This is a genomic window from Serratia sp. Sp408, assembly GCF_057180665.1.
Genome location: NZ_JBXUFT010000001.1, coordinates 682,601 through 738,664 on the forward strand (window position 1 = coordinate 682,601; position 56,064 = coordinate 738,664).

At 55.5% G+C, this 56,064-nt stretch carries 57 protein-coding genes and 1 other annotated feature (2 of these 58 only partly in view); of the genes, 24 read left to right on the forward strand and 33 right to left on the reverse strand.

What is annotated here, in order from left to right:
• A protein-coding gene (gene gndA / locus AC2AXP_RS03290; protein WP_198772782.1) for an NADP-dependent phosphogluconate dehydrogenase crosses the window boundary here: on the forward strand, positions 1-1,369 show its 3' portion. The gene continues 38 nt to the left of window position 1, outside the view; 1,369 of the gene's 1,407 nt are visible here — the last part of the coding sequence; its start codon lies off the left edge, out of view; it ends in the stop codon at positions 1,367-1,369.
• A gap of 152 nt (positions 1,370-1,521) precedes the next feature.
• Positions 1,522-2,505, forward strand: a complete 984-nt coding sequence (wzzB, locus tag AC2AXP_RS03295; protein WP_004965203.1) for an LPS O-antigen chain length determinant protein WzzB — start codon at positions 1,522-1,524, stop codon at positions 2,503-2,505.
• Positions 2,506-2,564: 59 nt separating this feature from the next.
• Here wzzB and hisIE read toward each other — a convergent pair whose 3' ends face one another.
• From hisIE to hisL, 9 genes are all read right to left on the reverse strand, one after another.
• On the reverse strand, positions 2,565-3,179 hold the full coding sequence (gene hisIE, locus AC2AXP_RS03300; protein WP_004965200.1) for a bifunctional phosphoribosyl-AMP cyclohydrolase/phosphoribosyl-ATP diphosphatase HisIE: 615 nt from the start codon (positions 3,177-3,179) through the stop codon (positions 2,565-2,567).
• On the reverse strand, positions 3,173-3,949 hold the full coding sequence (hisF, locus tag AC2AXP_RS03305) for an imidazole glycerol phosphate synthase subunit HisF (protein ID WP_004965196.1): 777 nt from the start codon (positions 3,947-3,949) through the stop codon (positions 3,173-3,175). The genes hisIE and hisF overlap by 7 nt, the downstream gene beginning before the upstream one ends.
• The gene (gene hisA / locus AC2AXP_RS03310; protein ID WP_004965194.1) at positions 3,931-4,668 is read right to left on the reverse strand and encodes a 1-(5-phosphoribosyl)-5-[(5-phosphoribosylamino)methylideneamino]imidazole-4-carboxamide isomerase; all 738 of its coding nucleotides are present in this window, start codon (positions 4,666-4,668) and stop codon (positions 3,931-3,933) included. Before hisA ends, hisF begins: the two co-directional genes overlap by 19 nt.
• 5 nt (positions 4,669-4,673) lie before the next feature.
• Positions 4,674-5,264, reverse strand: coding sequence for an imidazole glycerol phosphate synthase subunit HisH (gene hisH / locus AC2AXP_RS03315; RefSeq protein ID WP_004965191.1), 591 nt, complete (start codon positions 5,262-5,264; stop codon positions 4,674-4,676).
• Positions 5,264-6,331, reverse strand: coding sequence for a bifunctional histidinol-phosphatase/imidazoleglycerol-phosphate dehydratase HisB (gene hisB, locus AC2AXP_RS03320; protein WP_484381409.1), 1,068 nt, complete (start codon positions 6,329-6,331; stop codon positions 5,264-5,266). The genes hisH and hisB overlap by 1 nt, the downstream gene beginning before the upstream one ends.
• The gene (hisC, locus tag AC2AXP_RS03325) at positions 6,328-7,416 is read right to left on the reverse strand and encodes a histidinol-phosphate transaminase (RefSeq protein ID WP_004965186.1); all 1,089 of its coding nucleotides are present in this window, start codon (positions 7,414-7,416) and stop codon (positions 6,328-6,330) included. Before hisC ends, hisB begins: the two co-directional genes overlap by 4 nt.
• On the reverse strand, positions 7,413-8,720 hold the full coding sequence (gene hisD, locus AC2AXP_RS03330) for a histidinol dehydrogenase (protein WP_273867256.1): 1,308 nt from the start codon (positions 8,718-8,720) through the stop codon (positions 7,413-7,415). The genes hisC and hisD overlap by 4 nt, the downstream gene beginning before the upstream one ends.
• A 5-nt stretch (positions 8,721-8,725) precedes the next feature.
• Complete coding sequence (hisG, locus tag AC2AXP_RS03335; RefSeq protein ID WP_039992292.1) at positions 8,726-9,625, reverse strand: ATP phosphoribosyltransferase; 900 nt, start codon at positions 9,623-9,625, stop codon at positions 8,726-8,728.
• A gap of 67 nt (positions 9,626-9,692) precedes the next feature.
• Positions 9,693-9,819 (reverse strand) — a sequence feature (His leader region).
• Positions 9,795-9,842, reverse strand: a complete 48-nt coding sequence (gene hisL, locus AC2AXP_RS03340; RefSeq protein ID WP_101495319.1) for a his operon leader peptide — start codon at positions 9,840-9,842, stop codon at positions 9,795-9,797. (Overlaps the previous feature by 25 nt.)
• 229 nt (positions 9,843-10,071) lie before the next feature.
• Between hisL and AC2AXP_RS03345 the strand changes: the two genes are divergently transcribed.
• The gene (locus AC2AXP_RS03345) at positions 10,072-10,896 is read left to right on the forward strand and encodes an SDR family oxidoreductase (RefSeq protein ID WP_198772779.1); all 825 of its coding nucleotides are present in this window, start codon (positions 10,072-10,074) and stop codon (positions 10,894-10,896) included.
• Positions 10,897-11,022: 126 nt separating this feature from the next.
• Here the strand turns inward: AC2AXP_RS03345 and AC2AXP_RS03350 are convergent, their stop codons facing one another.
• Together AC2AXP_RS03350 and AC2AXP_RS03355 are read right to left on the reverse strand one after the other, a co-directional pair.
• Positions 11,023-12,003, reverse strand: coding sequence for a magnesium and cobalt transport protein CorA (locus AC2AXP_RS03350; protein WP_430298979.1), 981 nt, complete (start codon positions 12,001-12,003; stop codon positions 11,023-11,025).
• Positions 12,003-12,434 (reverse strand): GNAT family N-acetyltransferase, encoded by a 432-nt coding sequence (locus AC2AXP_RS03355; RefSeq protein ID WP_039992291.1) that lies wholly within the window; start codon positions 12,432-12,434, stop codon positions 12,003-12,005. Before AC2AXP_RS03355 ends, AC2AXP_RS03350 begins: the two co-directional genes overlap by 1 nt.
• A gap of 131 nt (positions 12,435-12,565) precedes the next feature.
• Here AC2AXP_RS03355 and AC2AXP_RS03360 point away from each other — a divergent pair, with 131 nt between their 5' ends.
• Positions 12,566-13,666 (forward strand): PQQ-dependent sugar dehydrogenase, encoded by a 1,101-nt coding sequence (locus AC2AXP_RS03360; protein ID WP_198772778.1) that lies wholly within the window; start codon positions 12,566-12,568, stop codon positions 13,664-13,666.
• 27 nt (positions 13,667-13,693) lie between these two features.
• On the opposite strand, the gene AC2AXP_RS03365 is transcribed toward AC2AXP_RS03360, so the two are convergent.
• The 4 genes from AC2AXP_RS03365 to AC2AXP_RS03380 form a co-directional block, all read right to left on the reverse strand.
• Positions 13,694-14,314, reverse strand: a complete 621-nt coding sequence (locus tag AC2AXP_RS03365) for a glutathione S-transferase family protein (protein WP_004965171.1) — start codon at positions 14,312-14,314, stop codon at positions 13,694-13,696.
• Between the two features lie 91 nt (positions 14,315-14,405).
• On the reverse strand, positions 14,406-15,062 hold the full coding sequence (locus tag AC2AXP_RS03370; protein ID WP_004965169.1) for an HAD family hydrolase: 657 nt from the start codon (positions 15,060-15,062) through the stop codon (positions 14,406-14,408).
• 145 nt (positions 15,063-15,207) lie between these two features.
• Entirely contained in the window at positions 15,208-16,353 is a 1,146-nt protein-coding gene (locus tag AC2AXP_RS03375) for a trans-sulfuration enzyme family protein (protein WP_449145101.1), read from the reverse strand.
• Positions 16,354-16,364: 11 nt separating this feature from the next.
• Positions 16,365-17,732, reverse strand: a complete 1,368-nt coding sequence (locus AC2AXP_RS03380; protein ID WP_198772776.1) for a pyridoxal-phosphate dependent enzyme — start codon at positions 17,730-17,732, stop codon at positions 16,365-16,367.
• Positions 17,733-18,242: 510 nt separating this feature from the next.
• On the opposite strand from AC2AXP_RS03380, the gene AC2AXP_RS03385 reads away from it, so the two are divergent.
• The gene (locus tag AC2AXP_RS03385) at positions 18,243-19,448 is read left to right on the forward strand and encodes a serine hydrolase (RefSeq protein WP_164844322.1); all 1,206 of its coding nucleotides are present in this window, start codon (positions 18,243-18,245) and stop codon (positions 19,446-19,448) included.
• Positions 19,449-19,523: 75 nt separating this feature from the next.
• Here the strand turns inward: AC2AXP_RS03385 and AC2AXP_RS03390 are convergent, their stop codons facing one another.
• The 4 genes from AC2AXP_RS03390 to deoC form a co-directional block, all read right to left on the reverse strand.
• Positions 19,524-20,891 carry an L-serine ammonia-lyase gene (locus tag AC2AXP_RS03390; RefSeq protein WP_004965156.1) on the reverse strand — a complete coding sequence of 456 codons (1,368 nt, stop codon included), beginning with the start codon at positions 20,889-20,891 and terminating at the stop codon, positions 19,524-19,526.
• A gap of 94 nt (positions 20,892-20,985) precedes the next feature.
• Positions 20,986-22,284, reverse strand: a complete 1,299-nt coding sequence (locus AC2AXP_RS03395; protein ID WP_004965152.1) for an HAAAP family serine/threonine permease — start codon at positions 22,282-22,284, stop codon at positions 20,986-20,988.
• A 950-nt stretch (positions 22,285-23,234) separates the two neighbouring features.
• On the reverse strand, positions 23,235-23,999 hold the full coding sequence (deoR, locus tag AC2AXP_RS03400; RefSeq protein WP_004965150.1) for a DNA-binding transcriptional repressor DeoR: 765 nt from the start codon (positions 23,997-23,999) through the stop codon (positions 23,235-23,237).
• A 159-nt stretch (positions 24,000-24,158) separates the two neighbouring features.
• Positions 24,159-24,839 (reverse strand): deoxyribose-phosphate aldolase, encoded by a 681-nt coding sequence (gene deoC / locus AC2AXP_RS03405; protein WP_004965147.1) that lies wholly within the window; start codon positions 24,837-24,839, stop codon positions 24,159-24,161.
• Between the two features lie 199 nt (positions 24,840-25,038).
• Here deoC and rbsK point away from each other — a divergent pair, with 199 nt between their 5' ends.
• From rbsK to AC2AXP_RS03420, 3 genes are read left to right on the forward strand one after another with little or no spacing between them, the layout of a single operon-like run.
• A complete protein-coding gene (gene rbsK / locus AC2AXP_RS03410; protein ID WP_004965145.1) occupies positions 25,039-25,971 on the forward strand; it encodes a ribokinase in 933 nt (310 codons plus the stop codon).
• A gap of 1 nt (position 25,972) precedes the next feature.
• Positions 25,973-27,304, forward strand: a complete 1,332-nt coding sequence (fucP, locus tag AC2AXP_RS03415) for an L-fucose:H+ symporter permease (protein ID WP_484381410.1) — start codon at positions 25,973-25,975, stop codon at positions 27,302-27,304.
• Positions 27,305-27,315: 11 nt separating this feature from the next.
• Positions 27,316-28,329, forward strand: coding sequence for an aldose 1-epimerase family protein (locus tag AC2AXP_RS03420; protein WP_484381411.1), 1,014 nt, complete (start codon positions 27,316-27,318; stop codon positions 28,327-28,329).
• Between the two features lie 29 nt (positions 28,330-28,358).
• On the opposite strand, the gene ybjG is transcribed toward AC2AXP_RS03420, so the two are convergent.
• Both ybjG and AC2AXP_RS03430 read right to left on the reverse strand, forming a co-directional pair.
• On the reverse strand, positions 28,359-28,964 hold the full coding sequence (ybjG, locus tag AC2AXP_RS03425) for an undecaprenyl-diphosphate phosphatase (protein ID WP_004965137.1): 606 nt from the start codon (positions 28,962-28,964) through the stop codon (positions 28,359-28,361).
• Positions 28,965-28,969: 5 nt separating this feature from the next.
• Positions 28,970-29,716, reverse strand: coding sequence for a phosphatase PAP2 family protein (locus tag AC2AXP_RS03430; protein WP_088499639.1), 747 nt, complete (start codon positions 29,714-29,716; stop codon positions 28,970-28,972).
• A gap of 228 nt (positions 29,717-29,944) precedes the next feature.
• Between AC2AXP_RS03430 and eco the strand changes: the two genes are divergently transcribed.
• Positions 29,945-30,454, forward strand: coding sequence for a serine protease inhibitor ecotin (eco, locus tag AC2AXP_RS03435; RefSeq protein WP_004965129.1), 510 nt, complete (start codon positions 29,945-29,947; stop codon positions 30,452-30,454).
• 91 nt (positions 30,455-30,545) lie between these two features.
• On the opposite strand, the gene AC2AXP_RS03440 is transcribed toward eco, so the two are convergent.
• Positions 30,546-32,522, reverse strand: a complete 1,977-nt coding sequence (locus AC2AXP_RS03440) for an alkyl/aryl-sulfatase (protein WP_371901475.1) — start codon at positions 32,520-32,522, stop codon at positions 30,546-30,548.
• Between the two features lie 854 nt (positions 32,523-33,376).
• Here AC2AXP_RS03440 and AC2AXP_RS03445 point away from each other — a divergent pair.
• Entirely contained in the window at positions 33,377-34,021 is a 645-nt protein-coding gene (locus AC2AXP_RS03445) for a Qnr family pentapeptide repeat protein (RefSeq protein ID WP_039992288.1), read from the forward strand.
• 596 nt (positions 34,022-34,617) lie between these two features.
• Positions 34,618-35,454, forward strand: coding sequence for an alpha/beta fold hydrolase (locus AC2AXP_RS03450; RefSeq protein ID WP_004965120.1), 837 nt, complete (start codon positions 34,618-34,620; stop codon positions 35,452-35,454).
• A 293-nt stretch (positions 35,455-35,747) separates the two neighbouring features.
• Here AC2AXP_RS03450 and AC2AXP_RS03455 read toward each other — a convergent pair whose 3' ends face one another.
• Entirely contained in the window at positions 35,748-37,436 is a 1,689-nt protein-coding gene (locus AC2AXP_RS03455; protein ID WP_004965085.1) for an aspartate:alanine antiporter, read from the reverse strand.
• Positions 37,437-37,749: 313 nt separating this feature from the next.
• Here AC2AXP_RS03455 and ybjM point away from each other — a divergent pair, with 313 nt between their 5' ends.
• Entirely contained in the window at positions 37,750-38,118 is a 369-nt protein-coding gene (gene ybjM / locus AC2AXP_RS03460; protein ID WP_371901476.1) for an inner membrane protein YbjM, read from the forward strand.
• Positions 38,119-38,158: 40 nt separating this feature from the next.
• On the opposite strand, the gene AC2AXP_RS03465 is transcribed toward ybjM, so the two are convergent.
• Positions 38,159-38,422: a GrxA family glutaredoxin gene (locus tag AC2AXP_RS03465; RefSeq protein WP_004965081.1), complete on the reverse strand. Its 264-nt coding sequence runs from the start codon at positions 38,420-38,422 to the stop codon at positions 38,159-38,161.
• Between the two features lie 238 nt (positions 38,423-38,660).
• Between AC2AXP_RS03465 and AC2AXP_RS03470 the strand changes: the two genes are divergently transcribed.
• The 9 genes from AC2AXP_RS03470 (at position 38,661) to rlmC (ending at position 46,919) form a co-directional block, all read left to right on the forward strand.
• Positions 38,661-38,963, forward strand: coding sequence for a YbjC family protein (locus AC2AXP_RS03470; protein WP_198772768.1), 303 nt, complete (start codon positions 38,661-38,663; stop codon positions 38,961-38,963).
• A gap of 40 nt (positions 38,964-39,003) precedes the next feature.
• Positions 39,004-39,906: a 30S ribosomal protein S6--L-glutamate ligase gene (gene rimK, locus AC2AXP_RS03475; RefSeq protein WP_039992280.1), complete on the forward strand. Its 903-nt coding sequence runs from the start codon at positions 39,004-39,006 to the stop codon at positions 39,904-39,906.
• 169 nt (positions 39,907-40,075) lie between these two features.
• Complete coding sequence (locus tag AC2AXP_RS03480; RefSeq protein ID WP_004965072.1) at positions 40,076-40,555, forward strand: type III secretion system chaperone family protein; 480 nt, start codon at positions 40,076-40,078, stop codon at positions 40,553-40,555.
• Between the two features lie 394 nt (positions 40,556-40,949).
• A complete protein-coding gene (potF, locus tag AC2AXP_RS03485; RefSeq protein ID WP_004965067.1) occupies positions 40,950-42,059 on the forward strand; it encodes a spermidine/putrescine ABC transporter substrate-binding protein PotF in 1,110 nt (369 codons plus the stop codon).
• A gap of 128 nt (positions 42,060-42,187) precedes the next feature.
• Positions 42,188-43,321 carry a putrescine ABC transporter ATP-binding subunit PotG gene (potG, locus tag AC2AXP_RS03490; RefSeq protein WP_004965065.1) on the forward strand — a complete coding sequence of 378 codons (1,134 nt, stop codon included), beginning with the start codon at positions 42,188-42,190 and terminating at the stop codon, positions 43,319-43,321.
• 21 nt (positions 43,322-43,342) lie between these two features.
• Complete coding sequence (potH, locus tag AC2AXP_RS03495) at positions 43,343-44,308, forward strand: putrescine ABC transporter permease PotH (protein ID WP_004965063.1); 966 nt, start codon at positions 43,343-43,345, stop codon at positions 44,306-44,308.
• Entirely contained in the window at positions 44,305-45,150 is an 846-nt protein-coding gene (potI, locus tag AC2AXP_RS03500) for a putrescine ABC transporter permease PotI (RefSeq protein ID WP_198772767.1), read from the forward strand. Before potH ends, potI begins: the two co-directional genes overlap by 4 nt.
• 102 nt (positions 45,151-45,252) lie before the next feature.
• A complete protein-coding gene (locus tag AC2AXP_RS03505) occupies positions 45,253-45,735 on the forward strand; it encodes a YbjO family protein (RefSeq protein ID WP_198772766.1) in 483 nt (160 codons plus the stop codon).
• 56 nt (positions 45,736-45,791) lie between these two features.
• Complete coding sequence (gene rlmC / locus AC2AXP_RS03510) at positions 45,792-46,919, forward strand: 23S rRNA (uracil(747)-C(5))-methyltransferase RlmC (RefSeq protein ID WP_004965058.1); 1,128 nt, start codon at positions 45,792-45,794, stop codon at positions 46,917-46,919.
• 50 nt (positions 46,920-46,969) lie between these two features.
• Here rlmC and AC2AXP_RS03515 read toward each other — a convergent pair whose 3' ends face one another.
• The 7 genes from AC2AXP_RS03515 to AC2AXP_RS03545 form a co-directional block, all read right to left on the reverse strand.
• Positions 46,970-47,704, reverse strand: a complete 735-nt coding sequence (locus AC2AXP_RS03515) for an arginine ABC transporter substrate-binding protein (protein ID WP_039992279.1) — start codon at positions 47,702-47,704, stop codon at positions 46,970-46,972.
• Positions 47,705-47,900: 196 nt separating this feature from the next.
• On the reverse strand, positions 47,901-48,569 hold the full coding sequence (gene artM, locus AC2AXP_RS03520) for an arginine ABC transporter permease ArtM (RefSeq protein ID WP_004965055.1): 669 nt from the start codon (positions 48,567-48,569) through the stop codon (positions 47,901-47,903).
• Positions 48,569-49,285 (reverse strand): arginine ABC transporter permease ArtQ, encoded by a 717-nt coding sequence (artQ, locus tag AC2AXP_RS03525; RefSeq protein WP_004965053.1) that lies wholly within the window; start codon positions 49,283-49,285, stop codon positions 48,569-48,571. The genes artM and artQ overlap by 1 nt, the downstream gene beginning before the upstream one ends.
• A gap of 9 nt (positions 49,286-49,294) precedes the next feature.
• A complete protein-coding gene (gene artJ, locus AC2AXP_RS03530; RefSeq protein ID WP_198772765.1) occupies positions 49,295-50,026 on the reverse strand; it encodes an arginine ABC transporter substrate-binding protein in 732 nt (243 codons plus the stop codon).
• A 33-nt stretch (positions 50,027-50,059) separates the two neighbouring features.
• The gene (gene artP / locus AC2AXP_RS03535) at positions 50,060-50,788 is read right to left on the reverse strand and encodes an arginine ABC transporter ATP-binding protein ArtP (RefSeq protein WP_198772764.1); all 729 of its coding nucleotides are present in this window, start codon (positions 50,786-50,788) and stop codon (positions 50,060-50,062) included.
• Between the two features lie 262 nt (positions 50,789-51,050).
• Complete coding sequence (locus tag AC2AXP_RS03540) at positions 51,051-51,596, reverse strand: lipoprotein (RefSeq protein ID WP_004965044.1); 546 nt, start codon at positions 51,594-51,596, stop codon at positions 51,051-51,053.
• A gap of 110 nt (positions 51,597-51,706) precedes the next feature.
• Entirely contained in the window at positions 51,707-52,192 is a 486-nt protein-coding gene (locus tag AC2AXP_RS03545) for an Lrp/AsnC family transcriptional regulator (protein ID WP_004965043.1), read from the reverse strand.
• 170 nt (positions 52,193-52,362) lie between these two features.
• Here AC2AXP_RS03545 and AC2AXP_RS03550 point away from each other — a divergent pair, with 170 nt between their 5' ends.
• From AC2AXP_RS03550 to AC2AXP_RS03560, 3 genes are all read left to right on the forward strand, one after another.
• The gene (locus tag AC2AXP_RS03550) at positions 52,363-52,785 is read left to right on the forward strand and encodes a DUF2000 domain-containing protein (RefSeq protein ID WP_004965040.1); all 423 of its coding nucleotides are present in this window, start codon (positions 52,363-52,365) and stop codon (positions 52,783-52,785) included.
• 104 nt (positions 52,786-52,889) lie between these two features.
• Entirely contained in the window at positions 52,890-53,213 is a 324-nt protein-coding gene (locus AC2AXP_RS03555; protein WP_088499643.1) for a heavy metal-binding domain-containing protein, read from the forward strand.
• Between the two features lie 51 nt (positions 53,214-53,264).
• Positions 53,265-54,101: an N-acetylmuramoyl-L-alanine amidase gene (locus AC2AXP_RS03560; protein ID WP_371901478.1), complete on the forward strand. Its 837-nt coding sequence runs from the start codon at positions 53,265-53,267 to the stop codon at positions 54,099-54,101.
• Here AC2AXP_RS03560 and AC2AXP_RS03565 read toward each other — a convergent pair whose 3' ends face one another.
• Entirely contained in the window at positions 54,102-55,112 is a 1,011-nt protein-coding gene (locus AC2AXP_RS03565) for an NAD-dependent epimerase/dehydratase family protein (protein WP_004965035.1), read from the reverse strand.
• A 156-nt stretch (positions 55,113-55,268) separates the two neighbouring features.
• Positions 55,269-56,064, reverse strand: the 3' portion of a protein-coding gene (locus AC2AXP_RS03570; protein WP_484381413.1) for a DUF2867 domain-containing protein. The gene runs 644 nt beyond the window's last position; 796 of the gene's 1,440 nt are visible here — the last part of the coding sequence; its start codon lies off the right edge, out of view; it ends in the stop codon at positions 55,269-55,271.

The following is a 56,064-nucleotide window of genomic DNA, read 5'->3' on the forward strand; positions in this document are numbered from 1 at the left end:
AATGGGCCGCAATCTGGCACTCAACATCGAAAGTCGCGGTTATACCGTTTCCATCTTCAACCGTTCTGGAGACAAGACTGACGAAGTTATCGCCGAGAACCCGGGTAAAAACCTGGCGCCGTACTATACCGTCGAAGAATTCGTTGAATCGCTGGAAAAACCACGTCGCATTTTGCTGATGGTCAAAGCAGGCGAAGCAACCGATAAGACTATCGCGTCTTTGACGCCGCATCTGGATAAAGGCGACATCCTGATCGACGGTGGCAACACCTACTATCAGGACACCATTCGCCGTAACCGCGAACTGTCTGACCAGGGTTTCAACTTCATCGGCACCGGCGTTTCCGGCGGTGAAGAGGGCGCGCTGAAAGGTCCTTCCATCATGCCTGGCGGCCAGAAAGAAGCCTATGAACTGGTTGCGCCAATCCTGGAGAAAATCGCCGCGGTTGCCGAAGGCGAACCTTGCGTGACCTACATTGGCGCCGACGGTGCCGGTCACTACGTGAAAATGGTACACAACGGCATCGAATACGGCGACATGCAGCTGATCGCCGAAGCCTACTCGCTGCTGAAGCAGGCGCTGAACCTGAGCAACGAAGACCTGGCCACCACCTTTGCCGAATGGAACAAAGGCGAACTGAACAGCTACCTGATCGACATCACCAAAGACATCTTCACCAAAAAAGATGAAGAAGGTAAATACCTGGTTGATGTGATCCTCGACGAAGCCGCCAACAAAGGCACTGGCAAGTGGACCAGCCAGAGCTCGCTGGATCTGGGTGAGCCACTGTCGCTGATCACCGAGTCGGTGTTTGCGCGCTACCTGTCCTCGCTGAAAGAGCAACGCGTTGCCGCGTCCAAAGTGCTGAGCGGCCCAACGGCGGCGGTCATCTCCGGTGACAAGGCCGAGTTTGTCGAAAAAGTGCGTCGCGCTCTGTACCTGGGCAAAATCGTTTCTTACGCGCAGGGCTTCTCACAGCTGAAAGCGGCGTCCAAAGAAAATAACTGGGATCTGAACTACGGCGAAATCGCCAAGATCTTCCGCGCCGGCTGCATCATTCGTGCGCAGTTCCTGCAGAAGATCACCGATGCCTACGCAGAAAATGCCGACATCGCCAACCTGCTGCTGGCGCCTTACTTCAAGCAAATCGCCGACGAATACCAGCAGGCGCTGCGTGATGTGGTTTCCTATGCGGTACAAAACGGTATCCCGACGCCAACCTTCTCCGCTGCCATCGCCTACTATGACAGCTACCGTTCTGCGGTGCTGCCGGCGAACCTGATCCAGGCGCAGCGCGACTACTTCGGTGCGCACACTTACAAGCGCACCGATAAAGAAGGCGTGTTCCACACCGAATGGCTGAGCTGAGTTTCCAGCGGTCATAAGGTTTAAAAACAAAACGTTCTTCCGCCTGGAAGAACGTTTTTGCATCTTCTCCAGCATCTCCCTCATCGCGTCATTTGTCACACGGCAACGCGCAATTTTTTGATTTTCATGCCTGTTAATTGTCTGAGAAATATATGACTTTTGAAAATAAACCGTTAGCCTCTTCACGCGGCGATGACTTTTCCCTGATTGGCGTCGTACTCCAGTTATGGCAGGGTAAAAAGACGATAATTATTTCGATCATAGTGACATTGATTCTGGGTGGCATTTATTTGGCGGTTGCCAAACAGCAATGGACCTCGGAAGCGGTGGTGAGTCGTCCGACGGCCGGCCAGCTGGCCAACTACAATACTGCGCAAAATATTATTTTCACCTCTTCGCCACAGGATAAAACCTCTATTCCGGCGTTGCAGGAACTGCTGTTCAACCGCTTCAATGGAACCATGACTTCCTTGTCGATGTCGTTACAACGTATGAAAACGCCATTGAAACTGAACGTTAATCCTTTGGTCAGCGGCTCCAACGATCCTCTGCGGATCTCCTTTACCGCTACCAGCGCCGCCGAAGCGCAGAAAAAACTGCAGGTCTACATTGATAACGTCAACCGCGTGGTGGTGAACGGTGCCAAAGATGACATTAAAAGCACGCTGGTGGTGAAGAAAAAGGAATTAAACGAAACGCTTGCCGCACAGTTGGGCGTGGCCGAAGAGAAAAAGAATCAGCGCTTGAAAGTGCTGCGCGAAGCCGTGAAAGTCGCGACGGCGGCCAAGATCCAGGAGCCGAAGGTCCAGATGTCGGAAGACCTGTCCGATGACAGCCTGTTCCTGCTGGGCGCACCGGCGCTGAATTCGTTGCTGGCCAACGAAAGTACGCGTCCTCTGGCGCTGGATCGTGAGTACTATGAAACCCAGCGTGCGTTGATTGCACTGAACAATTATGAAGAAAACCTGGACGGGTTGAGCGCCTACCGCTATATCCAGCGTCCCGATCTGCCCGAGTTGCGTGACAGTCCGAAACGCGCGCTGACCATTTTGCTGGCGCTGATTGTCGGCCTGATCGTCGGCTCGGCGATTGTCATTTTGCGCAATGCGGTGAAAGATCTGAAGAGAACGTCGTAACGATCGGATTATGTTGATTAAAACCCGGCGCTGCCGGGTTTTTTTTGGCCAAAATTCGGTTATTTGGCGTGGCGCTCGCGCAGACGGCCGATCACCGTACTGAGATCTAGCTGCTGATCCTGCAGCAATACCAGCAGATGGTAAATCAGATCTGACGCTTCGTTGGTCAGCTCGGCACGATCGTTGACCGTTGCGGCCAGTGCGGTTTCCACGCCTTCTTCGCCGACTTTTTGCGCGATGCGCTTGGTGCCGCTGGCGTACAGGCTGGCGGTGTAGGAACTGCTCGGATCGGCATGCTTGCGCTCTGCCAGCAGCTGCTCCAACTGATACAGGAAGCCCCAGTCGCTGTTCGCCGGGTGGAAGCAACTGCTGTTGCCAAGGTGACAGGTCGGGCCGATCGGCCTGGCCAGAATCAGTAGCGTATCGTTATCGCAGTCCGGCGTGATGCTGACCACATTGAGGACGTTGCCGGAACTTTCGCCCTTGGTCCACAGGCGCTGTTTGCTGCGCGAGAAAAAGGTCACTTTGCCGCTCTGCTCGGTCGCTGCCAGCGCCTCCTGGTTCATATAACCCAGCATCAGCACTTCACCGGAAACGGCATGCTGGACGATCGCCGGCATCAGCTGGCCGGTTTTTTGCCAATCGAGCCGGTTTTTTTGTTGTTCTGTTAACACACGCGAATCTCCACGCCTTGATCGGCCAGGAACCGTTTCAGTTCGCCGATATTGATAATTTGCTTATGGAACACCGATGCGGCCAGGGCGCCGTCAACGTTGGCGTCACGGAAGGCCTGCAGGAAGTGTTCCATGGTGCCGGCGCCGCCCGAAGCGATCAGCGGCACGTTGCACACCTCGCGCACGCGCTGCAGCTGTTGCAGATCGTAGCCGTTACGCACCCCGTCCTGATTCATCATGTTCAGCACGATCTCGCCGGCACCGCGTTTTTGCACTTCTTTCACCCAGTCCAGCGTTTCCCATTGGGTAACGCGGGTGCGGCTTTCGTCGCCGGTATACTGATTGACGTGATACTTGCCGCTTTCGCTGTCATACCAGGTATCAATGCCGATCACGATGCACTGCACGCCAAAACGATCCGCCAGGCGACCGATCAGGCTGGGATCCGCCAATGCCGGTGAGTTGATCGAAATCTTGTCTGCGCCGAAAGACAGTATCTGGCTGGCGTCATCGACGCTTTTGATGCCGCCGGCGACACAGAAGGGAATATCGATCACTTCCGCCACGCGTGACACCCAGCTTTTATCCACCACGCGGCCGTCGCTTGAGGCGGTGATATCATAAAACACCAGCTCGTCGGCACCTTCTTGCGCATAACGCTGCGCCAGCGGCACGATGTCGCCAATGATTTCGTGGTTGCGAAACTGCACGCCTTTCACCACCTGTCCGTCCTTCACGTCCAGGCAGGGTATTATCCGTTTTGCCAGCATGCGATCGCCTCCTCAACGCTAAATTTACCTTCCAGCAGGGCGCGCCCCACGATAACGCCTTCTACGCCGCTGCCGCGCAGCGCCGCAATATCATCCAGCCCGCCAATGCCACCGGACGCCTGAAAGGCGATCTGCGGATAACGCTGGCAGATTTCCCGGTATAGCGCCACGTTGGAACCGGCCAGGGTACCGTCGCGTGAAATATCGGTACAAAGAACGTGTTTCAGACCATAGGGCAGAAACTGTTCAACCACCTGTTCCAACTGGGCGTCGGAATTTTCCTGCCAGCCGCTGATGGCTACCTGCTTGCTGCCTTCGGCATTGATGCGTACGTCCAGTGCCAGTACCAACGCGTCGGCGCCATAGCGCTCAAACCAGCTCTGCACCAGCGCCGGCTGTTTGACGGCGGTAGAGCCAATCACCACCCGGCTGGCGCCGGCCTCTAACAGCGCCTCAACGTCCTGTTGGCTGCGAATACCGCCGCCTACCTGCACCGGCACGTTCACCCCGGCCAGCAGTTTACGCAATAGCGGAATCTGGCGTGCCGTCGGGTCTTTGGCGCCGGTCAGATCCACCAGATGCAGCACCTGTGCGCCTTGCTGCTGATAATCCTGCAGCCGCAACAGCGGATCGCTGCCGTAGTCGCGTTGTTGGCCGTAATCACCCTGATGCAGGCGCACCACGTTGCCATCGATCAAATCCAAAGCGGGAATAATCATGCTGCCTACATCTCCAGAAAGTTTTTCAGCAGTTGCGCGCCGGCCGTACCAGAACGTTCTGGATGAAACTGCACGCCGAAGAAATTGTCTTTTTGCACGGCGGCGGTGAACGGCTCGCCGTAGTTGGCCTGGGCGATGGTGCTTGGGCATATTGGCATCGCATAACCGTGGACAAAATAAAAGTAGGTACCGTCGTCGATACCGCGGAACAAATGGTTGCCTGCCTGGGCCGATACCTGATTCCAGCCCATGTGCGGCAACGGCAGGCCAACGTCGCTCATCTGTTGTACCGGCGTGTCGATAATGCCGAGCGTTTTGATGCCGCCATTCTCATCGCTGCCGCTGGCCAACAGTTGCATGCCGAGACAAATGCCCAACACCGGCTGGGTGCAGGCCTTGATCAGCTCGATAAGTTCGCGCTGCTCCAGCTGTTCCATCGCCGCCTGCGCGGTGCCGACACCTGGCAGGAACAGTTTGTCGGCGCGCAACACGATCTCGGGATCGCGGCTGACCGTCGGCTGGTAACCCAGGCGTTGCACCGCGTAGGTCACCGATGACAGATTGGCGCAGCCAGTATCAAGAATCACCACGTTCATCACAGCACTCCTTTCGAGCTCGGCAGGGTATTACCCTCAACGCGAATCGCCTGGCGCAGCGTGCGGCCGAACACCTTGAACAGGCTTTCTACCCGGTGGTGATCGTTTTTGCCCTTGGTCTTTAGGTGCAGCGTGCAGCCCATGGTATAGGACAGTGAACGGAAGAAATGTTCAACCATTTCGGTGCTCAGATCGCCAACGCGCTGATAGTTGAATTCCGCTTTATATTCGAGGTGCGGCCGGCCGGAAATGTCCATCGCGCAGCGCGCCAGGCATTCATCCATCGGTAACACGAAGCCGAAGCGCGCAATGCCGCGTTTGTCACCCAGCGCTTTATTCAGCGCTTCACCCAGCGCCAGCGCGGTGTCTTCCACCGTGTGGTGATCGTCGATGTACAGATCGCCGTTGACCTGGATATCCATACGGAAGCCGCCGTGGGTGGCGATCTGATCCAGCATGTGATCAAAAAAGCCGACGCCGGTTTTTATCTTGCTGCCGCCTTCACGATCCAGCCAGACGTTGACGTCAATCTGCGTTTCCTTGGTGACGCGATTTACGTGAGCATGGCGATCGCGCTGGGTCAACTGACGAGCGATCTCCTTCCAGCCGAGGGTTTCACGCTGATACAGCAAGCCTTGAATGCCCATATTGGCCGCCAGTTGCACGTCGGTCTGGCGATCGCCGATCACGTAGCTGTTGGCCACGTTGATCACGCCCGGTTCCAGATAATGTTTTACCAGCGCGGTTTTTGGCTTGCGGCAGTCGCAGTTGTCTGCCGGCAGGTGTGGGCAGATCAGGATATCCTCGAACTGAATCCCTTGCGACGACAGGATCTGCATCATCATATTGTGCGGCGCATCGAAGGTATCCTGTGGGAAACTGGCGCTGCCGAGCCCGTCCTGATTGGTGATCATCACCAGGCTATAGCCTGCGGCCTGCAATGCCAGCAGGGAAGGGATAACGTCTGGCTCCAGCGCCAGCTTGTCCAGGCGATCAACCTGGAAATCTTCGGGAGGTTCAGCAATCAGCGTGCCGTCACGGTCAATAAAGAGAAATTTCTGGCTCACATTGGCTCCTGGCGAGTCTCGGTTGCTCCGGGCAGGGTCTTGAGTGCGTCAATAACGCGCTGACATTCGTCGCGGGTGCCTATAGTGATACGCAGGCAACCGGACAGCCCAGGCTGTTTATTTTGGTCTCTCAAGATAATGCCCTGATCCCATAAGGTTTTAAATACATTACTTGAGGCGCTAAAGCGTACCAGCAGATAATTGCTGTCGCTGGCAAATACCTGTTCGACACAGGCGCAGTCAGCCAATGCCTGCTGCAGCCAACTGCGGTTGGCGGCAATCTCGCCAACCCGTTGGCGCATCACGCGCAGCCCTTCAACGCTCAACGCCTGTGCGGCGATATCGGCCACCGGAGTGGAGAGCGGATACGGGGCGATCACCTTCAGCAACAGTGCGATCAACGGTGGATTGGCCAGGGTAAAACCACAGCGCAGACCCGCCAGCGCGAACGCTTTCGACAGGGTGCGCAGGATAGCCAGGTGTGGATAGTCGTTCAGCCAGCCGACCACGCTGGCCTGCGGGCAAAACTCGATGTAGGCCTCGTCAATCGCGACAATCGCCTTGCCTTTGGTCATCTCCAGCAGCGCGCGCAAGTCGTTCGGATCGATCAGGTTGCCGGTCGGGTTGTTTGGGCTGCAGACATACACCAGCTTGACGTGGTCCAGGCTGTCGGCAATCGCCGGCAGATCGAGCTGCCAGTCGTCTTTCGCCGCTACCGTGCGGCGCTCGACGCCGAAGGTTTCGGCACTGACGGCGTACATGCCGTAGGTTGGCGGGCAAAACAGAATGGCGTCCTGACCCGGCTCGCAGAATGCGCGGATCAGCAGTTCGATGCCTTCGTCCGCGCCACGGCTGACCAGCACCTGCTGTTTCTGCACGCCGGCATATTCGGCATAGCGTTCAATCACCAATGCCGGCTGGCATTCCGGATAGCGATTGAAGGTCTGCGCGGTCAGTTCGAAGGTCGGCGCCAATGGATATTCATTGGCGTTCAGCCATACGTCGCCCTTGCCGCCGAGCCGGCGCGCCGACTGGTAAGGCGTTAACTCACGTACGTTCTGGCGTGCCAGATTGTCTATGCTCATGCTTGCTCCTTCAATGCGGCGACGCGCAGAGTGACGGCATTCTTGTGGGCGATCAGCTGTTCGGCAGCGGCAAGCTGCTCAATGGTGGCGGCCAGGTTGATAAAGCCTTGCGGCGTCAGTTCCTGCACCGTCATGCGCTTTTGGAAATCCGCCAGCCCCAGGCTGGAGCAGGTGGCGGTGTAACCGTAGGTCGGCAGCACGTGATTGGTGCCAGAAGCATAATCACCGGCAGATTCTGGCGACCAGTCGCCGAGGAACACCGAACCGGCGCTGGTGACGGCGTCGACCAGTTCGCGGGCGTTACGGGTCTGAATGATCAGGTGCTCCGGGCCGTACTGGTTGCTGATGCGCAGACATTCCGCCAGATCCTGTGCGACGATCAACCGGCTGCTGGCCAGCGCCTGACGGGCGGTTTCCGCACGCGGCAATGCGGCCAACTGCCGATCAACCTCGTCGGCCACCGCCTGTGCCATGGCGGCATCCGGCGTTAATAAAATCACCTGGGAATCCGGCCCGTGTTCGGCTTGCGACAGCAGATCGGAGGCGACGAACGCCGGGGTGGCGCCGCTATCGGCAATCACCAGCACTTCTGACGGGCCGGCGGGCATATCAATGGCGGCACCGTCGAGACGTTGGCTAACCTGACGTTTGGCTTCGGTGACAAAGGCGTTGCCCGGGCCAAAGATCTTGTCTACCCGTGGCACCGAGTCGGTACCGAATGCCAGCGCTGCGATAGCCTGTGCGCCGCCGACCTGGAATACCTCCTGTACCCCACACAGCTGCGCGGCGTAGAGGATTTCGTCGGCAATCGGCGGTGGCGAGCACAGCACTACACGGCGGCAACCGGCGATACGCGCCGGAGTTGCCAGCATCAGCACGGTAGAAAACAGCGGCGCAGAACCGCCGGGAATATACAGACCGACCGAGTCAATCGGGCGGGTGACCTGCTGGCAACGCACGCCGGGCATGGTTTCAATGTCCACCGTTGGCAGTCGTTGCGCGTTGTGGAAAGTGTCCACATTGCGTACCGCTACCGCCATCGCCTGTTTGAGATCGTCGCCCAGACGTGCGGCGGCGGCGGCGATCTGCTCGGCGCTGACGCGCAGCGTGCTCACCTCGGTGCGGTCAAATTTGGCGCTGTATTCGCGCAATGCGCGGTCGCCGTTGCTTTTAACGTTATCGAGGATCTCGCGCACCGTGCGGGTAATGCTGTCCGAGGCGGAAATCGCCGGGCGCATCAACAGTTCGCTACGCTGCTCCGCGCTGCATTCGGCCCAGTTCACCAGGGTATTGAAGTTCGACATGGCCTTTACTCCATCATCTTCTCAATCGGCAATACCAGAATCGAACTGGCGCCCAGCGCTTTCAGTTTTTCCATGGTTTCCCAGAACAGGGTTTCGCTGCTGACCATGTGCATCGCGACGCGGTTTTGTGCACCGGCCAAAGGCAGAATGGTTGGGCGTTCGGCACCCGGCAGCAGCGCGACGATTTCGTCCAGCCGCTCGCTTGGCGCGTGCAGCATGATGTATTTGGATTCACGCGCCTGGATCACGCCCTGAATACGCGTCATCAGGCGATCGATCAACTGCTGTTTGGCTTCTGGCATTTCACCGTCGCGCTGAATCAGACAGGCCTTCGAGCGGTAGATCACTTCCACTTCACGCAGGCCGTTGGCTTCCAGCGTTGCACCGGTAGAGACCAGATCGCAGATGGCATCGGCCAGGCCGGCACGGGGAGCAACTTCGACCGAACCGTTCAGCAGGCAGGATTTGAAACGAACGCCCTGTTTGTCGAGGTACTGTTTGAGAATGTGCGGATAAGAGGTGGCGATACGGGCATCTTGCAGGCTTTGCGGACCGGTATACTCGCTGTCGAGTGCGGTGGCCAGTGACAGACGGCAACCGCCAAAGTCCAGGCGGCGCAGGGTGAAGTAACGCGGGTCTTCGCCTTGGGCACGGCGGTTGAGCAGTTCTTCTTCCAGCACGTTTTCACCGATGATGCCCAGATCGACCACGCCGTCCATCACCAGGCCCGGAATATCGTCATCGCGCACCCGCAGAATATCAATCGGCATGTTTTCCGCGAAAGCGATCAGGCGCTGTTGCTGCAGATTGATCTTGATACCGCAACGCGCCAGCAGTTCCTGAGACTCTTCGCTCAGGCGGCCTGATTTCTGCATTGCTATCCGTAAACGTGTTTTGTCCAGCATGGTAACCTCTACTCTCTGTAATTTTATGAATTTGTTATTGAAATTTTTGTTCTGTCTGTCCGGAGCCAAAAAAAAACCCTCGGAAGAAATCTTCCGAGGGCTCTCTCTTGCAATCTGCGCGCCACTGGAAGATTCTAAAACCGTCTCCCAGCACACATCGCCTGAAAGACTAGTCAGGATGATGGTGATGATGGTGGCTGAACTGAATGCGCGTCATGGTAATCTCGTAATAATGATGTCAGGAATGACTCAATTGCTAATTAACCTAAACTATTGAGCGCAGATCGCGCAACCCTTTTTTACTGACATAAATTTAATTCATTGAAACGGGTCTGGTTATTAGCCATACGCCGCTTTATCTCAGAGTTGCGTACGTTGATTGTAACCGAATACCGAGTGGCGTAGCCTTAACGAATCAATCGCTGCGCTGTGCAGGAGAGGAAGAGATGAAAAAAGTCGCCATTGTTGGCCTGGGTTGGCTGGGCATGCCGTTGGCATTGTCACTGATGAGCCGCGGGTTTGAAGTGGTTGGCAGTAAAACCACCCCGGACGGTGTCGAAGCCGCGCGCCTGAGCGGCATCGAATGTTATCAACTGGAACTGACGCCGGAGCTGATCTGCGAACCAGACGATCTGGATGCGCTGTTACAGGTGGATGCGCTGGTGGTGACCTTACCGGCGCGTCGTACCGTCGACGGCAGCGAAAACTACTTTAATGCGGTGCGGATGCTGGTGGACAGCGCGATGGCGTACAACGTGGCGCGCATCATTTTTACCAGCTCGACCTCGGTCTACGGCGACTATTCCGGCACCCTGCGCGAAACGTCGCCGATAGCGCCGGTCAGCGCGTCTGGCCGAGTGCTGGCCGACCTGGAGCGCTGGCTGCATGAACTGCCGAATACCTCGGTGGATATTTTGCGTCTGGCCGGGCTGGTCGGTGCCGAACGCCATCCAGGCCGTTTCCTGGCCGGCAAGGTGGACGTGAAGGGCGGATCGCTGGGAGTCAATCTGGTGCATCAGGACGACGTCATCGCCGCCATTCAGTTACTGTTGCGTTTGCCGAGCGGCGGGCACGTTTACAATTTGTGCGCACCAGGCCATCCTATCAAGCGTGAGTTTTATCCGGCCTTGGCCGAACGGCTGCAGTTGCCGCCCCCGCAGTTTGCCGACGAGGCGCCGCAGGAAGGGCGGTTGGTGGACGGCAGTCGCATTTGCAAAGAACTGGGGTTCGAATACCAGTATCCCGATCCGGCGCGCATGCCGGTCAGCTGAGCGCCTGGCGGGTGTCGCTTGACCTCGGCGGCAGAGCGCCGTCGGGTTGCCGGATTACATCCATCCCCCTCAGGGGGGCAGCGTAAGCGTGGTTTTGCGCCGGGTTCTCCGCTCGACGTGCTGCGTTTACAGCCAGCCGGAGCCTTTCAGTTTGCGGTACAGCAAGGCGCAGCCGACCACGGTAACGCCCAGCGTGACGTGGTAGGCCCAGGGCAGCTTCAGTTCCGGCATATTTTCGAAGTTCATGCCGTACAGGCTGAAAATCACCGTCGGAATAGCCAGAATCGCCCCCCAGCCGGCCAGCCGTTTCACCACCTCGTTCTGCTTGACCGTTACCAGCGCCAGATTGACATGCATGGCGTTGGTCAGCATTTCGCGCATGTCGTCAATGGTGTTCACGACCTGACGCGCATGGTCCTGCACGTCACGCACATAGGCGCGCAAATCCTTCGGGATCACCTCTTCATGCAGGCGGATCAACTGGCTGCAAATTTCGTCCATCGGCAGCGCTGCATTGCGCAGCGCCAGCAGATGCCGCCGCAGGCTATGGACGCGGGCGATCGCAGCCTGGTCAAAGTCGGACTGGAACATATTGGCTTCGATAGTTTCAATCGCGCTCTCAAAGTGCGTGACGATCTGCCGGTAATTGTCGACGATAAAATCCATAATCGAATACAGTGCGAAGCCCGGCCCGCGGCACAGCTGTTTCGGATTGCCCTCGGCCTTGGCGCGGATCGGCGCATAGCTGCTGGAGGCGCCGTGCCTGACGGTGATCAGGAAGTTTTTACCAACGAAAAAGTGAGTTTCTCCGTATTCAATGGCCTCGCCCTGGATATGCGCGGTTTTCACCACGATAAATAACGAGTCGCCATAGGTTTCGATTTTGGGTCGCTGATGGGCGCACAGCGCGTCTTCGATCGCCAGATCGTGCAGGCCGAACTCTTCCTGGATTTTACGCATGAAGGCGTCTTCCGGCTGCCACAGGCCGAGCCAGACAAAGGCATCCGCTTGCTTCACCACTTCGCTGATATCGTCGATGGTCACATCGCCCAAGCGTTTTCCGGCCTTATAGGCCACGCTGTTTACCACCATTCCGGTACTGTTCATTATGCCGCCGGTGAATTATCGATGGTTTTGGTGAGAAAATAGCATTCATGCTCCACCGGATAATCCCGCAGCGTCATTTGTAGCTGATAGCCCAGTTTTTCATAGAACGGTCGTGCCTGAAAACTGAAGGTGTCGAGGCGGCAATAGCGGCAGCCGCGAGCCACGGCGGCCTGCTCGGCGGCGTGCATTATCTGCCGGCCAATGCCGCTACCGCGCTGTGAATCGGCTACCCATAGCCAATCGATGCTCAGCCAGTTGCCCCAGGTCACGGCGGTCAGTCCGGCGATCACCTGGCCGGCGTCATCCTGGGCAAAAACGTTGAGTGGCGTGCGCAGGCTGGTATCGATAAACGGGCGGTTATGCGCCATCAGGCCCTGACGAATGGCTTCACGCGTTTGCTCGTCCAGCGCCGCGGTAATGGTGATTTCCATGTGTTCTCCTTGGTTACTCGTTAACTTAAGCATAGCGTAGCCAAAAGGCAACCGATTGATAAAACACCGAAACGGCGAAGCCATTCAGCTGGGCTACACTGAATGAGCACGTTGTTAACCCAGGAGGATGCATGCCCCGAGTGATATTGATGGCCGGTTTGTTATTGGTTAGCGGTTGGTTGCAAGCCGCGCCGGTGGTAACCCAATTACAGGACAAACTTGAACACCCTTGGTCGCTGGCCTTTTTACCCGGCGAACAGGGGATACTGATTACCGAACGCCCTGGCCGCCTGCGTTTGTGGCAGCAGGACAAGGGACTGTCGCCGCCGATCGCCGGCGTGCCGCAGGTGTATGCGCGAGGACAGGGCGGGCTGCTGGAGGTGTTGTTGTCACCGGACTTCGCCAGCAATCGGCGGGTTTATCTCAGCTTTGCCGAGCGTGGCAGCGATGGCAAGGCTGGCACCGCGGTGGGTTATGGCCGTTTGAGCAACGACAATGCCCGGCTGGACGATTTCCGCGTGATCTTCCGTCAGCAGCCGAAGCTGTCGGTCGGTAACCACTTTGGCGGCAAAATGGTGTTCGACAGGCAGGGACATCTGTTTATTGCCCTGGGGGAAAACAATCAACGACCGACAGCGCAGGATCTGGACAAGCTGCAAGGCAAGATCGTGCGGCTGACCGCCGAGGGCAAGGTGCCAACGGACAACCCGTTTGTCGGCCAGTCGGGCAAGCGGGCCGAGATCTGGTCATACGGTATCCGCAACCCGCAGGGGCTGGCGCTGAACCCGTGGACCGGCGTGGTCTGGGAGCATGAACACGGCCCGCGTGGCGGCGACGAGGTCAATATTCCGCAGGCCGGCAAAAATTACGGCTGGCCGCTTGCTACCCATGGTATTAACTATTCCGGTTCGCCGATCCCTGAAGCCAAGGGGGCGCAGGCCGACGGCACCGAAGTGCCATTGCACCACTGGGAAACCTCTCCGGGGATCAGCGGCATGGCGTTTTATGATGCATCGCGCTTCCCTGCCTGGCAGCATTCGCTGTTCATCGGCGCGTTGGCGCAAAAAACCTTGATTCGCCTGACGTTGGTCGGTGACAAGATCGTGGCGGAAGAGCGGCTGCTGAGCGATCGCGACGAACGTATTCGTGAGGTTCGTACCGGGCCGGACGGTTATCTGTATCTGCTGACCGATGACAGCGACGGCAAGCTGTTGCGGGTGGGGGCCTCCTGACGCCTCCTGGCGAGGCGTCAGGGCACATCAGGTCATGGCGGACATCACGCCGCTGCGGTAAGCCGGTCGGGCGCACAATTGCTGATACCAGCGTTCCATATGCGGACGTGGGCGGCGGGCGATCGGCATTTCAAACCAGGCATAGATAAAGCTGCCGAGCGGAATGTCGCCGATGCCGAGCTGGTCGCCGGACAGGTACGCCTGCTGGGAAAGGGTGTGTTCAACGATATCGAGGCACTTTTCCACCTCGGCGATGGCCGCTTCGATTTTCAGCATATCGCGCTGGTCGGGTGGGGTGCGCACCATGCCCCAGAACACCGGGCGAAACGGGGTGACGATGGTTGCGGTCGCCCAATCCATCCATTTTTCGGCCGCGGCGCGCTGCTGCAGATCCTGCGGGTAGAACGGCGCCTGGCCGTATTTGGCCGCCAGGTAGCGTACGATGGTGTTGGATTCCCACAGTACAAAGTCATCGTCCTGCAATAGCGGCACCAGGCCGTTTGGGTTCAGCGCCCGATAGGCGGCCTCGTCCACCTTGCCATAGGCACCGCCGGCATTGATATGGCGATAACTCAACTCCAGTTCTGCGGCGCACCAGAGTACTTTTCTGACGTTGTTCGAATTTTCACGGCCCCAGATGGTCAGCATAAAACGCCTCTTCGGTTGATTGACGGATTAGCCTTAATTCCTACGCTACAATCCGTAATTTGTCACTGTCGGATGCGTTTTTTGCCTTTCTTCAGCGTTCCCAGCGGCACACTTCCCAGCCGTTCTGCAGCGCCAGCGCATGTAAATCGGCATCCGGGTTGATTACCGTTGCGCTGTCGACATAGTCCAGCATCGGCCGATCGTTGATCGAGTCGCTGTAACCGTGAATGTAGGCGAATTGCCGTTGTGTCTGCTGTTCCAGCCACTGTTGCAGACGGATCACCTTGCCTTGCTGATAGGTCATGGTGCCATAGGTATTGCCGGTATAGCGGCCTGCGGCGATTTCGACGCCGATGGCCAGCGCGCCGTCGGCGCCCAGCCGCTCGGCAATCGGCGCCACCAGATGCTCGCCGGTGGCCGAAACCACCAGAATGCAATCGCCACGTTCACGATGCCATTGCAGGCGCTCGCGTGCGGCGGGGTAGACGCGCGGCAGAATATCGCGGCGGATGTAGCGCTCCACCCAGCCGGCAACGGTCGGCACGCTGCAACCGGCCAGCGGTGCCAGCGTCGCTCGCATGTAGGCTTCCATCGACAAGGTGCCTTGATAGTAATGCTGCATCAACTGCTGTTCTTGCGTGGCCAGCTCCGCCGGCGCGAACCCCTGAGACACCAGCCAGCGGATCCATAAGCTGGCGCTGTCGTCGTCAATCAGGGTTTCATCCAGGTCGAACAGGGCTAAATCCATCGGTGCTTCTCCGGCAGGGGTATTTCGCGCTTAAGGATAGCGAACAAGGGGATCGCCAGCCAGCCACGGCGGCGAAATTGCGCTGAGCATAAGAAACACCGATGACGTTTTTGCGACGGTTGGATGAATGTTTGTCTACCGTAGGCTATTCCTCCAGCGCCTGCTGCAGATCGGCGATCAGATCGTCGGCGTCCTCGATGCCCACCGACAGGCGCAGCAACTGTGGCGTAATGCCGGATTTCAGCCGCTGTTCCAGCGGGATTGAAGCGTGGGTCATGCTGAACGGCTGGCCGATCAGGCTTTCCACACCGCCCAGGCTTTCGGCCAGCGTGAACAGCGACAGGCGGCCAATCACCCGACGCGCATAGGCGTCATCCCCCTTCAGGCGCAGTGAGATCATACCGCCAAACTGTTGCATTTGCCGCGCCGCCAGCGCGTGTTGCGGATGGCTGGTCAGGCCGGGATAGTAGACGTTTTCCACCTGTGGTCGGCCCTCCAGCCACTGGGCGATACGCAGCGCACTGTGGCTGTGGCGTTCCATGCGCAGCGCCAGGGTACGGATACCGCGCAGGGTCAGGAAACTGCTGAATGGATCGAGGATGCCGCCCACCGCATTGTGCAAAAAGCCAAGCTGTTGCGCCAATTCGGGGTTGTCGCCGACCACCGCGACGCCGGCCACCACGTCGGAATGACCGTTCAGATATTTGGTGGCGGAATGCAGCACCACGTCGAACCCATACTCCAGTGGGCGCTGAAGCGCCGGCGAGGCGAAGGTATTATCCACTACGCCGATCAGTCGATGCTTTTTGGCGATCGCGGCGATGGCTGCCAGATCCGCCAGCTTCAGCAGCGGATTGGTCGGGGTTTCCACCCAGATCATTTTGGTATCGGGCTCGATCGCCTGTTCCAGCGCGGCGCTGTCGCCCGGGGCGACATAGGTCACCCGTAGCCCGGCGCTACGGCTGCGCACCTTCTCTAACAGGCGGTAGGTACCGCCATACAAATCGTCTACCGCCACCAGATGGCTGCCTTGATCGAGCAGTTCCAGTACCGTTGCGCAGGCCGCCAGTCCCGAGGCAAATGCATAACCGCGACTGCCGCCCTCCAGTTCGGCAATGGCGTTTTCCAGCGCGCTGCGCGTCGGATTGCCACTGCGTGAATATTCATAACCGGCAGGTTCGCCGGGCGCTGGTTGCGCATAGGTCGAGGTGGCGTAAATTGCCGGCATTACCGCGCCGGTAGCGTCCGGAGTGTAACCTGCATGCACGCTTTTAGTGGCAAATGTGCTCATGATGATTCCTTTTAGGCTAATTTCTGACGCCAGGCGTTCAGTACGTCGGTACGTGTGATAAGACCGAGGAAGCGCTCGCCGTCGAGCACTACCGCGACGTGGCCGTGAGAAAACGTCGCCATCAACTGCCGTTGATCGGCGTCTTTTTGCAGGGTTTGCACCGCGCGCGTCATGGCACGCTCGGCCGGCAGGTTGAAGTGACTGGCGTCGGCCTGCAGCGCATTGAGCAGATCCCATTCGTCAATCAGCCCGACCACGCGGTCGTTGTCCAGAACCGGCAGTTGTGAAATGTCATACAGCCGCATGCGTGCATGTACCACTGCCAGCGTGTCGTCCGGCGCGGCGGCAACCGTCGCACCCTCATCATGGCGATAGGCAATCAGATCGCGCAGGTCACCCTGCGGCGGGCGCTGCAGCAGTCCCTGCTCACGCAGCCAGTAATCGTTATACATTTTTGACAGGTATTTATTGCCGCTGTCGCAGACAAAGGTGACAACGCGTTTTGGCGTGGTCTGCGCACGGCAGTAGCGTAGCGCGGCAGCCAGCAGCGTACCGGTTGACGATCCGGACAGAATGCCTTCCTTGCGCAGTAGCTCGCGGGCGGTGCTGAACGCTTCACGATCGCTGATGCGATAGGCGTTGCGCAGCCGTTCGAAGTCACCGAGCGGTGGCACGAAGTCTTCGCCGATGCCCTCGACCAGCCAACTGCCGGCGTCGCCGATTTGGCCGTTATCAAGATAATCCGCCAGAATCGAGCCGGCCGGATCCGCCAGTACCAGCTCGGTGTCCGGCGAGACGGTGGAAAAATATTGGCTCAGCCCGCCCAGCGTGCCGCCGGAGCCAACGCCGACCACGATAGCGTCAATCTGCTGTTCCATCTGGCGCCACAGCTCCGGCGCGGTGGTCTTGGCATGCGCCGCCGGGTTGGCCGGGTTGTTGAACTGGTCAATATACAGCGCGCCGGGGGTTTCTGCCGCCAGCCGTTGGGCGTAGTCTTGATAATACGCCGGGTGACCCTTGCCGACGTCGGAGCGGGTCAGCAGCACTTCTGCGCCCAGCGCGCGCAGGTGGAAAATTTTCTCGCGGCTCATCTTGTCCGGCACCACCAGCAGCAACCGATAGCCTTTCATCGCCGCGACCAGTGCCAGCCCCAGCCCGGTGTTGCCGGCGGTGGCCTCAATGATGGTGCCGCCGGGGGACAGTTGTCCGTCGCGCTCCGCCTGTTCGATCATCGACAGCGCCACGCGGTCTTTGATCGAACCGCCGGGGTTTTGGTTTTCCAGCTTCACGAACAGGCGGCACGGGCCGGTATCAAACTGTGTCAGTTCCAGCATCGGCGTATTGCCGATGGTGTCGAGTGCGGATGTCGCGATTGCCATGGCTTTCTCCAGAATAATTCGGTTTTAAAACCGTTGTTTGGATGATAGCGCTGCAATTGTGGCTATTGAAAAGAACAAATAACCTGGTTATATGCGGTTTTGGAATATATTAGTCTTGATTTGGGCGTCAAGGCGTATAGCCGTATGGCGGTTAAAACGTTTGGCTGGCTGTTGGCACGAGTAGAGGCTGTAACGGCAACACAGCGCTGTCCGGTCAATCGGCAGTGGTACTAAAAATGGCTGTTTGGCACGGTTTTTACTCAATTTGTGGCCTAAAGCGTACAGTTATGTAAAAGTCCTGAAAATCACCGCTAAACCCTGCAAAAATAAGATAAATCTAATAAACTCACAGCAAGGGCCGTTTCGGTACATAACTTAAATTAATACGCAATCGCCGGGAGTTGGCGATTGGAATGATGTACCGGGCACTTCTCGCTGGTTGGCTGAAAACGCAACAGGTTTGAAAGTTAACGCTATTTCAATGGTTTGAAAGGACACTCTGGCGACGATATGATGAAAAAAAATTTATCTTCTTCCCTTAAAAAACTGACCTTTAGCGTCGGTATTCTTTGTCTTGCCTTGCCTGCGGTTCAGGCTGCCGCGCCACCGGCTCCGCCACAGGTCGATGCAAAGGCATTTGTATTGATGGACTACAACAGCGGCAAGATCCTGGCGGAAGGCAACCCGGATAGCCGGCTCGATCCAGCCAGTCTGACGAAAATCATGTCCAGCTATGTGATCGGTCAGGCAATCAAGGCCGGCAAGATCAAGCCGACCGATCTGGTTACCGTTGGTAAAGACGCCTGGGCTACCGGCAATCCGGTATTGCGCGGTTCATCGCTGATGTTTATCAAACCGGGCGATCGGGTGCCGGTGATGGAGCTGAACAAAGGTATCGTTATTCAGTCAGGCAACGACGCCAGCATTGCGCTGGCGGACTATGTGGCCGGCAGTCAGGAATCCTTTGTTTCATTGATGAACGGCTATGCCAAGCACCTAGGCCTGCAGAATACGCATTTCCTGACGGTACATGGTCTGGATGCCGAAGGACAATTCAGCACCGCGCGCGACATGGCGCTGCTGAGTCAGGCGCTGATTCGCGACGTGCCGGATGAATACGCGCTGCACAAGGAAAAGGAATTTACCTTCAACAAGATCCGCCAGGTAAACCGCAATCGGCTGCTATGGAGCAGCAATCTGTCGGTTGACGGCATCAAAACTGGCTATACCAGCGGCGCTGGCCACAATCTGGTGGCCTCCGCCACCGATGGCCCGATGCGGCTGATTTCGGTGGTGCTGGGTGCGCCGAGCGATCGCGTGCGTTTTAGCGAGAGCGAAAAGCTGCTGACCTGGGGCTTCCGTTTCTACGAAACCACCACGCCGATCAAGGCAGACAAGCCGTTTATCACCCAGCGGGTGTGGTTTGGCGACGTCGGTGAAGTGCCGTTGGGCGTCGCGAAAGATGCATCGATCACCATTCCGAAAGGGCAGATGAAAAACCTCAAAGCCAGCTATAAGCTCAACAGCGATAGCCTAAAGGCACCGTTGGCCAAGAATCAGGTGGTGGGCACCATCGACTTCCAGCTTGATGGCAAAGTCATCGATCAGCGCCCGCTGGTGGCGATGCAGGAAGTCAAAGAGGGGAACTTCTTCAGCCGGATCTGGGATCGGGTGATGATGACGCTGACCCAGTGGTTCGGCAGTATCTTCGGCTAAACCGGTTAGCGATCGGTTGCAGCCTGTGACGGGGCACCTTGAACGGCGCCCCGTCTGTTGTGCGGCATCAGCCAATCAGTTGCAGGCCACCACTTTGATCGCCAGCCCGCCTTGCGACGTTTCGCGATATTTGGCGTTCATGTCCTTGCCGGTTTCATACATGGTTTCGATCACCTTATCCAGGCACACGCGCGGCTCGCTGGTACGGCGTAGCGCCATGCGCGCGGCATTGACCGCCTTCACGGCGGAAATCGCGTTACGTTCGATACAGGGCACCTGAACCTGGCCGGCCAGCGGATCGCAGGTCAACCCCAGATGGTGCTCCATGGCGATTTCTGCCGCAATGCACACCTGAGCCGGGCTACCGCCCATCAATTCTGCCAGACCGGCAGCCGCCATCGAACAGGCTACTCCAACTTCGCCCTGACAGCCGACTTCGGCGCCAGAAATGGAGGCGTTCATTTTATACAGTGCGCCTATCACACCCGCGGTCAGGAAGAAGCGGCTGTAGGAATTGGTATTCACCGGTCGGATGAACCGATCGTAATACGCCAGCACCGCCGGAATGATCCCGCAGGCACCGTTGGTCGGCGCGGTAACCACCCGTCCGCCGGCGGCATTTTCTTCGTTCACTGCGAAGGCGAACATATTGATCCAATCCACCACGTTCATCGGATCGATATTGTTTTTGTCGCCGGTGACCAGCATGCGGCGCAACGCGGCGGCGCGGCGCTGTACCTTCATCGGCCCTGGCAGCAGTCCTTCCGTGTTCATACCGCGCTCGATACCGTCACGCATTACCTGCCATACGGCGGCGAAATGGGCGTCGATCTGGTCTTTGCTGCGCAGCGCCAGTTCGTTCTGCATCACCAGCCCGGACAGTGACAGGCCGGTGTCCTTACAGTGTTGTTGCAGATCGCGTGCGCTGTGATACGGGTACGGCAGTGGCCGTGCATCGCTGGCGGGCAGGCCAAAATGCGCTTCATCGACGATAAAACCACCGCCGATCGAATAATAGGTTTGGCTGTGCAGCAACTGTTCCTCGGCGAACGCACGGATGCGCATGCCGTTTTCATGCAGCGGCAGATTGTCGTGGTGGAAATTCATGCTGCTGGCCAAGGGGAAATCCACCTGATGGCGGCCACCGGCAATCGGCAGACGAGCGGTGACTTCTACGTCACGGATAAAGCCGGGGATGCTGTCAATGTCCACGTCATGCGGCAGGTTGCCTGCCAGCCCCATGATAATCGCAATGTCGGTATGGTGGCCCTTACCGGTCAGCGACAGCGACCCATAGACATCCACCACGATATGACGGGTTTGCTCGAGTAGCCCGCCGTCAATCAAATCGTCGACAAACTGTTTGCCGGCTTTCATCGGACCGACGGTGTGGGAACTGGATGGACCAATGCCAATTTTGAAAATATCGAAAACGCTAACCATGGTCTCGCCTCCTTATAATGAATAAAGGCGTCAATCAAAAAGGGGAATGGGGTCGTGCAGAAGTGCCGGCGCACGGAGCGCCGGCGGTACGGGATCAACTGAACAGGGTGTACAGGATGGCCGACATGGCGATCAGACCCATCAGCACCACGAAGGCGTTGCTGATATGCCCGCTGTACTTGCGCATGGCAGGCACTTTGCGAATGGCATACATCGGCATCAGGAACAGCAGCATGGCGATAATTGGGCCGCCGAGGGTTTCAATCATGCCCAGAATGCTTGGGTTCAGCGTTGCCACGATCCAGGTGGTTACCAGCATGAAGATGGCGGTGATGCGGTTCAGCTTGTTGGTGCTGATGGTTTTGCCGCGGCTCTTCAGGGATTTATGCACCATACCGTTAAAGCCTTCACGGGCGCCAAGGTAGTGACCCAGGAACGATTTGGTGATGGCAACGAAGGCGATTACCGGCGCGATGTATTCAATCATCGGGTTATGGAAGTGGTTTGCCAGGTAAGACAGAATCGAAATGTTCTGTGCCTTGGCTTCCGCCAGGTTGGCCGGTGACAGGCTCAGCACGCAGCTGAACACGAAGAACATCACGGTCAGTACCATCATGATGTGTGCGTAAGCCAAAATGCGTGAACATTTCTTCTCGGCGTCCGCGCCGTATTCTTCGCGTTTTGCCACAGCAAAGGCGGAGATGATTGGCGAGTGGTTGAACGAGAACACCATCACCGGAATCGCCAGCCACAGCGTCATGATCAGGCCGTGACCCAGACCGGCACCGCTGCCAGACAGTGACACGTTTTCGAAGATGGCGCCGGTCCAGTTAGGGATCAGATACAGCGCCAGCAGCATCAGTACCGCGACAAACGGGAATACCAGAATGCTCATGGTTTTAACGATGGCCTGTTCGCCAAAGCGCACGATGGTCATCAGCCCGAGGATCAGGATTAACGACAGAATGGCGCGCGGCGGCGACGTCATGCCCAACTGGTGAGTAATGAAGCTGTCGACGGTATTGGTGATAGCGACGCTGTAAACCAGCAGAATCGGATAGATGGCAAAGAAGTACAGCAGGGTAATCAGCTTACCGGCGCTGATGCCAAAGTGTTCTTCTACCACTTCGGTGATGTCTTCGCCGGGGTTTTTGCCGGACAGTACGAAGCGGCACAGGCCACGGTGGGCGAAGAAAGTCATTGGGAAGGCGATAATCGCCATGATGATCAGTGGAATCAAACCACCGATGCCGGCGTTGATCGGCAGGAATAGCACACCGGCGCCAATTGCCGTGCCGTACAGGCCCAGCATCCACATGGTGTCAGTTTTGCGCCAGGTACTGCTGGAACCCGAAGCCGCAGAGGCAATAGTGCCGGTCTGAGTAGTGTCCATAAATATCTCCGAAGTGAACACGTTAATTTAAAATTAATAAAACGTAAGCTTAAAACCCTCGACGTAATAGAACATTGGCGCCGACGGTGAAATCAAATGTGACTGTCGGGGATAAGTACGTCCCCCTGGTTATATATTGTGCTAAGCACCGTTGCCGGTTAACTGGTTGCAAATTTTTCTGCCGCAGGCAGGCAGATAAATGCCTTTTATGCCGGAGGATACCTGTCCGCCGATTTTGTTGGCGGCAAGATAACGATTTGCAGCAGAAACAACCGTGATCACGCTCTCAAATGCACAATATGCGCAGGCATAGGCTTTTTTGTGTTTTTTTAATGCACCTGTTGCGCATTTGTGTAATATTTTGTGCTGAAAGCGCTCTCAGCAGAACCTCTATGTTTATCTGGTTTGTTGAAACTTTGACCAGATAAAAGGCTGCTTTTAGGAATAAGTCGAGCAATATATTTTATGCGGGTGGCGTGATCTAGTTAAAAACTGTCAATAAGCGTTTTTAGTGATGTAGATCACATTTGTTGTTTAAGTGGGGTTTTTGTTAATATATTGATTTAATTCATTTATTTTTGTTTTTTGCTCAGTATTGGTCGTTGCCCTTATTGACTCTCATCGGTATAAATCTGCGCAATCATTCATCATATAAATAACCGTGCCAGATTGTTTTTTCAGCAATTTGGTTAATTCAATGTGAATATTTAGATAAGAATCTTCTTGCTCTTTGTCATATAAATAGCGGCCGTTATTACGGCGTCCGCGGATTAATGCATCAGGATTACCAATACGCTAAAAAATGCCGTCGCACTTTGTTGCAATTTATTAACCTGGCGCCGCAGAAAAATCGCGCTACGCGTCGATCGATCGCGCATTAATTGCACAGTATTACGCAGTATTTTCGGTAGGGGAAACCGCCGGGCAGTCCGCCGGCGGTGAATAAATCATCAATAGCGAAGGGCGATACCGTGCTGGTCAAAGAACTCGCTGAATGCATGGTCGGGTTGCCGATCGGTAATGATGCGGTCAAATTGGCTCAGTGGTGCGATACAGGCCGGTTTCACCTTGCCGAACTTACTGTGGTCGGCCACCAGAATGGACTGCTGCGCCATCGCCATGGCGCGGTGTTTCATTTCCAGTTCATCAAAGTTGAAACAGGTTGCCCCCTGTTGCAGGCTGAGGCCAGCGGCGGAGATAAACGCCAGGTTCGGGCAGATATGATCCATCTCGTTGTGTTTGCCGACGCCGCTGAAGATGTAGTTATTGGGTTTGAATTCGCCACCGCACAGGATCACCGTGCACTGTGGTTTGTCCTGCAATGCCAGGAAAGTATTTAAGGAGTGGCAGACGGCAACAAACGGCAGATCGTCGGAGATAGCGTCAATAATTGCCGGGGTGGTGGTACCGCAGTCGAAAAATACCGTGTCGTTTTCGTTGACCAACGGCGCGGCAAGCAACCCGATACGCCGTTTTTCGTTGACCTGTTTGGCTTTTTGGTCGGAGACAAAATAGTGGGTAACGCCGTTGTTGCGTGGATCGGCTACCACATAACCGCCGAGCAGCACCACGGCGGCAGGCTCGGCGCTAAGATCGCGACGGATGGTCATTTCAGAGACGCCCAGTAGTGCAGCGGCTTCTTTTAAATGAATCTTGTCAGCACGCTTTAGCGCCTGGATTAGTCGGTTGATACGCTCTTCGCGCCGCGTTTCCATGTCGTGTTCCCAAAGGTCTAGAAATAAAGAATCATGTTGCAGCTTGCGCGGGCCGCTACACCGAAAAGGTGATAAGCACAAAAATGCGGGGCTGCGTATAGAACGCATTACCCCGCATGTTATTCGCCCGGTTAACGGTGGCGCAGTCAACCGTCAGAATCAGTAACTGCCGGCAGCGGCCTCGGCACCGGAAACGATTGCGACGCCGGAGCTGGTACCAATACGCGTGGCGCCTGCGGCGATCATCTTCTCGGCGGTGGCACGGTCGCGCACCGCGCCAGACGCCTTCACGCCCATTTCACTGCCGACGGTTTCACGCATCAGCTTGACGTGCTCTTCGCGTGCGCCGCCGGTGCTGAAACCGGTGGAGGTTTTCACGAAGGCGACCTCAAGTTCGCGGCACATTTCACACACTTGTACGATTTGCGCGTCGCTGAGCAGACAGGTTTCCAATATTACCTTCAACGGGATCGCGGCGCAAACCTCGCGCACTGCGGCGATGTCGGCTTTTACCCGATCGTTGAGGCCGCTTTTCAGCCAACCGACGTTGATCACCATATCGATTTCCTGCGCCCCGGCAGCGATGGCCGCTTTGGCCTCGAACGCCTTGGCCACCGTCAGACCCGCACCCAGTGGGAAACCAATCACCGAACAAACTTTGACCTCGCTTTCCTGCAGCAGGTGTGCCGCCAGCGGAACGTAGCCGGAGTTAACACAGACCGCATAAAAATTGTGCTGTTGTGCTTCTTCGCACAGTTTGGCGATTTGCGCTTCACTGGCGTCCATCGCCAGCAGGGTGTGATCGATATAGCGAGCGTAGTCAATGTTTTCAATAGTCATTGCGATTCCTTAATCAGAGTCAGCCAGATAAACGTGAGTAATGTGAGAATTATAACATCTGTCACGGTGCAAATATAGATTGTTTTAGCGTGTAACCGGTGATTCATAGTTGCGATCGATGTCACACATATAACAATCACGCGTTGATAATGTTATTTAATTAACATCATATGATTAAAAAAACAACGGGGACACAACGATGGATATTGCAGTAATCGGTTCGAACATGGTGGATTTAATCAGCTATATCGACCAGATGCCAAAGGCCGGAGAAACGCTGGAGGCAGCGGAATTTGAGCTGGGTTGCGGTGGTAAGGGGGCCAACCAGGCGGTAGCGGCCGCCAGGATGGGGGCCGATGTGATGATGGTGACACGGGTAGGGGACGATCTGTTTGCCGATAACACGCTGCGTAACCTGCAACGGGCCGGTATTGATACGCGTTTTGTGAAGAAAGTGCCGGGCGTCAGCAGTGGCGTTGCGCCGATATTTGTCGATCGTTCAACCTCGCAAAACCGTATCTTGATCGTCAAAGGGGCTAATAATCACCTGTTGCCGGCAGATATCGACCAGGCCGCCGATGCCCTGCAACAGTGTCGATTGATCATTTTGCAACTCGAGATTCCACTGGAGACGGTGTATGCGGCGATTGATTTTGCACGGCGACATCACATCAAGGTGATCCTTAATCCAGCCCCCGCAGCGCGCGAGCTGGATATTCGCTACGCCTGCCAATGCGAATTCTTTATCCCCAATGAAACCGAGCTGGAAATTCTTACCGGCATGCCGGTCGACAACGATGACAATATTCGCCGCGCCGGCCAGAGCCTGCTGGATCAAGGCTTGCGCAACCTGATTGTTACTCTTGGACAACGCGGCGCACTGTGGATGACTGACAACAGCTGTGAGCATGTTGCGTCGCTGCCAGTGAGGGCGCTGGATACCAGCGGCGCCGGCGACGCATTTATCGGCTGCTTCGCGCAGCATTATATTCGTCAAAACGATGTCCTGAGCGCCATGCAGCAGGCGGTTGCCTATGCCGCCTATAGCGTCACCGGCAAGGGCACGCAGCGTTCTTATCCTGATGCTGCGCAGTTCCATGACTTTATCTCCACCAGACAACAAGGAGTATAAAATGCGCCAGACCATCGAGCAGCAAGCAGACGGTTATCTGAACAGGACGCCGCTGTTTCAATTTATCCTGTTGTCCTGTCTGTTCCCGTTGTGGGGCTGTGCCGCCAGCCTGAACGACATTCTGATAACCCAGTTCAAGAGCGTGTTTGCGCTGAGCGATTTCGCCAGCGCGCTGGTACAGAGCGCGTTCTATGGCGGTTATTTTCTGATTGCCATTCCGGCATCGCTGGTGATTAAAAACAGCAGTTACAAAGCGGCAATTCTGATCGGCCTGACGCTGTATATCGTCGGTTGCATGCTGTTTTATCCCGCTTCGCATATGGCGACCTATACCATGTTTCTGGCGGCGATTTTCGCCATTGCCATTGGCTTGAGCTTTTTGGAAACCGCTGCCAACACCTACAGTTCGATGATTGGTCACCGCGATTACGCAACGCTGCGGTTGAACGTCAGCCAGACGTTTTATCCGGTGGGGGCGCTAATGGGCATCGTACTGGGAAAATATCTGGTATTTCAGGAAGGGGACAGCCTGGAAGCGCAGATGGCCGGCATGTCGCCGGATCAGGTTCATCAGTTCCGCCTGTCGATGCTGGAACATACGCTGGAACCGTACAAATACCTGATTATGGTGCTGGTGGTGGTGATGCTGCTGTTCCTGCTGACCCGTTATCCACGCTGCAAGCCGCAAGATGAGCAGGGTGAGCAGGCCGCGGCGCCGGCATTGGGGGAAACGCTGAAATACCTGGCGGGCAACGCGCGGTTCCGTAAAGGCATTGCCGCACAGTTTTTATATGTCGGCATGCAGGTGGCGGTGTGGTCGTTCACCATCCGTTTGGCGTTGAACCTCGGGGCGGCCAACGAACGTGATGCGTCCAACTTTATGATTTACAGCTTTATCTGCTTCTTTATCGGCAAGTTTATTGCCAACTTCCTGATGACCCGCTTCAAAGCCGAAAAAGTGCTGATTGTCTATGCGCTGCTGGGCCTGGTTACGCTGGCCTATGTAGCGCTGGCGCCGAACTTTACCGCCGTTTACGCAGCGGTGTTTGTTAGCGTGCTGTTCGGCCCCTGCTGGGCGACCATTTATGCCGGTACCCTGGCAACGGTAGAAAACAAATATACCGAAGTGGCCGGGGCGATCATCGTCATGTCGATTGTCGGCGCGGCGTTTGTTCCGGCATTGCAGGGTTATGTTTCCGACCGTCTTGGTTCGATGCAACAGGCGTTTGTGGTCTCGCTACTGTGTTTTGCCTATGTCGGGTTCTATTTTTTGGCGGAGCTTCGCCATCAAAAACGTCAGACTGCGCACAGAATGGCTACCGATCAATCATAAGGAGAATGCGGATGAAAGCGAAAATACATTTATTTCCTGAGTTGTTCGGTCCTGCACCGCGTGAGGTATACCGCTGTGCATCATTCTGCGTAACGGCGTTTCGCTATCCCAGCGGCATTGCCGGTTTAACGCTGGCGAATAGCCGCGGCCATCTGACGGTGCTGCCGTACTACGGGCAGATGATCTGGGACGCGCAGTTCGACGGCCATGATTTAAAAATGGAGAATATGTTTAGCCAGCCGCGGCCAGGCGACAACATTGTAGATACTTATGGTTGCTTTGCCTTCCATTCGGGACTGTTGAGCAACGGCTGCCCGTCGCCGGAGGACAGTCATTCGCTGCATGGCGAAATGCCGTGTGCGACCATGGACGCAGCCTGGCTGGAGGTGGAGGGCGATCGGCTGGCGATAGGCGGCAGCGTAGAATATGTCAAAGGATTCGGCCACCGTTATCGAGCGCAGCCGGCGGTGAGGTTGACGGCGTGCAGCGCGCAGTTCGATATTGAAATGCAGGTCACCAATCTGGCCGGTGTGCCAATGCCGCTACAATATATGTGTCATATGAATTATGCCTATGTGGCGGGCGCGACGTTTCGACAGAATTTGCCCGGTTCAGCGCTGCAACTGCGTGAAAGCATCCCGGCGCACGTTAAGCCGACGCCGTCATGGTTGGCGTTTACTCAACGTCTGGCCGAGCGTGGTCAAGGGGTCTGCGAATTGAGCGAGCCGCAGCATTACGATCCGGAAATCGTCTTTTTTGCCGATCGACTGTCGCAGTATGTCGACCAGGCCGAGTTCTTCATGCTCGCGCCGCAGGGGCACCGGTTCGTGACACGCTTTTCCACCGAGCAGTTCAATTATGCCACGCGCTGGATTTTGCATAATGCGGATCAGAAGGTTGCCGCGTTTGTTTTACCGGCAACCTGTCGGCCTGAGGGGTATCTGGCGGCTGAACGCGCCGGGAGCTTGCTGATGCTTGCCGCTGGCGAAAGCCGGGCGTTTTGTGTGACCACCGGGGTCGTTTAAATAACGGGGCGGTAACGCCCCGCAGGTGATTACTCTTTTACCCAGCCTTTGCGGATCGGGAAGGCAAACAGGAAGCGATACAGCCGTTCCAGTTTGGCGGCAATCAGATCGCCAAACAGATTCCATACCAGTTGCGCGAACAGACAGCCAACCATGCCCAGCAACAACCCGCCCACCATATCCAGCGGCCAGTGTACGCCAAGATAGACGCGTGACCAGGCAATGCCTGCCGCGACAACCATCAACATGATGCCGGACCACATGCGGTGCCAGCACAAAAATGCAATGGCAAAGGTGAAAATCGCAGTGCCGTGATCGCTGGGGAAGGAGCTGTCAGGAGCATGTTGCAGGAAGGTATAACCGATGCCGGCAACGAATGGCCGTTCGTGCGGTAGCAGCATGCCGATGGAGGCTGAGGCCAACAGGGAAAAACCGAGAGCAATTGTCGTCTTCGCCACTACCGCACGTTGTGAAACCAGCGCGTTTTTTGGCCCCCATAACCACAGTCCGACAATCAGCAGCGGGACGATGGCGATCAGATCGCGTGCCAGGAAGGTGGCGAGATCGATCGTCCATTCTGGCGAGGCCGGGGTCGCGTTAATCCAGGCGAAAAGAAGATAATTCAACTGCTCCATTATAGTTACCTCGTCTTGCGGCTTAAGTAGCCGCTAACCCACCAATAAACAGCCAGTTGGCTGAACCAAACCCACCAACCTGCCCACAGGTTATGGGAAAAGAAATGTGCGCCGCGCATCACCTGGCCAAAGCCCATCAGCATGCCGAGCGTGAGGCCGCCAAACCACCAGGTATAAGCGATGCGCGGCCGCAGCGGATAAAACAGAAAAAACACCGCCATCAGCGCAAATCCGCTGGAGGCATGCCCACCCGGGAAGCAGCGTCCCGGCCCCGGGTGGGGCGGTACCGCGCCCAGCAGGGGATAGGACATCGCCTGACCGCCGTATTCCAGCAGGTCCCATGGGCAGGAGTGCGCGCTGCTGGCCTTCAGGACGCCGACCACCAAGGGGCCGATACCCAGCAGCAGCATGCAGAACGCCAAACGCGCATGCCGCTGGTAGATCGCCCACAGCAAGCTGGCCGCTGCCGCGCCGATCACGCTTATTTTCAGCAGTCGATGATTGATTAAATCGAGCCAAAAATTGTTTTGCCAGGGAAAATGCCCGCTGGCAGCGTCATACCAGTAATTGCTGATCGCCCAGTCCAGTTGCTCGTTGCGTGAAAGCCACATCAACAGCAAGCCACTGACCAACAAACCAAAAACCTGCCAACGGTAAAAGGATGTCGGCAAAGAGTAAATGGCAGATGTCTTAATATGTGGTGTTGTTGAGGTTTGATTTAACAAAGGTTGTGCCAGTTTTTGTCGCTTCACAGGGGCGCTCGCGAGATAACAGGGATATGCCGACTGTAATAATTCTGTCTTAAGAAAACCTTAATACGGAATTTTGCGTTATTTATCCGTTTTTTATGCTGTATTTTATTTTTATGTTGGTTGTTAAGTTTATAGATATCTATATGTAAAGAAGATTAAACCGTTGGCATGTGGCAAGGGAGTGTATTAACGTATGCTCGGATTTTAGGAAAATCATAGGGAAAGTTAATGAAAAAGATCTCTTTGCTGGTTGCCGGCATGCTGATGGCAACCACCGCCGGTGCGGCGACCTCTGCGACCGACAACGACCCCCTCAGCCAACAGCCGCTGGAAAAGGTAGCGCCTTATCCGCAGGCAGAGAAGGGCATGACGCGACAGGTCATTTACCTGCCGAAGCAGGACCATGAAGAAAACTTTAAAGTGGAACTGCTGATTGGCAAGACGCTGGAAGTGGACTGCAACCGCCATATGATGGGCGGCAAACTGGAAAGCAAGACGCTGTCCGGCTGGGGTTACGATTATCTGGTGCTGGATAAACTGTCTGCGCCAGCCTCTACCATGATGGCCTGTCCAGACGGTAGCAAGCACCGGCAGTTTGTGGCGGCAAATCTGGGGGATGCCGCAATGCAGCGCTATAACAGCCGCCTGCCGATCGTGGTCTATGTGCCGCAGGACGTGGAGGTGAAATACCGCGTGTGGCAAGCCGCTGAAACCGTTAACAGCGCGGTGAAGAAGTAATTATCCGCCGTTGTAGCCGCTTACTGATGTTCGCGGCATTCAACTGCCAATGCAATGCCCCGGTGACGGCGACCTCACCGGGGCATTGCGTTTATGGCGTGACGATATTAAACCAGAAGTCGAACTTATCCATATAGCCCAACAGTTCGTTTAGCTTTTGGCTATCGCCGGTGATTTTTACATCCCCTTTGTCTTGCTCTTCTTTCAGCGTCTGTTCTTTCAGAACGATACGGTTCAAGGCGTCACGGGAAAGCGTAATCGTCGCATCGGCGTCTTTGGCTTCGGCGTTGGCGGTGTGGTTGAGCACGCCGTTTTCCAATTCGATTTTGTATTTACCGTCTTGCTCGCCGAAGTCAAAGTTCAGCACGATATGCGCCTTGGCGGCTTTTTCACCGTTAATATGCACGCCTAAATAGTCAAAGAACATCTCCGGCGTCATGGCGCGTACCGTGTCCGGACTGGCGGTATTTGGCGTTGGTAATTGCTTGACGCCGTTGCGCAACTCTTGTGCCCCGGTCAGGTAGAAGTTGCGCCACGGGCCGGATTCTGCCTGGTAGCCAAGCTGTTCCAGCGCATCCGCCTCAAGGTGGCGAGCCGCTTCGTTCTTGGGATCGGCAAAGACCACTTTACTGACCACCTGTGCTACCCAGCGATAGTTGCCCCGATCATAGTCAGCCTTGGCTTTCTGCAGAATATTGTCCGCGCCGCCCATGTACTCAACGAATTTCTTCGCCGCTTCTTCTGGCGGCAGTTCATCCAGCGTGGCCGGGTTACCATCAAACCAGCCAAGATAAAGCACATAGGTGGCCTTGACGTCATGACTTACCGACCCGTAATAGCCACGGTTAGCCCAGGCCGTGGCGAGCGCGGGCGGCAGGGTAAAGTTGGCGGCGATTTCGTCGCGCGTTAGACCTTGGTTCGCCATACGCAGCGTTTGGTCGTTGATATACCGATACAGGTCACGCTGGCTTTTCAGCAGGTTTTTAACGTTGTCGTTACCCCAGGTCGGCCAATGGTGTTGCGCCATGATAATTTCGGCTTTGTCACCCCATAACTGCAATGCATCGTTGATATATTTTGACCAAGGCAGCGGTTCACGAATTTTTGCCCCGCGCAGAGAATAGGTGTTGTGCAGCGTATGTGTGACGTCTTCTGCTGCTTCAATCAGCTTTTTCTCTTCGATATACCACAGCATTTCAGCTGGCGCTTCAGAGCCTGGAGCCAGCATAAAGTCATAGGTCAATCCGTCGATCACTTCCTTCTGACCGGTTTTGGTAATGTAGTTCGTAGGTGCGATCAGGGTCACGGTTCCAGCGGAGGTTGTGGTACCCAGACCGGCGCCGACCTGTCCTCTGGCCTCTGGTTTGAGCAGGTTGCCATACATGTAACTGGCGCGGCGGCTCATCACGTTGCCCGCCATGATATTTTCGGCGACCGCAGAATCCATAAAGCCGTCAGGCGCATAAATTTTCACTTTGCCGTTTTTGACATCTGCTTCGTCTACCACGCCGCGTACGCCACCGTAGTGGTCAACGTGGCTGTGGGTGTAGATCACTGCAACCACCGGTTTCTTGCCACGATTCTTATAGTACAGTTCCATACCGACCTTGGCGGTTTCTGCTGATACCAATGGATCGACCACCGTGATGCCTTCTTTCCCTTCAATAATGGTCATATTGGAAAGATCGAGGTTACGAATTTGATACACCCCATCGGTGACTTCAAACAAGCCGCTAATATTGATGAGTTGCGATTGCCGCCACAGGCTGGGGTTGACCGTATCGGGGGCTTTTTCCCCCTCTTTAATAAATGCGTATTGTTGCGGGTTCCAGATAACGTTGCCCTTTTCGCCTTTAATTATCTCTTGCGGTAGAGGGGCAATAAAACCTTTGTGGGCGTTGGTAAAGTCGGTGTTATCGGAGAAGGGGAGTTGTTCATACAGGGCATTATTTGCCTGTTTTGTCGCCGCTGTCGCATCTTTTGTTGTTTCTTGTGCCAAGCCAGGCATCGCTATGGTAGTGAGTAATCCCGCTAAGGCGAGGCTTTTGACGATTGGTTTTAGTCTCATCTGTTGGCCTTTTAGTGATGTAGGGAACATATCCCTGTGTTGGGAACGTAGAATAGTTTCCCATCGGTATGTTCAGTGATGCTAAATAATTGAGATGTAAAAATAAATATAATACAACATTTACATTTTGCAAGTTTTAGACATGGAATTAATTATTAATGTAAGCGTAGGTAATTTTTTTAATTGCTGGAGTTTGGGCTGCAAATTCCCTGGCTGGCCTATCTGGTAATATACAGGGGGCATATTTTAATTTTATTTAAACCATGGAATAATATGAAATGCAATAAATTAGAAATAGTTATGTTTTGTATGTTTTTCACTCTTAATGGCTATGCAAGAAACGTCGGTTGACGTGGAGTAGGTGAGTAATTCATTGGTTATTATGGCAGTGCTTATATTGATATTACCTTTGGGGTTATAATATTTAATGAGTGATTTATTTTGGCGGTATATACCCTATCGTCTGCTTTTATATAATGAAATAATGTAGTGGTGATTTTAGATAAAATCCCCTGTATTTTTCTTTGAATGATATTTCGCTAAGGTAAGTTCAATAAAATACCAGCTTAGTAACAGCGCTAAATTAAGTACCTCAACACCATGTTCGTCTCTCGGGTGTTGTCGACTGTCAGGTTTAATTGTTTTCCAACACAACACACGGCCAGATAACTATCTTGGCAATAGCCCGCAAATCTGCGGCCTCTTGTGTTCTGGCCACCATTGGTGTAGGCGCCGATCGGCAATGTTATCAGCGAGCCGTGACTTATACAGCCCATCCTTGATGACGGTTTACTCTGAGGCCAAGGGAAGGCTACAATGGCATGGCATATGTATAAATAAACAGGTATCTTGCTATGACGTTGATCCTCAAGGGTGAAAAGATTGAACGTGATCGATTTACTGGCGCCAAAATTGAACATGCCATTTTCCACAACTGTAATTTTTCCGGCGTTGATCTGACTGGCAGTGAGTTTATCGGCTGTCAGTTTTACGATCGCGAGAGTCAACAAGGCTGTAGTTTCAGTCGGGCACAGCTTAAGGATGCCAGTTTTAAACATTGCGATTTATCCATGGCAGACTTCAGAAACGCCAACGCATTGGGCATCGAAATCCGTGAATGCCGGGCACAGGGCGCAGATTTTCGCGGCGTCAGTTTTATGAACATGATCACTTCGCGCAGCTGGTTTTGCATCGCCTACATCATAAAAAGCAATCTGAGCTATGCTAACTTTTCGAAAGTGGTGCTAGAGAAGTGCGAATTGTGGGAAAACCGCTGGAATGGCGCTCAAATTCAGGGGGCGAGTTTCAGTGGTTCGGATCTCTCCGGCGGAGAATTTGCTTCATTTGACTGGCGTTCCGCCAATTTTACCCATTGCGACCTGAGCAATTCGGAGTTAGGAGAGCTTGACGTACGCAATATCGATCTACAAGGCGTTAAGCTGGACAGCTACCAGGCGTCGCAACTGATGGAACGCCTGGGCATCATTGTTTTAGGCTAGCATTGCCTTGTGTGGTCCTACTCGGGGCGAAAGGAAATATAACGCCGCCAATAATGGCGGCTTTTTGATTTTTGCTTATTCGCTTGGCCGCTCAGACAGTGCGAAGCGGATCGCAGCTTCCCTGAACCACGGGCTAATCTCTTTCTTACTTGCCAGTCGCACGTTACGAAAAAACGTCTGGGCGGTTTGTTTGACGCCGCCGAAACCGCCGATATTCCATATGATTTAGAGCGGCACGCGCCGGTTGCTCAACGGACGATCGTGGCTGACCTTGTTAAGATGGGAATTCGATGTCTTGATGATTTTGATTACACTAACTTTTTGATAATTATCATAAAGTTATATGTATAGGGAAAGGGTATTTCATCAATAGGAAATATGAGATAACTCTTAACAATACATGATGTATTTTATTGGAGGCGATGATATTAAATTGATAAGAGATGAACTTAATTATTTATCATCTTATACAGTTTGTGGCATTGATGCTATGGGGTTTTTTTCGGCTTCATACGCAATAATCTCATGTCATCGCTAAAGGTAATACATTTAATTTTAATCAGTAGTTGTCATATTTCTACAAAGGAGTGAGTGATATGTCATTCGTAAAAACTAAAGATGGCGTTAATATTTACTTTAAAGACTGGGGGGCGAAACAGGCGCAGCCTATTGTTTTCCATCATGGTTGGCCATTAAGCGCTGATGATTGGGATAATCAGATGCTGTTTTTCCTGGCAGAGGGTTTTCGCGTAATTGCTATCGATCGCCGTGGCCATGGCCGTTCAGATCAGGTTAGCGAAGGGCACGATATGGATCACTACGCGGCTGATGCTTGCGCGGTGGTTGAAAGCCTTGATCTGCATAACGCCATCCATGTTGGCCATTCAACCGGCGGCGGTCAGGTTGCTCGCTATGTGGCTAAATATGGTCAACCGCAGGGCAGAGTAGCCAAAGCGGTGCTGATAAGCTCCGTACCGCCGTTGATGGTGAAAACCGAGAATAACCCTGGTGGCACGCCCATCGAGGTGTTTGACGGCTTCCGCAAGGCACTTGCCGCCAATCGCTCTCAATTCTATCTCGATGTCGCCAGTGGTCCATTCTATGGCTTTAACCGACAGGGGGCTGAAGTTTCCCAAGGAACCATTCAAAACTGGTGGCGCCAGGGGATGACCGGCAGCGCTAAAGCGCACTATGAAGGGATCAAGGCGTTTTCAGAAACCGATCAGACCGAAGATCTCAAAGCGATTACCGTACCGGTGCTGGTGATGCAGGGCGATGACGATCAGGTTGTTCCCTACCAAAATGCCGCCATTTTGCAGGATAAGTTGTTGGCCAATAGCGAACTGAAAATTTATCCGGGATTACCTCATGGTATGCACACTTCGCACGCGGATGTGATTAACGCCGATCTGCTTGCCTTTATTCGTTCTTAAGCTGCTCTAGCCGTTGGGGCGTTATCCCCAGCGGCCATACCATGGCGTTAATGGCTGTCGCCATTGGGCGGTTGTGAGGATATTATAGCTCTGTGCTATAAGGTTATTTTTTTCAGGCAACAAAAAACCCGATAATCTTGAACCTAAAAAGGCGGGACTATCGGGCTCCACAAAATGGGGACATCAAAGAAAAGCAGTGGCACTAATTCAGACTGCCCCCCAGGCAAAAAGTTCTGCCTGATGACAAAAATTTCAAAAATATTTTGCGCTAACCCATTTCTTTTTCTTAACTGTCAGCCGAGAATTCCCGGCCACAGCACCACGATCAATGAACCCGCCAAGGTTAACAATACGTTAGCGATAGCGTAGGTACCGGCATAGCCCAGCGCAGGAATGTTACTGCGTGCGGTGTCGCTGATAATTTCCATTGCTGGCGCGCAGGTGCGGGCGCCCATGATGGCACCGAACAGCAGCGCGCGGTTCATACGCAGCACGTAGGCACCGAACAGGAAACAAATCACCACCGGCACCAGGCTGACAATCAGGCCGGAAATCAGCATCTGCCCACCGACGGCGCCCAGGCCGTGGCCAATACCGGCGCCGGCGCTTAGGCCAACCCCGGCCATAAACACCATCAGCCCGAACTCTTTGACCATATTCAACGCGCCCTGCGGGATATAGCCGAAGGTAGGGTGGTTGGCACGCAAAAATCCCAGCATGATGCCGGACATCAGCAGCCCGGCGGCATTGCCGATGCCGAACGAGAAATTGCTGAACTGAATGGTGATCTGACCAATCAGCAGGCCGATAATGAAGAAGGCGCAGAACGCCAGCAAATCGGTGACCTGGCTGTGAATCGAAATAAAGCCGATTTTTTCTGCCACGCTCTTCACTCGGCGGGCATCGCCGCTCACCTGCAGTACGTCGCCCTTGTTCAGCACGATGCTGTCGTCAATCGGCATTTCAATCTGGCTGCGGATCACGCGGTTGAGGAAGCAGCCGTGATCGGTCAGTTTCAACTGGCTGAGGCGCTTGCCAACCGCATTGCTGTTTTTGACCACGATTTCTTCGGTAACGATGCGCATATCCAGCAGGTCGCGGTCGAACACCTCCTTGCCGTTACGGAAGCTGGGATCCAGCCGCGCATGGGCGTCCGGATAGCCGACCAGTGAAATCTCATCGCCCACTTGCAGTACCGCATCGCCATCAGGGTTCGCCAGGATGCCGTTGCGGCGAATGCGCTCGATATAACACCCGGTCTGGCGATAGATGCCCAGTTCACGCAGATTCTTGCCGTCAGCCCAGGCCACCAACTCCGGCCCGACGCGGTAGGCGCGGATCACTGGCAGATAGACCTTGCGCTGGCTGTCGGTATCCAGGCCGCGTTCACGGGCGATTTGCTGTGCGGAGGTCGGCAAGTCCTGATGTTGCAACTTCGGCAGATAACGCGCGCCAAAAATCAGGCTGACCAGACCGATCAGGTAGGTCAGGGCGTAGCCCAGGCTGAGGTGATCCTGCGCGGAAAGCAGCGCCGGGCCGTTGGTGATGGTATTACGTAATGTATCGCCGGCACCGACCAAAACCGGCGTTGAGGTCATTGACCCGGCGAGCATGCCGGCGGTCAGGCCGATATCCCAATGGAACAGCTTACCGAGACCGATCGCCAGTACCATGGCAGTGCCGACCATCACCAGCGCCAACATCAGATAGTTTTTGCCGTCGCGAAAGAAAATAGAGAAAAAGTTGGGCCCGGCTTCTACTCCGACGCAGAAAATAAACAGCATAAAGCCCAGGCTTAGCGCTTCGGTGTTAATCGCGAAATGTTGTTGGCCGAGCAACAACGAAACCACTAAAACTCCAATGGAGTTACCGAGTTGGACGGAACCCAAGCGAAGTTTACCGAGGCAGAGCCCCAGGGCGAGTACCACGAACAGTAACAGAATGTAGTTACCGTTTAACAAACTAGCGACGTTTATGTTCACGGAGGATAACTTATTGTTTACCAGTAAGTGCTTGATATGGCTGACTATAAAAGATAAATTCAGCCATGGGATATAGGGATAGATTACGATAAAAAACCAATCAGCGAAGATAACGCGATCCCTCGATCGGCGGCGCTTATTCTAGACGCTCTGAGGCAGGACAGCCAGCATAAAGCAGCTATCCTGCACGCCTTTCTACCTTTAACTCTCTTTTAGCCAAGGAAAAAGTCCAGCTGCGCACCGTTTTTTGCGGCTGTGGGTTCCGATTTCTGTGGTCTGGCTGCAGTGGTTGTTTGCAAAGGGAGGTAAACCTATGGCGGGTTATCGCGATTGGCTTGGGGTAATCGGCAGTTTTTTATTGTTTGGCGTGATGTTCTTTTGCCAGCAGAGCGGCATTGCCGATCACCATCAGGGGAAGACCGGTTTGTTATTGTTTCTGATCCCCGGCGTTATCGGCAGTTACCTGTCCGGCTCCAAACGTCTGCTGGCGCCATTGCGCGGTGCGTTGTATGCGTTGCCGTTGTGTCTGTTGCTACGCTATTTTTGGCTGGCGCCGCCGCCTTCGTTCTGGCAAGAGCTGGCTTATGGTATCAGCGCGGTGTTTTGGTGCGCATTTGGCGCCATGCTGTTGCTGATGGTACGCAAGCTACTGTCGCCATGCCTGCCTTCGCGACGGCATTAAAAAAGGCGCCTCAGGCGCCTTTTTATTGTTCCATAACAACTTATTGGAACAGATTCAGGTTTTCTTTGGCATAGGCTTCAAAGTCGGTGCAGCCGCCAATATGTTGCTGATCAAGGAAAATCTGCGGTACCGTTTCAACCGGTTTACCGACGGTTTTTTCCAGATCGGCCTTGGTGATGCCTTCAGCGTGGATATCAACATAACGGAAGTTGAAATCATCGCGCTCTTCAGTCAGTTTTTCTGCCAGTTCTTTAGCACGGACACAATATGGACAGCCCGGACGCCCGAAGATTACTGCAAACATGAAATACTCCTCGTTTATTCAATCTATTATCGCTGTTGTAACGACATCCCGTCAGTCAAAAAAGACCTCAGCCAACGCATCACTTCAGGTGCAATGGCGCTTACTATGCCCGTTGGGGCCGATAAAAAAAAGCAGGATTTACCTGTTAATCTGATTTACGCCGCCTATTAGTTATCTGGCGCTGTTGTCAGCGCCGGGAATTCACTACACTGTGCGCAGCATGACAGGAGGGAGCAATATGCGTTCATTCGGCGATTTACCACGCCCGGTATTGGCGTTGGAAGGCGTGGGTATGGTGATGCTGGTGCTGGCGTATCTGAGCATTCATGACTATGTTCAGTTGCCGGGCTGGCTGGGGTCGCAAACCGCCGCGGTTGGCATGATTTTCCTTGGCGTGGCGCTGATGATACCGGCTGCCGCGTTTTTGGTCTGGCGTGTGGTTCAGGGGTTCGGCCCGTTGATGCACGGCGGTTTACCGCCAGAAAACGATCGGCGCAAAGCATCGCCGGAAGATCAAAAAGACCGCCCGCCGCACGACTGAGCGTTGTGCCGTCGGGAGTTGCCCGTTTGGGGGTAATACGTTGAAAATTGCCATTCTTTCGCGCGATGGATCGCTGTATTCGTGCAAACGGCTGCGCACAGCGGCGGAGCAGCGCGGGCATACCATTGAGGTGATCGATCCGCTCTCCTGCTATATGAATATCAATCCGGCGGCGCCGACCATCCACTATCGTGGCCGCCAGTTAGATCGTTATGACGCGGTTATTCCACGCATCGGCTCGGCGATCACCTTCTATGGCACCGCGGTGCTGCGTCAGTTTGAGCTGCTCGGCAGCTACCCGCTGAACGAGTCGGTCGCCATCACTCGCGCGCGTGACAAACTGCGTTCGCTACAGCTGCTGGCGCGCCAGGGTATCGATCTGCCGATCACCGGTTTTGCCCATTCCCCCGACGATACCGGCGATTTGATCGCACTGGTTGGCGGCGCTCCGCTGGTGGTCAAACTGGTGGAAGGCACGCAGGGCATCGGTGTGGTACTGGCGGAAACGCGTCAGGCGGCGGAAAGCGTGATTGATGCGTTTCGCGGCCTGAACGCGCACATTCTGGTGCAAGAGTACGTTCAAGAAGCGCAGGGGCGGGATATTCGCTGCCTGGTGATCGGTGGGCGCGTGGTGGCGGCGATTGAACGGCGGGCCAAGGCGGGGGAGTTTCGTTCCAATCTGCATCGCGGCGGCACGGCGAGCAAGGTGACCATCACCGCCAAGGAACGGGCGGTAGCGGTGAAAGCGGCGGCAACGCTGGGACTGGATATTGCCGGGGTGGACATTCTGCGCGCCGAACGCGGCCCGTTGGTGATGGAAGTCAATGCCTCGCCGGGGCTGGAAGGGGTGGAAACCACCACCGGTTTGGATATTGCCGGTATGATGATCGACTATATTGAGCGGCGTGGACGTCCGGGCTTCCGGCTTAAATCGGGGGGGTAGTCCACCACCCGACGAGCATTTTTGCCGTTCAGCGCTCGGTACGGCAACAATTTCTCGCCGATAATGATTGCATTAGCGAATTAAGCCGCATTGATCGTGGCATCACGGATGAATATTCCGTAAGCTATGCGCCTTTTCGTATTTATGAACCTTGTGAGGCTGGTACCGTATGGATTCACTCATCGTCCCTGATTTGGCGTTATTACGACGTTGGCTGGATCAACTGGGCATCTCATTTTTTGAATGTGATTCCTGCCAGGCGCTGCACCTGCCGCATATGCAAAACTTCGACGGCGTGTTCGACGCCAAGGTTGACCTGGTCGATGACGTTATCCTGTTTTCCGCGCTGGCGGAGGTCAAACCGACGGCGCTGATCCCGTTGGTGGCCGATCTCAGCCAAATCAACGCTAGTTCGCTGACCATCAAGGCCTTTGTCGACGTTCAGGATGACAACCTGCCGAAACTGATCGTTTGCCAGGCGCTGAGCATTGCGGTCGGCGTGACGCTGGAACAGTTTGCCCACTTTATGCAGCAGGGCGAAGAGCAGATCTCGATGGTGATCCTGGAAGCCAGGGCGAACGATCTGCTGTTTATGGGCGACGAAGAAGACAACAACGCTGGCACCGCCCGCCAGGCAATGCTGCACTGATCCCCGCTGAATACTGACATGCCGTTGCCCAAACGGCATGTCGTCCGCAGTTCCTTCCGCCATAATTTATTCTGCGTTTTACCCACTGTTGCCAGATATTTCTCGTCGTTTATGCCGTTAATGGCGTATCAACATAGAGAAAAATGCATAAAAAATCGATAAAAGGCGTTTTTTACCCTAGCGTATGGTGCGATGCCTGCGCAGCGGTTATGCTGCTGATGCGGCCAAAAGGTCGGTAAATCACCTGGTGGCCATGCAGGCTGTCAAGCAATAAAGCATTAGGTAATCAATTGCATAGGCATGCACTTTCCATTGCAACGATTGCACTCGGGCAAGACAGGTTTTGTATCATTCTGGGATACAAATTCACCCTTTGTTTTGGAGGTAGTTACGGATGGTCACCCAACGTAAAAAGTGGTTGTCGGGCGTTGTTGCCGGTTTATTGATGGCGGCAAGCGTGACCGCGTCGGCAGAAGAAAAAATCCTGCATGTCTATAACTGGTCCGACTATATAGCACCGGACACCCTGGCGAAATTCCACAAGGAAACCGGCATCAAGGTGGTGTACGACGTCTTTGACTCCAACGAAGTGCTGGAAGGCAAACTGATGGCGGGCAGCACCGGTTTTGACCTGGTGGTACCGTCGGCCAGCTTCCTGGAGCGCCAACTGTCCGCCGGTGTGTTCCAGCCGCTGGATAAAAGCAAACTGCCCAACTATAAAAATCTCGATCCTGAATTGCTAAAGCTGGTGGCCAAGCACGATCCAGAGAACAAGTATGCCATCCCTTACCTGTGGGCCACCACCGGTATCGGCTATAACGTCGACAAGGTCAAGGCCGCGCTGGGTAAAGATGCGCCGGTCGACAGCTGGGATCTGGTGCTGAAGCCGGAAAATCTCGAGAAGCTGAAAAGCTGCGGCGTTTCCTTCCTTGATGCGCCCAGTGAAATATTTGCCACCGTGTTGAACTATCTTGGCAAGGATCCCAACAGCAGCGATGCCAAGGATTACACTGGCCCGGCCACCGATCTGCTGCTGAAACTGCGACCAAGCGTGCGTTATTTCCATTCCTCTCAGTATATAAACGATCTGGCCAACGGCGATATCTGCGTGGCGATCGGCTGGGCGGGTGACGTCATGCAGGCGTCCAACCGCGCCAAGGATGCCAAAAACGGCGTTAACGTGGCGTACAGCATTCCAAAGGAGGGCGCGCTGGCGTTCTTTGACGTCTTCGCCATGCCGGCCGACGCCAAAAACAAGGATGAAGCCTACCAGTTCCTTAATTTCCTGATGAAGCCGGAAATCATTGCCGATATCAGCAACCACGTCTATTACGCCAGCGGCAACGCGGCCGCCACGCCGTTGGTGAATGCCGAGGTGCGTGATAACCCGGGCATTTACCCGCCGGCAGAGGTGCGCGCCAAAATGTTCACGCTGAAGGTGCAGGAGCCGAAGCTTGATCGCGTGATCACCCGTGCCTGGACTAAAGTTAAAAGCGGCAAGTAATCATCGCGGCGCCCGGATCGTTAATCCTCGACGATCGGCAGGCGGCATTGACCGCCTGCCTTGCCCTTGTTAGTGCCACGGCGATCGCCGTGGTTTTTGAGCTGCCTTAGCACCGGAGAACACCCCGATTGAACGACGCGATCCCCCGTCCTCAAGCCAAAACGCAGAAGGTGTTTACCCCTCTGCTGGAAATTCGCAACCTGACCAAAACCTTCGATGGCCAAAACGCCGTGGAAGACGTCAGCCTGACCATCTACAAAGGCGAGATTTTTGCCCTGCTTGGCCCATCCGGCTGCGGCAAGTCGACGCTGTTGCGCATGCTGGCCGGCTTTGAACAGCCGACCCGAGGGCAGATCATGCTGGATGGGCAGGATCTGGCGCTGGTGCCGCCCTATCAACGCCCGGTCAACATGATGTTTCAGTCTTACGCGCTGTTCCCGCACATGACGGTGGAGCAAAACATCGCCTTCGGTCTGAAACAGGACAAAATGCCACGTGGCGCAATCAATGAACGGGTAGCGGAAATGCTGTCGCTGGTGCATATGCAGGAATACGCCAAGCGTAAGCCGCATCAGCTGTCCGGCGGCCAGCGCCAGCGTGTGGCGTTGGCGCGTAGCCTGGCGAAGCGGCCGAAACTGCTGCTGCTGGATGAACCCATGGGCGCGCTGGATAAAAAGCTGCGCGATCGGATGCAGCTGGAAGTGGTGGATATTCTGGAGCGAGTGGGCGTTACCTGTGTGATGGTTACCCACGATCAGGAAGAAGCAATGACCATGGCAGGACGTATCGCCATCATGAACCGCGGCAAGTTTGTGCAGATCGGCGAACCGGAAGAAATATACGAACACCCGAACAGCCGCTTCAGTGCGGAATTCATCGGTTCGGTCAACGTGTTTGACTGCGTATTACAGGAACGCCAGGACGAAGCGCTGATCCTGCAAAGTCCGGGGTTGCGTCATGCGATCAAGGTCGATCCTGACGCCTCGGTGGTGGACGGCGTACCGATCCAGGTGGCGCTGCGGCCGGAAAAAATCATGTTATGCGACGAAGTGCCGCAAGACGGCTGCAACTTTGCGCTGGGAGAGGTGGTGCATATCGCCTATCTGGGCGATCTGTCTATATACCATGTAAAGCTGCTCAGCGGTCAGATTATCAGTGCTCAATTGCAGAACGGTCACCGTTTCCGCAAGGGGATGCCGACCTGGGGCGACGAAGTGCGCCTGTGTTGGGAAACTGACAGTTGCGTCGTGTTGACGGTGTAGGCCGTCGGTGAGGATTCCGTTATGACACTGTTTTCTGAAGGTACGCCGCCGCAGCCCGCGATCCGCTCGCCTGGGCCGCTGGAAGCGTTGTTCCGCCGCCTGCGCATGGCCCATGGCCGCAAATTGGTGATCGCGCTGCCTTACCTGTGGCTGATATTGCTGTTTTTACTGCCGTTCCTGATCGTATTTAAAATCAGCCTGGCGGAAATGGCGCGCGCCATTCCACCTTATACCGATCTGGTGAGCTGGGCGGACGGGCAATTGCAGATTGCGCTGAACTTCGCCAATTATCTGCAACTTACCGACGATCCACTGTATATCGAGGCCTATCTGCAATCCTTGCAGATCGCCGCGGTCTCCACGCTATGCTGTCTGGCGATCGGCTATCCGCTGGCCTGGGCGGTGGCGCACAGCAAACCGTCCACGCGCAACATATTGTTGCTGCTGGTGATCCTGCCCTCATGGACCTCGTTTCTGATCCGGGTGTATGCCTGGATGGGGATCCTGAAGAACAACGGCATTTTGAACAATTTCCTGCTGTGGCTCGGGGTTATCGATCAACCGTTGGTGATTCTGCATACCAATCTGGCGGTGTATATCGGCATCGTCTATTCCTACCTGCCATTTATGGTGTTGCCGATCTATACCGCATTGATACGGCTGGATTACTCGCTGGTCGAAGCTTCGCTGGATCTGGGCGCGCGGCCGCTGAAAACCTTCTTCAGCGTGATTGTTCCGCTGACGCGCGGCGGCATTATCGCCGGATCGATGCTGGTGTTTATTCCTGCGGTGGGGGAGTTCGTTATCCCGGAATTGCTCGGCGGGCCGGACAGCATCATGATCGGTCGCGTGCTGTGGCAGGAGTTCTTCAATAACCGCGATTGGCCAGTGGCCTCGGCGGTAGCGATTGTGATGCTGTTGCTGCTGATCCTGCCAATACTCTGGTTCCACAAACACCAGAACAAAGAAATGGGAGGGCAGGGATGAACAACTTGCCGGTAGTGCGTTCGCCATGGCGCCGAGTAATTCTGGCGCTGGGCTTTACCTTCCTGTATGCGCCGATGCTGATGCTGGTGATCTATTCGTTCAACAGTTCGAAGCTGGTAACGGTGTGGGCCGGCTGGTCCACCCGCTGGTATAGCGAGCTATTCCATGATTCGGCGATGATCGGTGCGGTGGGACTGAGCCTGACCATTGCCGCCGCCTCGGCAACGGCGGCGGTGATCCTTGGCACTATAGCCGCCGTGGTGATGGTGCGTTTCGGCCGTTTTCGCGGTTCGACCGGCTTCGCCTTTATGCTGACCGCACCGCTGGTGATGCCCGATGTGATCACTGGGTTGTCACTGCTATTGCTGTTTGTGGCGATGGGGCATGCCTTTGGCTGGCCGTCGGAACGTGGCATGTTCACCATCTGGCTGGCGCACGTGACCTTTTGTACCGCCTATGTCTCGGTGGTGATTAGCTCCCGTTTGCGCGAACTGGATCGTTCAATCGAAGAAGCGGCAATGGATCTTGGCGCCACACCGTTGAAAGTGTTCTTTGTGATCACTTTGCCGATGATTGCACCGGCGCTGATTTCTGGCTGGATGCTGGCGTTTACCCTGTCGCTGGACGATCTGGTGATTGCCAGCTTCGTCGCCGGCCCCGGTTCGACCACCTTGCCGATGCTGGTGTTCTCTAGCGTGCGCATGGGGGTAAACCCGGAAATCAACGCCTTGGCGAGTCTGATTCTGCTGGTGGTGGGCGTGATTGGCCTGATCGCCTGGTGGTGGATGGCGCGCTCGGAAAAACAGCGATCGCGCGATTTGCAAAAGGCCGCCCGTAGCTGATTGCCTGTAAACCTGCTATTTTTTGCAATTATATTCTCACAATAAATGATTCACTGACTTTATACGCCGCCGCCTGGCGGCATTTCGTTTCGGAACGCGGATATGTCAGACATGTTGAGAAGCAGGCAGGGAACAATAAAAGCGCAATCTGATGCACCGGTGGCGGTGATGGTCGCCGGCAGCGCTATGGTGGCGATTAAATGCGTCAGCGTGCTATTGCTGCTGGGAGAGCTTGGCGTGTCCGGCACACGGGAGTTTGTCAGTACCAGCGCACAGGCCTGGGATTCCACACTGATCTTTTTGGCGGGGATTTTGATGCTATGCCTGCAAATCTATTGTGGCTTTGCCGTGATGCGTGGCCGCAACCGGGGCCGTTGGGGTTATGTGCTGTGCCAGGCGGTGGTGGTCGGTTATTTGCTGTTGGCGACTATCGGCAGTTTTTTACCGGAAGTATTTACCGTTGACGGTGAAACCAACGCTCAAATCCTGCATACCCTGATGCTCGAAAAAATCCCCGACGTGGTGATTTTGGCTTTGTTGTTCCTGCCCGCCGCCAGCCGACGCTATTTCGCCGCCCGTCGCTGAGTGCTAAACTCTGCGCCCTCAATCTGTGCCTGTAGTTAGAAAGATGAAGGTATCTTATGCATTGCGCGTTGTACACGGCGGGCAGCTGTCGTTCCTGCCAGTGGCTGGAAAAGCCTTATTCGCAGCAACTGGCTGACAAACAGCATCACCTGCAAACGCTGCTGGCCGGGCGCCAGGTGGCGCAATGGCTGGCGCCCGCCGCGGGTCAACAGGGCGCTTTTCGTAATAAAGCCAAAATGGTGGTCAGCGGCAGCGTAGAGCGCCCGCTGTTAGGCATGCTGCACCGTGACGGCACGCCGGTGGATTTATGCGCCTGCCCACTGTATCCCGCCAGCTTCGCGCCGATGTTGACGCTACTGAAAACGTTTATCGCTCGCGCCGGTTTGACCCCGTACAACGTTGCTCGTAAACGTGGCGAACTAAAGTATCTGTTATTGACCGAAAGCACGCTGAACGGCGAGGTGATGCTGCGATTTGTCTTGCGCTCGGAAAGCAAATTGACGCAGCTGCGTGCCGCTTTGCCATGGTTGCAGCAACGTTTGCCACAGGCGACGGTGATTTCCGCCAATATTCAGCCGGTGCATATGGCGATCCTGGAAGGCGAGCGGGAAATCCCGCTGACCGAGCGACAGGCGCTGGAAGAGCGGTTTAACCAGGTGCCGCTGTATATTCGCCCGCAAAGTTTCTTCCAAACCAATCCGCAGGTAGCGGCCGATCTGTATGCTACCGCGCGTGACTGGGTGCAGGCGCTGGCTATTGACAGCATGTGGGATCTGTTCTGCGGCGTCGGCGGCTTTGGACTGCACTGCGCCCGCGCGCAAACGCGTCTTACCGGTATTGAAATCAATGCCGAAGCCATTGCCTGCGCGCGGCAATCGGCGGCGGCGCTGGGCTTACGTCAGGTTAATTTCCAGGCATTGGATTCCACCCATTTTGCCACCGCCGAAGGCGAGGTACCGCAGCTGGTACTGGTGAACCCGCCCAGACGCGGTATCGGCCAGGCGCTGTGCGACTATCTGCACCGTATGGCACCGGACTATATTCTGTATTCAAGTTGTAACGCGCAGAGTATGGCAAAAGATCTGGCGATGCTGCCAGACTACCGGATCGAACGCGTGCAGCTGTTCGACATGTTCCCGCATACCGCGCATTATGAAGTGTTGACCCTGCTGGTGCGCGGTTAAGCCGGTGCCAGGCAGGCGGGGCGCAACAATGCGCTGCGCCCCGGAGCGGATTACTGTGGGAACCACTTATCGTTGATGGCCTTATAGGTGCCGTCAGCCTTGATGGCGGCCAGCGCGGCGTTCAGTTTGGCCAGCAATGCCTGATTGTCCGGGCGAACCGCTATGCCCAGCCCGGTGCCGAAGTATTGCGCGTCGGTAATGTGCTCGCCGACCGGCGCCAGGTTCGGGTTGCTCTTCAACCATTCATTGACCACCGCGGTGTCGCCGAACACGCCATCAACCCGGCCGTTCTTCAGCTCCAGAATGGCATTCTGATAGCTGTCGTAGGCGACGGTATTAATTTCGGGATGTTTGTCCTGCATGTATTTCTGATGGGTGGTGCCGTTTTCCATCCCCACTTTTTTGCCTTTCAAATCAGCCAGAGTGGCGTATTTGCCCTTTTGCGCGATGACAATCGCCGAATTGGCATAGTACGGCTGGGTAAAGCTGACCTGCTTGCTGCGCTCTGGCGTGATGTCCATGCCGGAAATGACCGCATCGTATTTTTTGAACTTCAGCGCCGCAATCAGGCTGTCGAACGCCTGGTTGGTAAAGGTGCATTCGGTCTGCATCTGTTTGCACAACGCCTTGGCCAGATCGATATCAAAACCGACGATTTGATTATTGGCATCCAATGATTCAAACGGTGGATAAGTTGCCGAGGAGGCGAAGCGAAGCGTCTCGGCAGCCTGCACGCTGAAGCTCATTGCGGCCAGCACCGCCGCCGCGACTAATAATTTTTTCATGCGAAAACTCCTGTCTGCAAATTTGATTGTCATTATGCGGCCATCGTTTGATTTTTCTGACGAAATGCGACGGGGTGCCGCTGATGGTGCCGTAGATAACCATGCCATTGAGTGAATTAATATGCAATAAAAATGATTAAAAAATTAACGCATTGGAGGGCGGCCCTGCGGGACACAGGGCCAGAACACGACGGGATCAGTTTCGGCGTTCAAACGCCAGCGCGCGGCGTTCCACCAGACGCATCAGCAGCGTCAGCAGGCCATTGACGATCAGGTAGACCAGACCAGCGGCGGCGAAAACCATCACGTCGTAGGTGCGTCCGTACATCAACTGGCTGTAGCCCATCACCTCCATCAGCGTAATGGTGTAGGCCAGCGAGGTACTTTTAAACACCAGCACCACCTCGTTGGAATAAGAGGACAGGGCACGTTTAAAGGCAAAGGGCAGCAAGATGCGCAGAGTCTGGCGTCGTGACATGCCGAGTGCTTCGCACGATTGCCATTGGCCGGCCGGGATCGCCCGTACCGCACCGTAGAACAGCTGGGTGGTATAGGCCGCGCTGTTGAGCGCCAGCGCAATCATGGCGCACAGCCACGGTTGCGACAGCAGGCTCCATAACCACGGGTAATCGCGGATGGCCGGGAACTGACCGGGGCCGTAGTAAATCAGGAAAATCTGCACCAATAGCGGCGTACCGGTAAACAGGGTGATATAGATTTTCACCAATGGCGTCAGCACCGGGATTTTCAGCGTCAGGATCACCGTCAGCAGCAGCGACAGGATCAGCGCGACCACCAGTGCGGCCATCGTCAGGGTCAGGCTGGTGTGCAGCCCTTTGGCGATTTCCGGTAAATATTCCAGCATCAGACCGGCCCTCGCTCAAAACGTGTGGTACGCAGCTCGATGCGCTTGATTACGTATTGACTCAACAATGTGACCAGCAGGTAAATCGCTGCGGCAATCACATACCAGGTAAAGGGTTCCTGGGTGCGGGTGGCAATGCTTTTGGTTTGCAGCATCAAATCGTTCACGCTGATCAGCGACACCAGGGCGGTGTCCTTCAGCAGCACCAGCCACTGATTGCCCAGCCCCGGCAGCGCATGACGCCACATCTGCGGCATGATCAAACGGAAGAAAATCGCCGCCTTGCTCAGCCCGAGCGCCTGGCCCGATTCCCATTGCCCCTGCGGCACCGCTTTCAGCGCGCCGCGCAGCGTTTGCGACGCGTAGGCCGAATACAGCAGCGCCAGCGCGATCACCCCACACAGGAACGGGCTGACTTCGAAGTTTTCGATATCAATCTGGATCGGCAGCTCAAACAGGCCCAGATTGAGCGTAAAGCCGTCGGACAAGATCAGCAGCAGTTGCGACGAACCGAAGTAAATAAACAGCACCACCAGAATTTCCGGCAGGCCGCGCAACAGGGTGACCCAGGCGGTGCCCAGCCAACTGACGACATTCCAGCGTGCAGACTCCCAGACGGCAAACAGCATCGCCAGGATAAGGCCAAGCGCCAGCGCGCACACCGCAAGGCCGACGGTCATCCCGGCGGCGCTTGCTAAAGGTTGAAATTCATTCATTGGGGTTGATTACTGCTGAAACCATTTTTTATAGATGGTTTCGTAGGTCCCATCCTGCTTGATCTTGTCCAGTGCAGCGTTGAACTTGCCCTGCAGATCGGTGTTTTTCTGGCGAACGGCGATGCCAAGGCCGGTACCGAAGTAGCCCTTATCGGTTACCTTGTCGCCGACGGCGGTCAGTGCGTCATTCTGTTTCAGCCATTCATTGACCACGGCGGTATCGCCGAAGACCGCATCGACGCGACCGTTTTTCAGATCGAGGATCGCGTTCTGGTAGCTATCGTAAGGTACGGTAGTGATTTCCGGGTGCTTGTCAGTCAGGAATTTCTGGTGCGTGGTGCCGTTCTGCACGCCGACCTTTTTGCCCTTCAAGCTGGCGACGTCGGCCACTTTGCCTTTCTGCGCGATGAACAGTGCGGAGTTGTCGTAGTAAGGTTTGGTGAACAGCACCTGTTTTTCACGCTCGGGGGTGATGTCCATGCCGGCCATCACGGCGTCGAAACGCTTGAACTTCAGGCTAGGGATCAGGCTGTCAAACGCCTGATTGGTGAAGGTACAGGTGGCCTGCATCTCTTTACACATCGCATTGGCCAGATCGACGTCAAACCCCTGGATCTTGTTGTCGGCGCCAACGAATTCAAACGGCGGATAAGAGGCTTCGGTAGCGAAACGAATCGTTTCGGCTGCGGTAGCGGAAACGCTGATGCCGGCTAAAACGGCGGCAATTATTAGTTTTTTCATCGCAAACTCCCCTAAAAACAGCTGGTGTAATAATTAGTGTGATAAATAGTTGGCAAACTCGGTGGTCTGTGGCTGGGCAAAATGGCTGGCGTCGCCCTGTTCTACCACCCGGCCGTTTTCCATGTACACCACGCGGCTGGCGGTCTTGCGCGCCACTTCCACTTCGTGAGTTACGATCACCTGGGTAATGCCGGTGCCGGCCAGTTCGCGAATGATGCTGACGATCTGGGCGGTAATTTCGGGATCCAGCGCGGCGGTGGGCTCGTCGAACAGCAGCACCTGCGGTTCCATCATCAGCGCCCGTGCGATCGCCACGCGCTGTTGCTGGCCACCGGACAGGTGCAGCGGGAAGCGATCGGCAAAATCGGTGAGGCGCAGACGCGTCAGCAACTTGTCGGCACGCGCCATCGCCTGCGCCTTGCTCAGACCCAGCACGCGGCAGGGCGCTTCGATCAGGTTTTGTACCACGGTGAGATGCGGCCACAGGTTGTACTGCTGAAACACCATGCCGACGTTCTGCCGCAGTTCGCGAATGGCTTTTTCACCCGGAGCCTGCTTGAAGTCGAACTGGTTGCCGGCAATCTGCAAATGGCCGGAACGCGGCATTTCCAGCAGGTTCAGCACCCGCAGCAATGAACTTTTGCCGGCGCCGCTTGGACCAAGCAGCACCAGCGTTTCTCCTGCTGGACAATCCAGCGTGATGTTAAACAGCGCCTGATGCGCGCCGTAAAAGCAGTTTATCTCTTTTAGTTGAATGCTCATGCGCCGGAATTGAATAGACATTGATGCCGCGAATGTTAACTTCCACAGAATACTTATGCAATCTTTGTGAGTTAAAATTTATTACTGCGCAGCGGGATAATAAAAGAATAGCACAACATATCGTACTGCACGCCAGATGGCTGGTTTTGTCGCGCACGGTGTGAGATGGCTAGCGAAATTTGTTTGTTCGATTAAAAAAACAGCGGAATCAATGTGGTGAACGGGCTGCCGAACGGGGGGATCGGCAGCCGCGGCGGTAAAATTAACGATTTTCCAGAATCTGGCGCAGGGTGCCGCTGGCGGCATGCGCGGGAACGTTCATATAACGAACGTCATCAACCACCCAGCAGCTGCCTTCACGTACCATCAGCACTTCGTTTTGCCAGCTTTTGGCACTGCCGCCGTCTTTTTGATAGCTCAGTTGCACGCGTAGCGGAATATTCTTGGCGTCGGTATTGGGAATGGTGGAGGAACTGGCCACCTTGGCGCTGGTGGCGCCTTCGGCATTACCGGTCAGCAAATCGCCTGCCGCCGGTTGGCGCCCTGCGTTCTGGTTGGCACTGAGCAGATCCTGATACAGCACTTTGCTCAGGTACGGCTGGAACTGGGCCAGACGATTGGCGTCCGGCAAAGTGAGGCTACCCTGTTCGATGCGCAGATCGTAGAACCTCTGTGCCACCTGGCTTGGGCCGCCTTCGATGCACGCGCCGGTGCGGGTGCCAATATCCTTATAGGCCGGCTCGACGGTGGTACACGCACTTAACGCCAGGGCTAAAGGTAAAACCGCCGCAATCGTTTTTGTTTTCATCTCATTACCTTATGTGATGTTTCTTGAAGATCGACAACTTACAGTTTATACGCAGAAAACTTTACCACCAAAATACCCGACAGGTTTTATCAGATGCTGCACTTTTTGCCTTATCGCTGCGCCGGCTTCTTGATCGGGAATGCCACGAACGGTTTGATTTCCTTTAGCACGAACATGCTTTGCATTTCCTTGATGCCGGGCAGGCGGCGGATCACCGACATGGCGAACTCGGCGTAGGTGTCCAGATCCCTTGCCACCACCTGCAACAGAAAGTCTGCATCGCCGCCGATGCTGTAGCAGGCTACCACGTCGTCCAAATCGCTGACTTGCTGTTCAAACTTCAGCGCTTCGGCTGCGCTGTGACTGTCGATGCTGACGCGTATGAATACCATCACGCCTAGCCCAATCTTGCGGCGGTCGAGCACCGCGCGATACCCCTGGATCACCGCGTCATCTTCCAGTTTGCGCACTTTGCGCCAGCACGGGGAGGCCGACATACCGATTTGATCGGCTAATGTCTGGTTAGTGACGCGCGCATCCTGTTGCAGAGCGTCAAGAATTTTTATCTCTGCCGGTTCCAAGCTGCTTTTATTCATTTTATTTCTCTATGCGGCTGTAAATTGGTTAATCCTACCCAATTTGGCGGGTGTTTCAAGCCATATAGGTCACTTTTACCTCAAGGTGACTGGCATAATAATCCTCGGTCGTTTCCAGGTTGTCGAAGCGAATAGCTATGCAATTTGATTAATTTCTTTAAGGAATAAAAATGAAGTTTGATGCTGCGGTGCACAAGTGCGCCATTATTGTCGATCGGGATCTGGGTGTGGGGCTGTCAATGAATGCGGTGAGCGTGATCGGCATTGGCTTTGGCAAAACGCTGGAAAACCTGGTGGGGTCGGATGTTGCCAGTCAGGACGGGGTCAATTACCCCGGGGTAATTTCGGTACCGTTGCCGATCTTGCGTGCATCGGGAGCCGCGCTGCTGGCGTTGCTGGCCCGTACCGAGCACGATGACGAGATTTATTGCATGCCGTTCAGCGCGTTGGCGCAATCATGCAAAACCTATGACGACTACCGTGCACGGATTGCGGCGGTAGCCAGCGAGCAAATCGAGCTGGTGGCGCTCGGCCTGATCGGGCCGAAAAAGAAAATCAACGCGCTGACCGGCAATCTGCCGCTGTACCGTTAACGTCAGCCAACCGTGGCGCGGCACTTCCGGTGACCTGCGGCAGAACATAATGCTAAACTGGTGGTCAGAGTAAAGCGATTAAGGCATATATCAAGGAGATCACCATGCAGCTTTCCACCACCCCAACTCTGGAAGGATTCACCATTAGCGAATATTGCGGCGTTGTCACCGGCGAAGCGATCCTCGGCGCCAACATCTTCCGTGATTTTTTTGCCGGCGTACGTGACATCGTCGGCGGCCGTTCCGGCGCCTATGAAAAAGAGCTGCGCAAGGCGCGTCAACTGGCATTCCAGGAACTGCAGGAACAGGCGAAAGAACTGGGCGCCAATGCGGTGGTAGGGATTGATATTGATTATGAAACCGTCGGCAAAGACAGCAGTATGCTGATGGTGACGGTCAGCGGCACGGCGGTAAAGGTCGCGCGTTAATCCCGCGAGGCCCGGCATTACGCCGGGCCGCATGACAAACCAGGAGGGCGCGTGAGCAAGTGGTTATGGATTGCCGCTATCGGGGTGCTGGCGGGCTGCCAGGGCCAACCGCAGAATACCGTCGTCGACCATGGCGGTTATCGGCTGGAAACCCTTCATCAGGCGCAGGGCGCCGATCAACGTATTCGTTTTCTGGTGATGCATTACACCGCCGAAGATTTTCATTCCTCGCTCAAGACCCTGACTGACGAACACGTCAGCGCCCATTATCTGTTGCCGGCGCGGCCACCGGTGCAGAACGGCAAGCCGTTGGCGTATCAACTGGTGCCCGAACAGATGCGTGCCTGGCATGCCGGTGCCAGCCAATGGCGCGGTCGTAGCGGCCTGAATGACACCTCAATCGGCATCGAAATTGTCAACCGCGGTTATCAGCGTCGGTTGCTGTCACAATCCTGGCAGCCTTACACGCCGCAACAAATTGCACTGTTGACCGAACTCGCCCGCGACATTATTGCCCGCTACGGCATACAACCCGTGGATGTGGTGGGGCACAGCGATATCGCGCCGCAGCGCAAACAGGATCCGGGGCCGCTCTTTCCCTGGCGGCAACTGGCGCAGGCCGGGGTGGGGGCCTGGCCGGATCCGGGCGTGGTGCAGCATTATCTGGCGGGGCGCAAGCCGCAGGCGCCGGTGCCGATGCTGCCGCTGCTGGCGAAGCTGGCGCGCTACGGTTATACGGTTGATGCCAAATGGGACGCGCGGCAGCAGCACAACCTGTTGGCGGCATTTCAGATGCATTTCCGGCCCAGCGATTATCGCGGTGAGCCGGATGCGGAAAGTGAGGCGATTATCGATGCCTTATTGCAGAAGTACCCGCCAGCGCGCTGATCACAGACCGTGCAGCTTGCCGTGATTTTTTAACCAGCGGGCGGTGCGGGCTATCCCTTCGTCCAGCGATACGATCGGTCGGTAGTCAAGTTCCTGCTGGGCGCGCGTGGTGTCCAGCGTCAGGTCGAAATTGAGCTTTGCCACGCCGTAGTGGGTCAGCACCGGTTCTTTTTCGCTTTTGCTGCCCAGTTTTTCCATACCACGAGCCATCATGTCGAGCATCGGGTAGGGCACCGAGCGAATGCGACACTTCATGCCCAACTCATCAATCAGCTGCTGCACGACCGTTCGTAACGGACGCGCCTGCTGATTGGTAATGTTGTAGGCGCGCCCGGACGGCGTGTTCTCTTTTTGTGTCGCCAGCCACATGGCATGCACCGCATTTTCCAGATAGGTCATATCCACCAGTGCCGCGCCGCCGCGTGGCAGCAGCAGGTTGCCGTAGTGTTTGATCATATGCAGCAGGCGCGGCAGCATCACCTTATCGTGCGGGCCGAACAGCCCCTGCGGGCGCAGAATGGTGAAGTGGGTCTGCGGATTGGACATCGCCAGTTGCTCAATCACCTGCTCGCCGGCGGCTTTGCTACGGGCAAATTCATTGGCGTAGCGCACCGGGCGGAACTCTTCGGTGACATTGCGATGGTGATGATAATCAAAGTAGATCGCCGGCGAAGAGATATGGATAAACTGGGCGACGCCATACGCTGCCGCCCATTCTCCCAGGCGGCGGGTAGCGCGCACGTTGGCCAGTTCGAAGGCTTCTTCGGTACCCCATGGCGAGGTAAAACTGGAACAGTGCCACAGCACGTCCACTTCGGCCAGCATCGCTTTGGCCTGTGAAGACACCAGATTGGTGAGATCGGCTTGAATGAATTCGGCGCCCATTTTCTCCAGCAGGCTGCCCATGGCCTGATTACGACCGGTAGCGCGCACTTTAATGCCCTGACGGCGGAGATATTCAACGGCGTTTCGGCCTAACCCACTGGTTGCGCCGGTGACCAATACCTTCATAACGAACTCTATTCTCACCAAAAATCAGAGGGCTGGGCGCAGTTTTCGCGTCCCAGCAAATAAGGTGCCATTCTTTCGTGATTTCGTGCGCTATGCAATCGGAAAGGGCCTATCCACAGCGGCAAACTGTGCGGTTGATCGACAATTGAGCATTGCCTACGGCAAACGGTGGTCGTATTGCTCCGCAAGCTGCGCAATGCGTTTCGCCATGCCGCGGAAAATAAACAGATGCGCCGGCATCATGGCGAACCAGTACAGCAGACCGCTGAAACCGGCCGGGTGCCACCAGGCACGCACGTCCAGCGTACGCCGGTTGCCATGATCCCTGATGCTGAACACCAGACGGCCCAACCCCGGCGCCTTCATGCCAAACAGCAGCGCCATCTGGCGCTCCGGTTTGATGGTGATCACTTTCCAGCCGTCAACCACGTCACCCACCGCCAGCGTTTCCCGTGGCGGTCGGCCGTACACCACGCCGTTACCGATCATGTCGTCCATCCGAGCGCGGATCTGCCACAGGATATTGGCGTAAAAATAGCCCTCTTTGCCGCCCAACTGCTGAACCACGTGCCACAGTGCCGCGGCGGAAGCCTGCGTGTCCAGCGCGTAACCGGCCTGTTTGGGATAAAAGCCGTAACCGGGGCGCCAGCGGGCACGAGCCTGCGCGTCGTAGCCCCAGTCGGCGGAGTCGACCACTTCATCTTCACGACGCAGCGTTTCTCTGACCGCGTCGTCAAAGGTGGTTAAACGCTGTGGAATCAACGCTTGCAGCGGCGTGCCGTTGGCGGGCAGATCGTGATTCAACCCCTGGATCAGCGCGCAGGCAATCGAGGTCGGCACCGAGGTGACCATGCTGATAAACCACACCGAAATAAAACGCGTTGGCAGCGGGATGGGGATCAGCCAGCGCTTTTTTCCGCTGATGGCGATGAAACGCTCGAACAGGGTTTGA

Excerpts from the sequence above, each read along its gene's own strand:
- AC2AXP_RS03355 (WP_039992291.1), bottom strand. The coding sequence starts at position 12,434 with ATGGAAATCACCATTACCGCGGCGCTGGACGAGCAAACGCGTGAAGCC.
- artM (WP_004965055.1), bottom strand. The coding sequence starts at position 48,569 with ATGCTGGAATATTTACCGGAAATCGCCAAAGGGCTGCACACCAGCCTG.
- AC2AXP_RS03550 (WP_004965040.1), top strand. The coding sequence starts at position 52,363 with ATGAAGTTTGATGCTGCGGTGCACAAGTGCGCCATTATTGTCGATCGG.
- AC2AXP_RS03375 (WP_449145101.1), bottom strand. The coding sequence starts at position 16,353 with ATGAGCACATTTGCCACTAAAAGCGTGCATGCAGGTTACACTCCGGAC.
- AC2AXP_RS03360 (WP_198772778.1), top strand. The coding sequence starts at position 12,566 with ATGCCCCGAGTGATATTGATGGCCGGTTTGTTATTGGTTAGCGGTTGG.
- AC2AXP_RS03445 (WP_039992288.1), top strand. The coding sequence starts at position 33,377 with ATGACGTTGATCCTCAAGGGTGAAAAGATTGAACGTGATCGATTTACT.
- artJ (WP_198772765.1), bottom strand. The coding sequence starts at position 50,026 with ATGAAAAAACTAATAATTGCCGCCGTTTTAGCCGGCATCAGCGTTTCC.
- rbsK (WP_004965145.1), top strand. The coding sequence starts at position 25,039 with ATGGATATTGCAGTAATCGGTTCGAACATGGTGGATTTAATCAGCTAT.
- artP (WP_198772764.1), bottom strand. The coding sequence starts at position 50,788 with ATGAGCATTCAACTAAAAGAGATAAACTGCTTTTACGGCGCGCATCAG.
- eco (WP_004965129.1), top strand. The coding sequence starts at position 29,945 with ATGAAAAAGATCTCTTTGCTGGTTGCCGGCATGCTGATGGCAACCACC.
- deoR (WP_004965150.1), bottom strand. The coding sequence starts at position 23,999 with ATGGAAACGCGGCGCGAAGAGCGTATCAACCGACTAATCCAGGCGCTA.
- hisA (WP_004965194.1), bottom strand. The coding sequence starts at position 4,668 with ATGATTATTCCCGCTTTGGATTTGATCGATGGCAACGTGGTGCGCCTG.
- AC2AXP_RS03555 (WP_088499643.1), top strand. The coding sequence starts at position 52,890 with ATGCAGCTTTCCACCACCCCAACTCTGGAAGGATTCACCATTAGCGAA.
- AC2AXP_RS03565 (WP_004965035.1), bottom strand. The coding sequence starts at position 55,112 with ATGAAGGTATTGGTCACCGGCGCAACCAGTGGGTTAGGCCGAAACGCC.
- AC2AXP_RS03465 (WP_004965081.1), bottom strand. The coding sequence starts at position 38,422 with ATGTTTGCAGTAATCTTCGGGCGTCCGGGCTGTCCATATTGTGTCCGT.
- AC2AXP_RS03545 (WP_004965043.1), bottom strand. The coding sequence starts at position 52,192 with ATGAATAAAAGCAGCTTGGAACCGGCAGAGATAAAAATTCTTGACGCT.
- AC2AXP_RS03395 (WP_004965152.1), bottom strand. The coding sequence starts at position 22,284 with ATGGACACTACTCAGACCGGCACTATTGCCTCTGCGGCTTCGGGTTCC.
- AC2AXP_RS03365 (WP_004965171.1), bottom strand. The coding sequence starts at position 14,314 with ATGCTGACCATCTGGGGCCGTGAAAATTCGAACAACGTCAGAAAAGTA.
- AC2AXP_RS03420 (WP_484381411.1), top strand. The coding sequence starts at position 27,316 with ATGAAAGCGAAAATACATTTATTTCCTGAGTTGTTCGGTCCTGCACCG.
- hisH (WP_004965191.1), bottom strand. The coding sequence starts at position 5,264 with ATGAACGTGGTGATTCTTGATACTGGCTGCGCCAATCTGTCATCGGTG.
- AC2AXP_RS03450 (WP_004965120.1), top strand. The coding sequence starts at position 34,618 with ATGTCATTCGTAAAAACTAAAGATGGCGTTAATATTTACTTTAAAGAC.
- AC2AXP_RS03440 (WP_371901475.1), bottom strand. The coding sequence starts at position 32,522 with ATGAGACTAAAACCAATCGTCAAAAGCCTCGCCTTAGCGGGATTACTC.
- AC2AXP_RS03515 (WP_039992279.1), bottom strand. The coding sequence starts at position 47,704 with ATGAAAAAATTATTAGTCGCGGCGGCGGTGCTGGCCGCAATGAGCTTC.
- potF (WP_004965067.1), top strand. The coding sequence starts at position 40,950 with ATGGTCACCCAACGTAAAAAGTGGTTGTCGGGCGTTGTTGCCGGTTTA.
- deoC (WP_004965147.1), bottom strand. The coding sequence starts at position 24,839 with ATGACTATTGAAAACATTGACTACGCTCGCTATATCGATCACACCCTG.
- AC2AXP_RS03480 (WP_004965072.1), top strand. The coding sequence starts at position 40,076 with ATGGATTCACTCATCGTCCCTGATTTGGCGTTATTACGACGTTGGCTG.
- fucP (WP_484381410.1), top strand. The coding sequence starts at position 25,973 with ATGCGCCAGACCATCGAGCAGCAAGCAGACGGTTATCTGAACAGGACG.
- AC2AXP_RS03540 (WP_004965044.1), bottom strand. The coding sequence starts at position 51,596 with ATGAAAACAAAAACGATTGCGGCGGTTTTACCTTTAGCCCTGGCGTTA.
- AC2AXP_RS03370 (WP_004965169.1), bottom strand. The coding sequence starts at position 15,062 with ATGGATTTAGCCCTGTTCGACCTGGATGAAACCCTGATTGACGACGAC.
- hisG (WP_039992292.1), bottom strand. The coding sequence starts at position 9,625 with ATGCTGGACAAAACACGTTTACGGATAGCAATGCAGAAATCAGGCCGC.
- potH (WP_004965063.1), top strand. The coding sequence starts at position 43,343 with ATGACACTGTTTTCTGAAGGTACGCCGCCGCAGCCCGCGATCCGCTCG.
- hisF (WP_004965196.1), bottom strand. The coding sequence starts at position 3,949 with ATGCTGGCAAAACGGATAATACCCTGCCTGGACGTGAAGGACGGACAG.
- AC2AXP_RS03470 (WP_198772768.1), top strand. The coding sequence starts at position 38,661 with ATGCGTTCATTCGGCGATTTACCACGCCCGGTATTGGCGTTGGAAGGC.
- AC2AXP_RS03390 (WP_004965156.1), bottom strand. The coding sequence starts at position 20,891 with ATGGTTAGCGTTTTCGATATTTTCAAAATTGGCATTGGTCCATCCAGT.
- ybjG (WP_004965137.1), bottom strand. The coding sequence starts at position 28,964 with ATGGAGCAGTTGAATTATCTTCTTTTCGCCTGGATTAACGCGACCCCG.
- hisC (WP_004965186.1), bottom strand. The coding sequence starts at position 7,416 with ATGAGCATAGACAATCTGGCACGCCAGAACGTACGTGAGTTAACGCCT.
- AC2AXP_RS03345 (WP_198772779.1), top strand. The coding sequence starts at position 10,072 with ATGAAAAAAGTCGCCATTGTTGGCCTGGGTTGGCTGGGCATGCCGTTG.
- AC2AXP_RS03350 (WP_430298979.1), bottom strand. The coding sequence starts at position 12,003 with ATGAACAGTACCGGAATGGTGGTAAACAGCGTGGCCTATAAGGCCGGA.
- AC2AXP_RS03380 (WP_198772776.1), bottom strand. The coding sequence starts at position 17,732 with ATGGCAATCGCGACATCCGCACTCGACACCATCGGCAATACGCCGATG.
- hisD (WP_273867256.1), bottom strand. The coding sequence starts at position 8,720 with ATGTCGAACTTCAATACCCTGGTGAACTGGGCCGAATGCAGCGCGGAG.
- artQ (WP_004965053.1), bottom strand. The coding sequence starts at position 49,285 with ATGAATGAATTTCAACCTTTAGCAAGCGCCGCCGGGATGACCGTCGGC.
- wzzB (WP_004965203.1), top strand. The coding sequence starts at position 1,522 with ATGACTTTTGAAAATAAACCGTTAGCCTCTTCACGCGGCGATGACTTT.
- rlmC (WP_004965058.1), top strand. The coding sequence starts at position 45,792 with ATGCATTGCGCGTTGTACACGGCGGGCAGCTGTCGTTCCTGCCAGTGG.
- AC2AXP_RS03385 (WP_164844322.1), top strand. The coding sequence starts at position 18,243 with ATGATGAAAAAAAATTTATCTTCTTCCCTTAAAAAACTGACCTTTAGC.
- AC2AXP_RS03505 (WP_198772766.1), top strand. The coding sequence starts at position 45,253 with ATGTCAGACATGTTGAGAAGCAGGCAGGGAACAATAAAAGCGCAATCT.
- potI (WP_198772767.1), top strand. The coding sequence starts at position 44,305 with ATGAACAACTTGCCGGTAGTGCGTTCGCCATGGCGCCGAGTAATTCTG.
- ybjM (WP_371901476.1), top strand. The coding sequence starts at position 37,750 with ATGGCGGGTTATCGCGATTGGCTTGGGGTAATCGGCAGTTTTTTATTG.